Source organism: Vibrio sp. TMPB1044, from assembly GCF_030442075.1.
Classification (GTDB): Bacteria; Pseudomonadota; Gammaproteobacteria; order Enterobacterales; family Vibrionaceae; genus Vibrio; species Vibrio satsumensis.
This window is the reverse complement of the sequence record NZ_JAUJED010000023.1, coordinates 1-57,523: the sequence shown is the minus strand read 5'-3', so window position 1 is coordinate 57,523 and position 57,523 is coordinate 1. Positions and strand designations below refer to the sequence as shown.

Below are 57,523 nucleotides of genomic sequence, written 5' to 3'. Positions count from 1 at the left end.
CAGCGATATCTCTTTGAGCGACACTTACACCTTTTATTTGCACATAAACACGTTGTCCAATTTCTAGGTTCAACTCATCAAGCGCCCACAATGTAATGGTTGCCCATAGATAGCATCCAGGCTCCAATTCTAACTCTACAGCCACACTCTGCTTATTCGTGCCTTGTTGATGCGTCTCTACGCTTTTAATCGTGACTGGAAGGATATTACGTATCGAAGTCCCTGTTGGCTGTTCTAGCGTGATGGAGACGTCATTTGCCCTCACTTGCAACCTCACCGTAGCACCAAGCTTGCTTGATACTTTCTGAACCCAAAGTGACGTCGATTTACCTAGCGTTAAACGAGACAGCGCATAGTCATCATTGTGTTCTGCTAATGTTCCTTCAAACAGTGAGCTTTGCTCTGAGAAAGATTGCCAAGGTTGCATCGCTCTCGATGCCCATACCTCTTCCGTCACGCCCGATGAAATAACTTTACCTTGGTCAATAATCACAAGGTGATTTGCCAAGCGTAAAATTTCATTGAGGCTATGAGTGACATAGATGATCGGTATTTGCACGCTTTCGGATAAGTTTTCCAAAAACGGCATTACTTCGCGCTTACGGGGCAAGTCGAGAGATGCCAATGGCTCATCCATCAACAAAATACTTGGCTTTGATAACAAGGCACGGCCAATCGCCACTCGTTGCTTCTCACCGCCAGACAAACGTGCAGGGTAACGATCAAGTAATGAACCCAAAGACAATAGCGAGACAATTTGTTCAAAGTGCGCTTTATCAACACCTTTCATACCGTACTTAAGATTAGCCCCTACCTTCATGTGTGGGAACAAGCGTGACTCTTGAAATACATAGCCCACATTGCGTTTGTGAGTCGGCAGGTTAATGCCATTTTGACTATCAAACAGAGTGGTTCCAGATACGCTGATCAAACCTTTATCTGGCTGTTTAAGACCACTAATCGCATTGATAAGTGAGGTTTTACCTGCACCAGAACGGCCAAAAATTGCAGTAATGCCACTGCTAGGCAGTTCTAAATCGATATCAAAAAATGTTTCACCAAGCTGTTGCTGATACCGGAGGATCAAAGCACTCATGCATTACCTCCTAGTCGCTGTGCAGACTTTTTGTTAAGCCATTCAGATAGCATCAATGAACTAAGGGCAATCACAATAGAAATGATACACAAACGCGCTGCTTCCATTTCCGCACCAGGGGTTTCAATAAAGGTATACATGGCCAATGGAATGGTTTGAGTTTCGCCGGGAATATTTGAAACGAAGCTGATCGTCGCACCAAACTCACCTAGGCTTCTTGCGAATGAAAGCATGGTGCCGGTAATGATCCCAGGGATCATCAAGGGCAAAGTTATCGTAAAAAACACGCGAACAGGTGAAGCCCCCAGTGTGGCAGCGGCCTCTTCAAGCTTACTGTCTACGGTTTCTAGGCTCAACCTGATAGAACGAACCATCAACGGCAACGCCACAACCACGCAAGCAAGTGCCGCGCCCTTCCAGCTAAAGCTGAATACAATACCAAACACGTCATTGAGCCACGAGCCAATAATGCCTTGCCTACCCATCATCACTAACAGTAAATAGCCGATGACCACTGGTGGCAATACCAAAGGTAAATGGACAATGCTCTCTACAATACTTTTGCCTACAAATTGCTTCTTAGCAAGCAGCCAGGCTAAGCCAATGCCGATAGGGATAAGCCATAAGATGGCAAACCCAGCAACTTTCAAGCTCAGCAATAAGGCTTGATATTCGTATTCCGATAAATACATCATTTAACGCACTTCAAATCCAAAACTGTTCAAGGTGTCCTTCGCTTTTTCGCTATTAAGGAAAGTATAGAACTCTTCTGCAACGACTGTATCGCTCAATCTCGCTACAGGGTAACGTATTGGCGTATGTAAATCTGATGGGAACGTCTTTACTAGGTTCACTTCTTTAGACAGCAGCGCATCTGTTTTATAAACAATACCAAGCTTAGCCTCACTGCGCTCTACTAAAGCTAAGGCCATACGAACATTGTTACTTGGTGCTAATCTAGTCTTCACATCGTCCCATACACCTAACGTTTCTAACGCCTCTTTAGCGTAGATACCCGCAGGAACAGAAGTGGTATTGCCCACAGCAAGCCTTTCATTAGTAAGCAGTTTAGCCCATTGATCACCTTTTGACAGGCTCAGTGATATCGACGTCTCTTTTGGGGCTATCAACACAAGTTCGTTTTCACATAGATTTGTGACATTGTCACTAGAAACCAATTTACTATCGACTAGGTACGTCATCCATTTCTCATTTGCCGAGATAAAGATGTCGGCTGGTGCTCCTCTTTCGATTTGTCGTACCAAAGAAGATGTGCTCGCATACACAGGAATCACATCGACAGAATGGTCTTTCTCAAACTCTTCAACCAACAAGTTGACTGCATTGGTCATTGAAGATGCAGCATAAACTCGTAGCTTTTCGGCAGCCAAAAGATGACTAGAACTCAATACCGAAGTTAAGGCCATGGTTAAAAGGAAGACTCGCTTTTTCATTGTTATCACTTATCTATGTTCGTTTAGGTTCTTTAGCTAACTTCTAAATGGCGGCCAAAGCTGTTAATTCTGGCCAAAGCAGGTCAAGATTTAAGTACTCTTCGATGGCATCCGCGATTCGATTAATACCCAGCTCTTTAAGCTGTTCGTGGTCAATCGCTGTCACATCGTTGGCTCCTGCCCATTCGCAAATAAGCGACAACGCATCACTGTTGTCGAATACGCCATGCAGGTAAGTACCAAAAATCGAGTTGTCTTGATTTACAGCGCCGTCTAGGCTGCCAGATTCTAACTGAACCGGTAAGGCTGTTTCATTGACATCAGTCCTACCTACGTGAATTTCATAACCTTTTACTTGTGCTGATTTTCCATCCAGCGTCATGGTACCGCGCACGTTAGTTAAGGTTTTCTGTTGCGTTAAAGTCGTTTCAGTATCGAGATACCCTAACCCTTCACTGCTGCCGGGTTCACCCTCAACTCCATCCGGATCGTGGATGATCTTTCCTAGCATCTGGTAACCGCCACAAATACCCATCACTTTGCCGCCTAAACGTAGGTGGCGCTGAATATCTTTGTCCCAGCCTTGCTCTTTTAAGTAATCCAAATCGGCTCTTACTGATTTTGTACCCGGCAAGATAATCAAATCCGCGTTGTTTACACGCTCGCCTTTGCCTACGTAACGTAAATCAATGGAAGGATTGAGCCTTAGTGCATCAAAGTCTGTGTGATTGCTAATTCGGGTTAGAACAGGCACCACGACTTTAAGTCTAGCTTCTCCGTCAGACTCTTGGGCTGAAGTAATGGCATCTTCCGCTTCAAGGTTAAAACCATGCAGGTATGGCAGTACACCAATCACTGGCTTGCCGGTTTTCTCTTCTAGCCAATCAAGACCAGATTGAAGCAGCGCGATATCGCCTCTAAAGCGATTAATCACAAAACCTTTTACACGAGCTTGTTCGGATTCAGATAAAAGAGCCAACGTGCCGTAGAGGTGCGCAAAAACGCCACCACGGTCAATGTCAGCAACAATGATCACCGGGATATCAGCTTTTTCAGCAAATCCCATGTTCGCAATATCATTTTCGCGGAGGTTAATTTCAGCTGGGCTACCCGCGCCTTCAATCATCACGCTTTCGTATTCTTCAGAAAGTCGGTCAAATGAGTCAATAACGGTATCCATCGCCACTTTCTTGTAATCATGATAGCCCGTTGCTTCCATATTACTGATCGCTCGGCCTTGCAGAATCACTTGTGCGCCAGTATCTGAATTGGGTTTTAGCAATACCGGATTCATGTGAACAGTGGGTTCAATGTTACAAGCTTGCGCCTGAACCGCTTGAGCGCGACCAATTTCGCCGCCATCTTTTGTCACCGCACTGTTTAACGCCATGTTTTGTGGCTTAAAAGGTGCCACTTTGATCCCTTTCCTTGCCAAAACACGGCATAAACCTGCCACCAAAACACTTTTTCCGGCATCTGACGTTGTCCCTTGAACCATAAGGGCGTTTAACGGTGATCGCATCTGTACTTAAATCCTTAATTTCTTAATGTTCAATTTATAGCTGTACGCAATATTTCTCTGCCTCCATCTTAACGTCATTGCCAAGTAGATGCTCAATAAAATGAATGGAAAATGAATGTGTTACTCACTCTGGATTCAACCCCAGTGTTGTTTAATAGCTCCATCGAAACGAAGCTTATGAACAATAAGCAGCGCATCAACAAATAAAACGTACTAACGAAAAGAAACGTTTCAAATTCAGAAAAACGTTTCTACTAAAAACAACATTAAGGGATTCACCATGAAAAAAACTGTATTAGCTATCGCATCTACTATTATCCTTGCTCCTACTTTCGCAATGGCTGGTGACCACAAAGATAACTCCAATCACGCCAACAACAGCAAGCACGAGAGCGCTATTGCTTACACAGGACCGATTGAAACCGTATCTGTTGCTACACTACTTGCTGACACAAGCATGTTCGCAGAGCAAGAAGCGATTGTGGATGGCAAGATTGTTCGTCAACTAAAGAATGACACGTTTGTCTTCTCTGATGGACAGAGTGAAATTCAGATCGAACTGGATGATGATATCCGTCTTGCGCAACCCCTAACCGCAGATACAAAGGTTCGCATCTTTGGTGAATATGAAGGCGGAAAGACACCTGAAATCGAAGTAGATCATATCCAGGTTCTATAAGCGATTAATATAAAAATACTGACTTTAAATAATTGGCCTGCATATTGCTGGCTTTTTTGTATTATACTGCCGCAAAATACAATTTATATGGAGTCACCATGCTAGGTTGCACGAATAAGACTGTCCTTTTAGGACTCGCTGCACTGTGTTCATTCTCTGCGTCTGCAAACAACTTTAACTACAACACATTCGAGCTGCGAATGGGGACTAGCCCAAGTACTTTCGGTGGTGAAGTCACGACAATGTTCACTCAGAACTCTCACTTTGTTGCTCGTATCGATTCAGAATTTGAAAGTGATTGGGATGCCGCAGTAGGTATGGGATTCAACGGCCCAATCAGTCAATTTGCTGACGTTACTGGTCAAATGCTGTTACACAACATTGAACGTAATGATGACAACCACATTAAAACAGAAATCAATATTGGCTTAAGAGCTTGGTTAATGGCAAACGTTGAAGTTAACGCACGCCTTGGACAACTGATAGACAATGATGACACTCGTTCTATTGTCGGTATTGGTGCTCGCTTCCACTCAACCGATCAACTGTCTGTTGGCCTTGATATGCGAAACAACGGCACTTACGGTCACCAAATCCTAATGTCGGCTCGATTCGGCTTCTAAGCCAGATTTCGTACCTAGGTTTTATTAATAAGCTAGGGTTTCGTCACTAAGTAGTAAATAGCCGAACAAACAAAAAAGCCCCGAACATATTAATGTTGGGGGCTTTTTTTTGTTAGATTCGCTGGCCGTTAGTCGTTCAACACCCTAACTACAACTTACTCTATAAGTTAACCATCAGCATCTTTTTCTGATGATCGAGGTACTCTTCGTAAGTGCCTTGGAAACTCACTAGCTGTTGGTCTTTCACATCGATGATGTGTGTTGCCAATGAAGATACAAACTCACGGTCATGGCTCACGAAGATAAGCGTGCCAGTGTAAACCTTAAGTGCATCGTTTAGGGCTTGGATAGCTTCCATGTCCATGTGGTTGGTTGGTTCGTCCATCACAAGCACGTTGATGTCTTGCATCATTAGCTTGCCAAATAACAGACGGTTCTTCTCACCACCAGAACAGTTGCGAGCTTTCTTGTTTGCATCGTCAGCCGTAAACAGTAGACGACCAAGAATACCACGTACCATTAGGTCATCGTGCTTCGCTGTACGCCATTGTGAGATCCAATCGAAGATGCTCAGGTCGTTATCAAAATCCTTAGTGCTGTCTTGTGGGCAGTAACCTACAGAAGCATTTTCAGACCATTTAACGATACCTTCGTTCTGCTCTAGCTCTTGAACTAAACAACGTAGCAGCGTGGTTTTACCTACACCGTTCTCACCGATAACCGCAAGGCGTGTACCCGCTTCAAGCAGTAAATTACCACCAGTAAACAGTGTTTCGCCATCGAAGCCGTGACCAAGTTCTTGAAGTTCAAGAGCTTGACGGTGCAGTTTCTTACCTTCACCGAAATTGATTGATGGGCTCATACGGCTCGATGATTTCACTTCATCAAGCGTGATTTTGTCCATTTTCTTAGCACGTGAACTTGCTTGCTTCGCTTTAGATGCGTTAGCACCAAAACGGTTTACGAAGTCTTGAAGCTCGCTGATTTCAGCCGCTTTCTTAGCATTGCTTGCTAGAAGTTGTTCGCGAATCAAGCCAGATGCTTCTAGGAAGTACTCGTAGTTCCCTGGATAAATACGTAGCTCACCGTAGTCGATGTCCGCCATGTGCGTACATACAGAGTTCAGGAAGTGTCTATCGTGCGAGATGATGATCATTGTACATTTACGTTGGTTTAGCTCTTCAGCCAGCCAGTTGATCGTATGAATGTCCAAGTTGTTGGTTGGTTCATCAAGTAGCAAGATATCTGGGTTTGCAAACAGTGCTTGTGCCAATAGCACACGCAGTTTCCAACCTGGAGCAACTTGCTGCATCAGACCGAAGTGGAACTCTTCCTCGATACCCGCTTGAATCAGGATGTCACCCGCGCGGCTTTCTGCTGTGTAGCCGTCCATTTCTGCAAATTCACTTTCAAGCTCAGCGACTTTCATACCATCGTCTTCACTCATTTCTGGCAAAGAGTAAATACGGTCGCGCTCTTGTTTTACTTCCCAAAGCTTTCTGTCGCCCATGATTACAACGTCGATAACGCTGTATTGTTCGAATGCGAACTGATCTTGGCTCAAAACACCCAGTTTTTCTCCAGGAGTGATAGAAACGTTGCCCGAACTTGGCGTTAATGCGCCACTTAGGATTTTCATGAACGTTGATTTGCCGCAACCATTAGCGCCGATCAAACCATAGCGGTTGCCGTTACCAAATTTAGCAGAGATGTTTTCAAACAGCGGCTCTGCGCCAAATTGCATTGTGATGTTCGCGGTAGATATCAAAGAACTAATTCCTAAGCGTGTACTGACAGTTAATTATTAGGCAGAAAGACGTGCCTAAATAAGAAGTACGAAAGTATGGATTAAACATAAAACGAAGCGCGGATTATATAGAGATCAGGATCACATTGTCGAGGTTAAACAGTGAACGGATAGCGAACAATGGACAATTAAATGCATTTCGTCGGTTATTACGCCATAAATAGAAAAAATCCCCGCTAATTCCATTAGCAGGGATTCAATTTATCAAAACAGAAATGTCAGATTGAGTCAGAACTCATAGACTTAAATCTATTTAGTGATTTTCTTCTGAACGTATTTTTTGCTCACATCGACAACCGCAACATCTCTAAAGAAGCTTCTACCCAACAGAAGTGGGAAAGAAAGATGCGTTCGGTCGGCTAGAGTGAATTCAGTTTTGTCTTTTAGATCACCAATTTGAATTGAAGCCACAACCACAGCGCGTCGTTGTGTTCCTTCTGCGCTTGATTGCTTGATCTTCACCCAGCGTTCTACTGGTAAGCTGATTTCTTCCGTTGTGATACCGTCGTGTTCAATCTTGAACTTAACCCAGTCTTTTCCGTCACGTTCAAAATCAACAATATCAACCGCACTGATTGAAGATGTTGTTGCACCTGTATCTACACGTGCTTTAAACGCTTCTTTCAAACCAGGAACAAATACCCACTCTTCTTCACCAAGGATCAGTTTACCATCGCTTGTTTTAGTCGGCTTTGGAGCTGGCTTTTCTTCAGGCTTTGGCTTCGCTTCTGGTTCAGTTGGTTTTACTTCTTCAGCCTTCTCTGTGGGTTCCGTTACTTTCTGACCTTCAGTTGCATCAGTCTTTGAAGAATCATCCACAGCAGGTTGTTCTACTTGAGGCTTTTGTTCCGGCTCGGCAGGCACTTGAGTCGTCGTCGAACAAGCAAACAAGCCACCACTTAGCATTAAAACTACAATCGCTTTCCAGTTATACATTCAGTCACCTTCTATTTTGAAACGTTGGCTATCGCTTTAGCTACATAAGGAATATGAGATTCAGAAAGGCCTGCGATATTAATGCGTCCGTCACCAACACCATAGACTCCATATTCTTCACGTAATTGATTCATTTGAGTTTCTTTAAAGCCTAGTACACTAAACATGCCTTTATGGCTTTCAATGAAATCAAATTGTGACGTGTTATAAGTATTTCGCAATTCATCACATAGATTTTGGCGCAGATTTAACAAACGTTGCTGCATTTCACTCAATTCTCGCTTCCAAATCGATGTTAGCTCTTGATTCTGAAGAATTGTTTTAACCAAAGCTGCACCATGGTCTGGCGGCATTGTGTAAGTAGAACGAGCAAGGGTAAGAAGTTTACCTTTAGCATTGCCAACGTGTTCGCTGTTCTTGCCAATCACGATAGCGGCACCCGTTCTTTCACGGTACAAACCGAAGTTCTTTGAGCAAGACGTTGTAATCAACATCTCTTCAACGTTATTTGCCATGTGTTGAAGACCTTTCGCGTCTTCTTCTAGGCCGTCACCAAAGCCTTGGTAAGCAATATCAACGAACGGTAAGAAACCATTCTTTTGCGATAACTTAGTGATTTCCTGCCACGCTTCAAAGTCGATGTCAGCACCCGTTGGGTTATGACAGCAACCGTGCAGTAGTACCACGTCTGATGGACCGGCTTTTGAAAGGTCGTCCAGCATTTTTGCAGTATCAACTTGCTTCGTTTCAGGACTGAAGTAATTGTAGTAGCGAACTTTTAAGCCTGCCGCTTCCATCACCGGTTTGTGGTTAACGTAGCTTGGGTTTGAAATCCAAACTGTCGTGTCTGGTTGAGAAACTTTCATTAAGTCACCCAACATACGAAGTGCACCACTTGCACCCGGTGTTTGAATCGCAGCCACGCGATCCATTGCAGAAGTCCCTTTAAGCAGCAGATCAACCATGCTCTGGTTAAACTCTTCACAGCCTGCTAGGCCAACGTAAGCTTTGGTTTTCTGAGTTTCAACAACGATATCTTGAGCCTTAGAAACGGCTTTCATGATCGGAGTTTCGCCTTGGTCGTTTTTGTAAACGCCAATGCCTAAATCGACTTTATCAGTACGAGTATCGCCGCGGTAAGCAACAGAAAGAGATAGAATTGGATCTAAAGTTGGTTTTGGTAGATGTGAAAACATGAAAGTCACAACCCTTTGAAATTCAAGTAATGAATTTCACGTTAACATTTTAGTACTAAAATCAGAAACATTTTTTAATAGAAGCGCTTAGTTAGAATAAGTAATCAGAGATTGGTCGTTTTACATCACTAAACAGCGCAAATTTCGAACAGCTACTGATAAGTTATGAAATTATGGTGACTGGTTTAGTCAGTTCCCTATTAAGTTTCCAACCAAGAACCATGTTTGAATTGCCTAGGTGTCATTCCTGACCACGCCTTAAACCGAGTGCTAAAGTTAGCGGCATTGGGATATCCAACTATCTCGCCAATGTGTTGAATCGACCAATCGCTCGACCTGAGCAATCGTGCAGCGTATTCCATTCTCATACGCATAATATGCGTCATCGGGCTATGAGAATAATAACGTTGGCACAAACGATGGAAATGCGGCTCTGAGCACGGGAATAGGTTTGCTAGCTCATGCACATTCCACTCTTTGTGAAGCTGCTTTTGCACGTTATCGAACACACGCCTCAAGCGAATCAAATTTCGAGATTGCTGCTGCGGGACTGGCGCATTAATCATGAACTCTATTTGCGCTACGCTGTGAATGGCAATCGCTCCACCTAAATCAATGGGCAAGGCAATACTTCTCAGCAAGGTATGAATACAAGACGAAACAACTTCTGCTGCTGGAGAGAGCGTATAACTCACCTCATCACTGACGACATTATCCCATTGCTTGTCAGGCGATAGAAAGATCCACGCGATCTGCCATGTTTCTTCCTCAATACCAAAACCGTTCTCAACGCCTGCTGGCACAGTAATACACGAACCTGGCTCGAGAATATATCGACACCCTTCACTTTCGAGCCACCCTTTGCCTCTTACGGTATACAGCAACATGTGTTTTTGTTGGTTTTTTCGATAGACAGAAAAGAAATCGCGGCACGATGCTGTCCCACATTGAACGATACCGAGCTCTTCGAATGCCAATACATGGCTTTGATCGACAAACTCTTGATGCGTCTTTTCAGAGATCTCGTACCGTTCTTGTTTATCACTCATTCCATTGCTAGCTCGTTCATGTTGCCAAACTACCAAAGTAGATAGTTTGACAAAAGTTTGTGATGAGTCTGAACAATACAGCTAAAACAAATGCCGATACACTTCTCGCATATTCAACAGAGGGGAAATGCGATGCTCTCGACATATCGTCATTTAGATAAAGAATTTTGGCAAAAGCTATTACACATCGGTTTACCTGTCTCACTGCAAACCATGTTGTTTTCATTGCTCGGTGTGGTCGATATTTTCATGGTCAATCAGCTTGGTGATGCGGCAACTGCAGCAGTTGGCGTTGGCAACCGTATATTCTTTTTTAACTTAATCATGGTTTCCGGAATTAGCGGAGCAGTCAGCGTGCTAGCTTCGCAATATTTTGGTGCGGGCGATTTCAATGGCATTCGACGTGTCTTGTCGCAATCTTGGGCTTTGTCGATCTTTGCCATCATCCCTTTTGTATTCATCTATACATTGGTTCCTGAATCAGTAGTGTCTGTGGTGGCCTCAGACCCTGATTACATCCGCTTGGCAACGGATTACCTTTGGATAACAGGAGCCAGCCTTATTGGTACCGCGATCGTCGTGCCGCTAGAAAGCGCATTGCGATCGGTCGGTGAAGCCAAATTGCCAACCAAGATCAGTATTTGGGCAATCATCGTTAATGCAATCCTCAATGCCCTGTTGATCTTTGGACTGTTTGGCTTTCCAGAACTCGGCGTGGTTGGCGCAGCGATTGGCACCACGGTTTCTCGATTCTTTCAGACGATTGCACTGCTTGTTATGGCGAGAAAACATTATGCACATCTATTCCCTACAATTGAGAGTTGGCGTGATGCAATCTTACCTAAGCACAGAAAGAAGTACTTTAATATTGCTATTCCTATGTTAGTTCACGATACGGCATGGGCTGGTGGAATACTGATTTACAACGTCATTGTTGGTCAGATTGGCGTTGGTGAACTTGCGATCATCTCACTGTTATCGCCAGTTGAAAGTATCTTAATTTCAGCCTTCTTAGGCTTTGCCGTTGCCGCTTCAATCATTCTAGGTAACGAGATCGGCGCGAAGAATTATCAACGTGTTGAAAATACCGCTTGGGGCTATGTACTTGTGAGTTGTGCGCTTGCGACACTATTGGCACTGCTATGCTTTATCGCCAAGCCAGCCATTGTTCAATTAATCGATTTGACGCACCTGGAACTCAAAGATACAGCGGTCAACGTCGCCTTGGTGATGGCGGCTGGGATGATATTGAGAGTATTCAATATGGTTGGGATCGGAGGTGTGTTAAAAAGTGGTGGCGACATCAACTACAGCATCTTCATCGACATATTCGGCCAGTGGGCAATCGGGATTCCCCTCGCCTATTTCACTGCGTTAGTACTAGGATGGTCTTTAGAATGGGTACTAATGATTGTATTACTGGAAGAACTAGCGAAAATCGCTTTAACTAGCCAGCGGATTCACTCTAAGAAATGGATCAACAACTTAATAGAAGAGCCAGAACAAATCGCTGTATAAATGCTAGTTTGAGTTAACAAACGAAAAGAACTCACACCCAAGGGCCAATTGGTTGCATTGCGCTAACCATGACGCCCTTTTTCGTTTTACGAGTATACGAAGTCACGACAACCGTTATATGTCAGTAAATCGATGAATGATTTGGTTTGAACTGCCACGCCAATCTAGCATTGGATCCGCTTTGTCTTGCTCAAAACGACCATCAATCAAAGTATCCACGTATTCAAGCACTTGCTTCTGCTTTTCATCTAGCTCGTCTAGCTCGTAACCCGTCCACATCCAGATATCTTTGCCTTCACATTCAGCTTTCACACGCTGAACAAGCTTAAGCACTTCAGACACGTTCGCAGGATGGAGCGGATCACCACCAGAAAGCGACAAACCACGACGTTTGATTCGCGGATCATTCAGATCAGCAATGATGTGGTCTTGAAGTTCTTGAGTAAACAAATGCCCTGAATCCAACCTTTGCGTCGATTGGTTATAACACCCACGGCACTGATGCACACAACCCGACACAAACAAAGTGCATCGTGTTCCTGGGCCGTTTACAACGTCGATTGGGTGATATTGATGATAGTTCATAAGGCAGTATTGAAAACTCGTGATGGCTTAATGGTTTAATTCGAAAAGTAGCGAGAAGTGAAACAAATGAATTGGTATCGACATAGCGCTGATACCAATCTTATTCTTTGAGGCGTAGCTCTTCTATGTAAGCTAGCTAATGATCTTAGCAGTTACTAAAGATGCTTCACGCGACGTTTAACTTCTTCTTGCTTGCCGAAGTTAAATGGGCGTGCATCTGGGCTACCAAGGTAACCACAAACACGGCGCGTTACCGATACTTTGGTTGAGTCATGGTTGCCACACTTAGGACACGTAAAGCCCTTACTTGTACAGTCAAACTCACCGTTGTAACCACATTCGTAGCACTCATCAATTGGCGTGTTGGTTCCGTAGTATGGTACGCGTGTGTAGCTGTAGTCCCATACGTTTTCTAGCGCTTCGATGTTCTTCTGCATGTTCGGGAATTCGCCGTAACAGATGAAACCGCCGCTAGATATTTCAGGATAAGGCATCTCGAAATCAATCTTGTCGTATGGGTTCACTTTCTTCTGTACATCTAAGTGGAAGCTGTTGGTGTAGTAACCACGGTCTGTTACGCCATCAATCACACCAAACTCTTTGGTATCGATGCTGCAGAAGCGGCTACATAGGTTTTCACTTGGTGTGCCGTACAGGCTGAACGCGTAACCTGTCTCTTTTGTCCAAGATTCCACTTCACGTTTCATGTACTCCACCAGCTCAAGCGCTTTAGCACGCATTTCGCCATCGTCGTACAAGTGAACGTCAGTACCGTAAAGTGCTGTCATCGCTTCGTGGATACCGATGTAACCAAGAGAAACAGAAGCACGGCCGTTTTTGAAGATATCGGCAATAGAGTCATCAGCTTTCAAACGAACGCCACATGCACCTTCCATGTATAGAATTGGCGCAACACGCGCTTTAACGTTTTCTAGACGAGAAATACGAGTTTCTAGCGCACGGCGAGCTAGCTTCAGTTTTTCATCAAGTAGTTCGTAGAACTTAGCCATATCTTGTTTTGCGTTAATCGCAATACGTGGCAAGTTCAAGCTAACAACACCTAGGTTGTTACGGCCTTCATGAATCAACTCACCATTTTCTTCGTAAGTATTCAAGAAGCTACGGCAACCCATAGGCGTTTTAAATGACCCTGTCACTTCTACTACTTTGTCGTAGTTAAGAATGTCTGGGTACATACGCTTAGACGCACACTCAAGCGCCAATTGCTTGATGTCGTAGTTTGGATCTTGCTTCTGGTGGTTCAAACCATCTTTGATTGCAAATACCAGTTTAGGGAATACCGCTGTTTTGCGGTTCTTACCCAAACCAGCAATACGGTTCTTCAAGATAGATTGCTGGATCAGTTTTGAACCCCAGCTTTCACCTAGACCAAAACCAAACGTCACGAATGGTGTTTGACCATTAGCGGTATGTAGCGTGTTTACTTCGTACTCTAGAGATTGGAATGCGTCGTAACACTCTTTCTCTGTACGAGAGATAGCAAAAGCTTCTGGGCTATGAATGTCCCACTCTTTCGCTAATGACAAATGCTTCTCGTAGCTCGCCATTACGTAAGGTTCAAGAACCTCATCGATACGGTTAATCGTTGTACCGCCGTAAATGTGGCTCGCCACTTGGGCGATGATCTGTGCTGTTACCGCTGTCGCCGTAGAAATAGACTTAGGCGTGTCGATTTCTGCGTTACCCATCTTGAAGCCATGCGTTAACATGCCTTTCAGATCGATAAGCATACAGTTAAACATTGGGAAGAACGGTGCGTAGTCTAGATCGTGGTAATGAATGTCACCACATTCGTGAGCTTGTACGATGTCACGTGGCAAAATGTGAGTTTTCGCATAGTGTTTAGCCACGATACCCGCCAGCAGGTCACGCTGAGTTGGGATAACTTTGCCGTCTTTGTTGGCATTCTCATTGATCAGATCAACATTGCTTTCTTCGATCAAACCTTCGATCTCGCGAGTTAAAGCGCTTTGCTTTTCACGCGCGATGTCGCGGTCATGACGATATTCAATGTAGGCACGAGCCAGAGACTTATACGGTCCCTGCATTAGCTCGTTCTCGACCATAGTTTGAATTTCAGAGATATGAACTTCATCGTAGTCTTCGAGCTTCAACTCAACTGCTAATGCCACATTCAGTGCATAAATAGCAATTTCCTTATCGGCTTTGTCTGATGCTGCTTCCACTGCAGCTTGGATGCGATCTCTACTGAATGGAGCTCTTGAGCCATCACGCTTGATTACGATTGATTTCACCACTTCTCCTTACTCTTGATGTATTCACAGACTTATCCACAAACACACTATATAGAGCGATTTATCGTTTAACTAACACTAGATATTGTGGCGTATTTAACGAGAACCACCAACTTTGAGTATTGATTTAGATCAATAAAACTCTCACGCTGACTAAGATCAATTCAATATTATTACGCTAGTTCTCAAGTCGAAAAGAAACAATGTAACAATAAAAAAACTGCTAAAAAGAGTTGAATTTTTGGTAAGTGTTGTAGGATAACGGCTCAACTATATTGGACGACAAAATCAGGGATATTTGGGATGAAACGACTTCAAAACTGGATAATGTTAGGCTGCTTACTCAGTAGCCAGACATTTGCTGAACCTTTGACCATATCCAGTTGGAATATCGAATGGTTATCAACCAACGAGGCTGTGAATAAGTTTTCTGCCCAACGTGATCAAACTGATTTCGACAAACTTGAAGAATACTTTCAATCCTTAGATGCGGATGTGGTCGCCTTTCAAGAAGTCGATGACGTAAATGCCATTCAGCGCGTGGCTGGCGATCAATACAAGATATTGATGTCTGACCGAGCATTACCAGAAAACAGTAACCATCAGTTCAAAGAAGTGAACCAATACACAGGCTTCGCAGTTCGTAAAGGAATCACACTCACCGATTACGCTGACTTTCCTCTGGAATCGAATACTAACAGCAAGCTTAGGTTTGCCAGTTACGTGGTCGTTGAAACAGGCTCGAAACAAATTCACATGTTGTCTGTACATTTAAAGGCAGGCTGCAGCGGCGCGTATAAGTCTAACCGCGATTGTTCACGCCTAAAAGACCAAGCTCAACAACTGAATAAGTGGATACAACAAAGAGAACGTAACGGTGAAGACTATGCGATCTTAGGCGACTTCAACCATAACCTATCCTACTCAAGAGATTGGATGTGGAAGGATTTAACTGAAAACACGGATGCTCGTTTGGCGACAAGAAAGACCCGTGCGGATTGTAAGGTTCGCTCAAATCGTAATAACCACCGCACACACCAATTCCGCTCTGTGATTGACCACATTGTCGTTAGCGATTCATTGAGTGCATCACCTGCAAAGCAGAAAGTATTTGAAACGCAAGATGTGTTGGACTACAAACTCAGTGACCATTGCCCAGTTTCAACGACTATTAAATAATAGATAGAAATGTACAAAGAGGCTGACTGGCTTTCTGATTAAAGAGCGTCAGCCTCTCAATACTCATATCAAGCCTATGCGGTCAGCGATAGGTTTAACGTTAACAAATTTTATTCGTTCGACCTGCCAACCACATTCCCGCCAGCATGCTTATCATAAACACCCACACAGTTGGGTTACCGCCACTAAGACTTGTAACTGCAGGCCCTGGACAAAAGCCTGCGAGCCCCCAACCGAGTCCAAACGCTGTTGAACCTAGAATCAGTTTTCTGTCGATTAGCGGGTTGTTACGGCTATCTAACGGCTCGCCATTGATTGCTTTAGCGCGCTTTTTAATGACTAGGTGATAAAACGGAGCGAACACCAGTAGCGCACCGCCCATGACGAATGCCAAGCTGATGTCCCAATCGCCAGTCACATCTAAAAAGCCAAGCACTTTGTTCGGGTCAACCATGCCTGAGATGATCATACCCATGCCAAACAAGATTCCAGCCAATAAACCGACAATGATAGTAAATGAAGAATTTTTCATTATGCCCCCAACCCTATCAGGTTTTTGATAAGCACGGTGGCTATTGCCACACCCATGAATACACACGTTGCGATAATCGAGCGTTTAGACAAACGCGCCATCCCTACAATGCCATGTCCGCTAGTACACCCATTCGCCGTTTTAGTGCCAAAGCCGACTAACAGACCAGCAATAACGACTACCAAGAGGTTCATCTCTTCCAATTGAGGGAGTTGGTAACCGGTAGGAATTAACAACCAACCACTTACGATCATTCCAACAACAAATGCGATACGCCAATACTTGTCAGTTTTATCTGTATCCACGCCTTTGCTTTCTTTGTTGCTGGTGCCAACTGGTAATAAACGGCTGACAATGCCACTAATACCTGCAACTCGACCAATGCCCAACATTAAAACAATGGCCGACACGCCTAACAGCATGCCACCGAAAAAAGCATTCCAAGGAATCAAACTAAGCACAGACCTCTCCTATTCACAAACATCATAAACTCATAACAACCTTTAAATTAGAGTTTACTAATAAATATAAATTAGTCAATGCTAATGTAATGGCGTTATATGTTTCGATTTGTAAGTTTGGAATTAACAAACGCCCAGCATGAAAAAGCCCCTAGGCGTTAACCTAAGGGCTTAAGATTTATTCTGTCTTTTCCTAAAGAAGTTATTTGCTCTTGTTCTTCTCAGCTATCCACTGCGACATGTACTTAGTGCTCGCCATACTATGGTGCTTGAGCATTGAACCAAAGAAATTATCCAGTCGATGCGAATCAAGCTCAGAATCTAACGCAATCAGTCGCTCGATCAATTTTTCGCCCAGTTGATTCTGTTCATAGTGCGCTTCAAGAATTGAATGACATTGGCTTTGAGCTTTAAGCCATTTCTCTTCATCTTTATAAAGAGCGACTGCTTGTTCAACAAATTCGTCGATATCATCTGCAACCGCGCCCGGCCATTGCAACTCACCTTGTGGCAACATCCCTTCACGACCAATTTCGCTAGTCACGTTGGGAGTTTGCAACTTCATAGCATCAAGTAACTTACCTTTAATACCTGCACCAAAACGTAATGGCGCAACACAAACACGCGCCTGTTCCATTACTTCTTGAGCGTCTTTGGCCCAACCTTTAATATGGAAGCCGGTTTTAGGGTTGTGCAAAGCCGTTGCTTTCGGCGGCGGATAAGATCCGTAAATATGAAGTTCAGTATCAGGCAGCTGCTTACGAATCTTCGGCCAAATCTTCTGTAACTGAAGCACAGCATCCCAGTTAGGCGCATGTCTAAAATTACCTATCGTCATGAAATGCTTACGTTCTTCAAAGCTTTTCGTACTTTCAGGCAACGTGTTGAGATCAACCATGAACGGCAGATGATGTAACAGCTTTGGATCGATATTGAACTTAGATTGGAGCAGTTCCATCTCATGGCTTGAGATGATCAACGAAAGATCACAGCGTAGAATCGCGGCAATTTCACGTTTCGCCAAGTCACTGTACAGGTGTTCTTTCGTTAACTCAGTCTCTTTCTTAACTGCTTCATGTCGAGCATTGCGTAGGAATTGTAAATCTTCAGTATCCAGTAGCTTAAAGGCATTCGGACATACCTTCTCAACGCGCCAGCCGAATTGCTCTTCCATCATAAAGCGGTCAAACATCACGACATCCGGCTGCAGCTCTTCGATGTACTGGTCAAAGCTATCGCAATTTAGCTGAATAGATTGGCTTGTGATTCCCTCTTCAGAGAGGTCGATCATGTGCTCGGTTTCTTGAGCTGGCGTTGCGAACTCAACGGACCAACCTTGTCGCTTAAATAGACGTAAAAGTGACATCATATGGCTACCAGCCGCCGATGAATTCGGTTCTGGCCAAACGTAGCCAATTGCTAAAACTTTCTTCAAAACACTTCCTAAGAAATAACAAAAGGGGCTGTAGAAGTCCCTAATTAAACGTAAATCAATTTACATCGCTGATTATAATTGGTTCTAAGTACTCAGCGATCAGATTCGTTCACCCACATTGCGAGCTATCATAAGCACTTCATCCGCAGAGTACAGGTTTGAAATCGTGGTTTCGACTTCTGCACCCAACGTCGATTGATAAAGCTTTTGTGCAAAGTTGTCTGCTCTGGTGGTCACTAATACATGTTTTAGTGTCGAGCCTTGCTCTGCTAGCTTGTGCTTCACTTGGGGCAAGGAGTCTAGAATCAGCTTTTTGCCTAATCCTTGCCCCTGCGCGCTCGGTAACACAGCAAGTTGCTCTAGTTCCAAAACAGCTTCAGGTCTAAACCCACTCTTTTGCACCCAAATTATGTAGCCGACAATCTCACCTTCACTCTCTGCAACGAAGTTAAGAAAGCGTGGTGCAGCGCTTAAGTTACATTGTAACCAATCTTTTGAGTTTTGCTGTCGAACAAAAGTAGCTTGGTGAACTAAAGCCGCCCCATCAAGGTCGGCTTTTGTCATAAAACGAACTTGCGCGATGCTACTACTCATTCTCAGAATTAGGACGCGTTTTACAGTGTAAAATGGCTCTTTCTAAAAGCTCTAAAGCCGACTTATCTGCTTCTGGAAGCTTAGCGTCCGACTGACCTAACGGTTCAACACGGCTACCCCATTTAATATGACCAGCACCCCAAGTTAAACCGGCACCGAATGCCGCCACAAGGATGTTTGAGTTAGGTTTAACAAAGCCTTGCTCTAACGATTCACACAATGCAATTGGCACAGTCGCAGCCGACGTGTTGCCGTAATTTTGAATGTTCACAAACGCTTTCTCACGTTCAATGCCCGCCATGTCGCACAGAGTTTGAATGATTCGGATGTTTGCTTGGTGTGGAATCACTACATCGATGTTGTCTGTTGAGATGCCAGTGCGGCTCAATACTGTGTGTGCTGCTGCACCCATGCCTTTAACCGCACGTTTGAAGATCTCTTTACCTACGAAATCAAAGTCCCAGTAACCGTTGTCAGCAGCGAAGCGATCCATAGAAGTACCGAACTTTGGTACTGCTAGAATATCACGGCCTTCGGCGTCACAACCGATCTGCGCTTCCTGTAGGCCAACTCGCTCTTCAGTACGCGATAGAACCACAGCGCCAGCGCCATCACCAAATAGAACCGCGGTATCACGCTTGGTCCAGTCGATGAAGAATGAAAGACGTTCTGCGCCCACAACGATCGCATTGCGGTAGTTGCCGGCTTGAATTAATCGAGTCGCGGTTTCAACACCGTAAATGAAGCCAGTACATGCTGCATTAAGGTCAAAAGCCGCTGCGCTCTTGATACCTAGGTTCTGTTGAACCTTAGACGCAGTATTTGGAATAAGAGAATCAGGGCTGCACGTTGCGATGATCACGAGATCGATATCATCGGCAGTAAGGCCAGCACACGCCATTGCGTGTTGAGCAGCAACAGTCGCTAGCTCAGAGGTATTTACATGACTGATACGACGGTTTTCGATACCAGTTCGAGTACGAATCCACTCGTCAGACGTATCAATGAAAGTGCTTAAATCATCGTTGGACAGCACGGCTGGTGGCAGACACTTTCCCCAGCCAGTAATCTCGGCGTAAAATTTTGTCATCATTTACCTGTTTATTGTTTGTTTTTATTTAAGTATCGTATTCTTGTTTTAAACAGTATAAGCGTTCCGTGCGTGATTCGTAAATCGCGTTAGGCACGGAGTAGCAATAAAAAGAGAAAGTTATGTCTACATTCAACACACGTTGCCCTTCTTGTAATGGCGTAAACCGAGTTCCTTCAGAAAGAATTTCAGAAAGCCCAACCTGCGGTAAATGCAAAACAGCATTGCTCGATGGCGCTCCTATCGAGGGAACGTCACTTAATTTCCAATCTATCTTAAACAGTTCACAGCCTGTGGTTGTCGATTTCTGGGCGACATGGTGTAACCCATGTGTTGGCTTTGCGCCAGTGTTCAGTGACGTTGCTAAAGAGCGTTCGGGAGATATTCGATTCGTTAAGATTGATACTGAAGCTCAGCAACAACTTGCCGCAATGTATCAAATCAGAAGTATTCCGACGGTAATGGTGTTTAAAGATGGCAAACGTGTCGATACGATTAACGGTGCGTTACCAAAAGGTCAATTTGATCAATGGCTTAATCAAGCTTTAACTAAGTAAGTTTGTTTCAATTCTTTGAGTAATCAACAAACAAAATAGGTTAAGGAATCTTAATAAATAAGGCTCCCTAACCTATTGTAAATCCGTCTGTTTTCTCTAATCTTGCCGGCTAACCAGTCATTTCATGCTCTGCGCTCTCATTCGCGCCTTGCTTATTTGTACTGCCTTTCTTATCCAAGCTATATTGCTCTTTAATCTGATCAGCGACTTTCTCAGCAATCATTATGGTTGGCGCATTAGTATTGGCCCCGACTAATGTCGGCATAACCGACGCATCAATGACTCTTAAGTTGTTCAACCCATAGACTTTAAGGTTTTTATCCACCACGGCTAATGAATCACTGCTATGTCCCATTTTACATGTTCCAACGGGGTGATATTGGGTATCAGCCCGGTTACGGATATCTTGCTCAATAGCCTTGTCATCATTGGCATCGACAGGATAAAAAGCATTGCCACGGATATCATCGAACGCTTCGCTTTCTAGCATTTGATACTGCTTCTTCCACCCTTTAATCATAATCTCCATGTCTTCTGGATGACTGAAAAATGCAGGATCGATCTTAGGTGGATCGTATGGATCGGCGCTATTCAGTGTCACGGTGCCATGGCTTTTAGGTCTCAGCAAGGTGACGTGTGAGGTAAAGCCATGACTGGTATGAATTTTTCTCGCATGGTCATCGACTACTGCGACCACAAATACAAACTCTAAATCCGGCACAGCGATATGATCATCGGAACAAAGAAAACCGATTCCCTCTGCAAAGTTACTGCTCATCTTGCCACGGCGTTCTTTATGCCATAGCGGTAAAGCTTTGGTCATTTCAGATGCCATTTGCAGCGAGATACCAAAAGTTTCGCGCTTTTCACTGCACTTGTATGAGTGAACTAAGTCGATATGATCTTGCAGGTTCTTACCCACTCCTGGCAGCTCATGAACTTGTTCAATGCCATTCACGGTTAATTCGTCTTTTGCGCCAACGCCCGATAGCAACAATAACTGAGGAGAGCCAAAAGCACCTGCAGACAAAATGACTTCCTTGTTGCATCGGATCTGATAACGTTTACCATTAGAACCGTATTCAACCCCGACCGCTTTCTTACCTTCAAACAAGACTTTATGAGTCGTTGCTTTAGTCACCACAGTAAGGTTGGGACGCGATAGATTAGGGGTTAGATAAGCCTTAGCCGCGCTGCATCGCTCACCATTCAGCTGAGTCACCTGAGTCGGCATTGCACCAAACTGAGCGGCACCGTTGATGTCTTCATTGCGAGGAACACCTATCAACTCACAGGCAGTTAAATAGCGTTCCAACATTGGGCTTGGTGACCTAAGGTTTGCCACATTCAATGGACCGCCTTGGCCGTGATACTCATCTTGATGGACTTCGTTATTCTCTGCTTTTTTAAAGTAAGGCAGACACGATTCATAGTTCCAGCCATCATTGCCTAAGCTCTCCCATGTATCGTAGTCATAGCGATGTCCACGGGCATACATCATGGCATTGATTGAGCTAGAACCACCGAGTGTCTTACCTCTCGGTTGATAGCCCTTACGGCCATTTAAGCCTGGCTGTTCAACAGTCTCGAAAGCCCAGTTGTTGAGCTTAGTCGGCATCATAGCCACAACACCCACTGGAGTATGAATAAATGGGCTCGTGTCTTTGCCACCAGCTTCTAACAAGCAAACTGTCACATTAGGGTCTTCCGACAATCGAGAAGCCATCACACAACCAGCCGAACCACCACCAACAACAATAAAATCATAACTATCCATTTGCCATCTCCGCTATTTCTAATGGGTGTAACTCTCGCTTCAAGATTTTACCTGTTGCTGTCATGGGTAAGGCTTTCCGAATGAATACTTTACGCGGGTATTTGTAGTCGGCGAGTTGCTCACGACACCATACTATCAAGGCTGCGCTATCACATTGCGTATGTTCGTGAAGCACAACATGGGCGTGAATCTCTTCACCCAACTGATCATGGTGCTCGCCCACCACCGCGACCATTTCCACATCAGGGTGACACATCAATACTTCTTCAATTTCTCGTGGATAAACGTTGTACCCGCCACGAATAATCATGTCTTTAACACGGTCAACAATGAACAAATTGCCGTGCTCATCGACGCGCCCGATATCTCCCGTTAAGAACCAACCATCACGAATGGATTCAGCTGTCGCCTCTGGCCTTTGGTAATAGCCTTTCATGACACTTGGACTTTTGATACAGACTTCGCCTAGCTCACCCATTGCGACAGAGTTGCCTTGTACATCAGTAATCTTGATGAGATGGCCACATAACGGCTGACCGACACTGCCGGACAAACGATCACCATCAATGTGATTAAAAGTAGCAACAGGCGCCGTTTCTGACAGTCCATATCCTTCAAGGACTGGAAGCTCAAATCGAGATTCAAATTGTCGGATAACCTCAAGCGGCATAGACGCACCACCAGACACACCAAGCCTTAAGCTATGTTTAACCTGTTCAGACCGTTTGCTTGTTTTTTCTGAAGTATCAGAAGACTCTTCTCCCGCCTTTAGCAACGCGATATACATGGTGGGAACGCCAGCAAAGACACTCACTTTGTGGCTAATGATCTGATCGATCACCAGTGACGGCTCAAAGCGTGGAATCAAGACCATGGTTGACCCCGTCAACACGCTCGCGTTCATCATGACAGTTTGGCCAAAGCTGTGGAACAGAGGAAGCGTAGCCATGGTCGTGTCGCTGTATTCCAATCTCATAAGATACTGTGACGACATCGCATTGGTTTGCATGTTGGTGTGAGAAAGCTCAGCGCCCTTTGGCTGACCCGTTGTGCCAGAGGTATAAAGGATCACAGCGGTATCATCACCATAGCAAGCGACAGATTCAAAAGGAGTCAAAGGTTGTGTTAGCCAGTCAGCGATTGATTCATGCTGCTCATTTGTTTCTGAAGTAGTGTTTGCGCTTGTCGGGATAGGCATCTCGACAAAGTGTTCACAGTGCTTTGCCTGCTCAAAACCTTGTAAACCATAGCGACCAATTGGAAGCTCTTCACTGCCCTCATAGCATAAATAAGCTTTCGCATCAGAGTCATTGAGGTGATATGCGATCTCTCGAGCCTTAAACAACACGTTTAAAGGCACTACTACACAGCCTGCTTTTAGAATGCCGTAATAAGCAATGGGAAAATAAGTGACATTGGGACACGACAGCGCGACCTTATCTCCCTTCTGCAACCCAAGTCTTTTCAAGTTAGCAGCCACGTTTCCAGAAAGTTGTTCTAACTGAGCGAAGCTGACTTCATCCGAGCCCATACGTAGAGCAGCTTTAGTTGGAAAAAGCGAAGCACTACGCTCCAAATTAACAGCAAGATTGTGCATCCATGATCTCCTTATGCGGCTTAGACCTGTTAGTGGCGGTCACCGTAGACGTTCTAATCGTTGTAATAAGTGTCTTTCTTGTAATCACGAGCCTGCACACTGGTGTGTCATGTAGGTAAGAGTATTTATTTATTGAGCAAAATAGTAGTTATTGAGCAAAATGTCTGAGACGCTCCAATGTGCAACCCAAGAAATTACAACATTTTGGTAACATTTCGAACAGGTTTCAAAAAGACAAAAACCGGTGAAATTCGGACAAAGCCTGCGCAAGCCCAATAAAACCTTGCACACATAAACCAAAATTTGGAACAAGCTTGCGAAAGTGAGAACAAGCAACAGGCATAAATGTTAAAAGTTCGGTTAAAATATCGATATTCAACAAGAGGCAGCTTATGGAATACACCGCAGTTTACGAACCCGATATGCAAGCATTCGGCATTCTGGATCTTCAGTTGCTGCATCGTTACCTATCACCTGCTCTCTGTATCGAAGAGTTACTCGAAGGCAGTCACATCGATGCTCTCCAACTCAACACACCTGATACACACATCACTTTGGCGCAAAAGCTTGCTGTGTTCAGTAATGCGTTAGCGAACACAGATGAAGGTGGTTTAGGGTTAAGAGTCGGCCAACAAGCACGATTTAGTGACTTTGGTGTTTTGGGTTATGCGGTATTCAGTAGCGAAACGCTGTTGGATGCTTTACTGATTGGGTTCAAGTATCTGCAACTTGCTGGCCCAGTTCTTAGAAAGACCATGTCAGTAGAAGACAACGTTGGCTACTTTCGGGCAGAGCAACTGATCGAACTTGATTCTTTACTGCCTTTTTGTTGTGAATACTGGTTCGCGGCGATACACAGTTTGTGCGAAGAAGTCTTGCAACAACCCTTTCCTTCTCAAGTGATCCGATTCCCCTATCCAAAACCTGAATACGGGGATCTTTATACAGAAGTTTTTGGTTGCCCGGTTGAATTCAATAGTGACCGTCTTGAATGGGAGTTTGACGCAACCACCTTGTATTCGTCTCTTCCTACCGCCAATACCATCACTTTACAGATGTGCTTAAAGTCGTGTGATGACATGTTGGCAAAAGTCAGCGCACCCACCAGCCTCAAAGAGAAAGTCTCACAGATGCTGATTGAAAGGCCGGGATGTTACCCTTCGATAGAATCCATTTCTTCAGAACTCGGCATGTCTTCTCGAACACTGCGCCGTCACCTAAAGGCTGCTGATACAAGCTATCAGAAGATACTTGATCATGTTCGCTATCACCTTTCCCGGCACTACCTTTCTTCAACTCAAATGAGTATTGAAGAGATATCTGAACGAGTTGGCTTTTCTGATAGTGCTAACTTTCGACATGCCTTTCGTAAGTGGAGTGGTAACTCGCCACGCCAATACCGAAAAGAAGTGGTCTAACACGATTAAACGCCCTAAATTAAAATCTGATGAATACAACGAATCTCTCTTCGTCTTTCAAATTAAATAGTCGTTTGAACAACGCTTTATCGGCTATTTAACCGCAGAAAATATCGCGAAAACATGAAATATCACAACGGTATTTTAGCCAACAAACACGATAAATTTCTTTTATCTTCACGACCATTTTTATTCGTTTTACCCAATTCAGTTTCTCCCCCATAGTCGCGGAAAATTCATCGTTTCTTTTACTATTTAGAGGCTCCTGCATTGGACAACATCCAACCAGCAACTCGCATAACTGTTCCTGTTATTGCATTGTCTTTTTACGCGATCGCTTCAGGCTACTTAATGAGTTCATTACCATTAATGCTGTCTGAGTATGGCTTAGACAAAGATCTATCGAGTTGGTTGGCGAGTGCATTCTATGCAGGTCTACTGGCTGGTACATTATTGATTGAACGTGCCATTGCGCGTGTTGGTCACAAAGACGCGTTCGTCATCGCATTGAGTGTGTTCATCGCAACGATCCTTGTATTGCCATTGATCCCACACCAAGCTGTATGGCTATTAGCTCGCTTTGTGGCTGGTGTAGCGGTTGCAGGTATCTTTGTGATTGTAGAGTCTTGGCTAATGAGCGGTGACGAATCACAACGCGCAAAACGTCTCGCTATCTACATGTGCTCACTGTACGGTGGTTCTGCAGTTGGTCAGCTTGGTATCGGTTACCTAGGTATTACTGGTGGTGTACCTTTCATCGCAATGTTCACCCTTCTGTTTGGTGCGATCATTGTTCTGATGTACGGACAAGCAACACCACCACAGATCCACGATGCGCAATCTTTGTCTTTAAAGCAGATCAGCAAATTAAGCCACAGCGCGCTAATTGGCTGCATTGTGTCTGGATTAACGCTAGGTGCGATTTACGGCTTGATGCCAGTTGAACTTGCTCAACGTAACATTGCGCACGAAGACATTGGCGGTTTGATGGCTTTGGTTATCATGGGTGGCATGGCTGTACAGCCGATGGTGACTTGGTTATCTCACCACATAGGACAAGTGTTATTAATGGCTCTGTTCTGCCTGCTAGGCGTTGCAAGCATTGGTGTGCTGACTATCAATCACGATTTCTACGTACTAGGCATGAGCTTGTTCGTATTAGGCATGGCGACATTTGCGCTATACCCAATCGCGATTAACTTGGGTTGCCGAAACCTTGACCCAAGCTACTTGGTGTCAGTGACTCAGATCATGCTACTTTGCTACAGCATCGGTTCTGTTGCCGGACCAATCGTTGCAGACAGCTTTATGGATTCACAAGCAGGATTATTCACATACCTGTTCGCGTCTCTACTTGCTACAACGATCTACATGTTGATTGCTAGTCTAAAGCGCTCTCACCTACAGATTGCAGGCGAGTAAGCTCAAATAGACAGACACAAGAGACGTGTCATCAGGGCTCTGAGTTAAGACTTCATGTCTAAGCGAAGAGCCCTTTTTGTTTTATGCCAACGGTAAGAAAGATCGACAACAAATAACAATAACGTCTATTATTTTAGAAAGTTAAGGTTGAAATACGTAACCTTCACCAGTGATGGTAATGATTAATCCATCTCCGAATAACGATCTTATTTCGGATATCGCAACAATCACAGATGAGTTGGTCACTTTCTCACTTTCCCAGCCAATCTTCTTTAATTGACTAACACTGAACAATTCACCCCTATGTCGATTCATAAATAGAATGATCTTTCGGTATGCCAAAGGCATGGTAGCCAGTACGTAGCCGTTCTCTACGTTGCGAACAAGTTTGGTGTTGAGTTCAACAATTTTACCGTTTAATTCAAGTACTACGTTGTTTTCAGAATGGTTCGTTTCTATTACAGGATAAGAGTCCATTTTTATATCATTCCCTTACTATATAGCCAGCGACAATGTCAGATTTGTTCGTATTTATATAACGTCGCTTATATGTGGACGTTTTAGATTTGACGATAATCAATGGAATTCGTACGGTAAAGAGATTAAATTTTTATTATTAAAATATTAATAGGATATCAATAGGAGATTATTTATTACTCCATGACATACCCTTCGTTGGAAATTGTTTGAATACAACGACAGTCAAGAATCCTTCTTATTTCGTAAATAGCGACCAAAACAGAAGCAGATGTCACAGCTTTACCAGCCCAGCCTACGCTCTTCAATATTTGCTTGCTAACTACTTGACCTCTGTTCAGGTAAAGATAGAAAAGCACTTTACGATGAGGCTCAGAAAGCGTTCCTATTATTGAACCACAGCCCTGTTTTCGAACAATTTTCGTGCATGATTGAAACTCTTTATTATTTAAAGTGAGCTTTGATGGAAGAGTAAAATCATTCACCTTACCGATAGCTTGTTGCATTTATTCCTCGCATTGCATATGCATTGATGTTTTTTAGATATTTCCAATAGTACCGAATAGAGTAAAAATACTAAATTGATAGATAGCTCAATACCGTAATATTACTGCAAAGCTTGATCTTGCGTAATTGATCGAGGAAACAAGCAAAGCTAACCGGGCAGTCGATGACTCTTTCGATACTGACTGGGTGACAAGCCGAAATGCTTTTTGAAACGATGCGAAAAGTTATAAGGATCCTTGTAGCCCAAGCGATTAGCAATCATAGAAACAGACCAATCTTGATATTTCAGCAGACTGGTGGCTTTATCCATACGTAATTGAATCAATTTGCTGCGTGGTGACAGGTTAAATAGCGTCTTGGTGACTCGGTTGAGTTGCTCTTCACTAATGAACACTCTTTCGGCCATCCCTGCTACTGTCCATGGCTGGTGCAGACTGCTTTCAATCTCGTTATAAAGCGCTTGAACACGTGCAGTGGTGCTGGTCGACTTAGGCTCAAACCCCGTCAAGGTTCGAATAATTTCACTCAAGAGTAACTTACGGTAACTGGCTCTACCGCCTATCTCAAAGTAAACCAAGTTCATTAATGACCAGATCTGCTCACACTCTCCGAACGGCACAATCCCCTGACCTAAACTTGCGATGTGCTGCCACTGCTTAGTGTCAGGCGTCAACATCCACGCCATTTTCCAATAATTATATTGAGGATCGAGTTCAAAACGAAATGGGGTTTCAGCAGGAAGAACCACGAGTGTATAAGGCGTAATCGCTTGTACCGATGTTGCGGTTGTTAGAATACCACCACCTTCCATAGTGAAAATCAACGTATGAACATTAACGGATTCACGCTCAACCCAATAACCATCATATAGCTTCGCCATACCGCCCATATAAACACCAAAGCTTTTCATCTCTGGAATATCTTCAACGGTCAAAAAACGTTCTTTGCACTGTTCAGCGAGAAAAACATCATCATACCAAGTTGATTTTGGTCTCATTGAATCAATGACGGATTTGCACAGGTTTTGTTGTTTTTTAAACATGTTGTTACTTCACTCAAATCACTATAGTTCTGCCATAAATCGGAGAGCTTATGACAACTAACATCAACCCTAACTCATCTATGAATAACAAGCCAGAGAGCATCTTGCCTCGTATCGTTAAACTTGGCTTACCTGTCGCTTTGCAAAGTGCGCTGGTGGCTATTCTTGCCCTTGCTGACGTATTAATGGTCAGTGATTATGGTATGGAAGCAGCTGCAGCTGTGGGAATTGCGTCAAAATGGCACTTCGTTGCTATTATGATTATGGCAGGGTTGGCCTCAGCAAACGGTACATTAGTCGCTCAATACTGGGGGAAAAATGACCGAAAAAGCGCACGAACTGTATCATCGATTGCGATGATATTTGGCTTAAAAGTTCTGCTGCCTGTTACTGCAATCATCACTCTTGGTTCTCAGTTTTTAATGATGTTGCAAACCAGCGATCAAACCGTGATTGAACTTGGCGCAACTTACCTATGGTATGGCTTCCCTGTTCTACTTCTGACTCACATTGTTGTCGTGGTAGAAGCAAGTATGCGCTCATCAGGTGACACCGTAACTCCGCTGTTATTAGGTGGCGTTACCATCGCACTCAACATTGCGCTTAACTTCATTCTTATTAAAGGTGCTTTCGGCATTCCAGCAATGGGCGTCGCAGGTGCGGCATTGGCGACAACCTTAGCGCGATTGATTCAAGTGGGCTTGATGTATAGCTACATGCGTATGCGTAAACATTGGCTATTAACGACACCGAGCTCACCACATCGCCCGTCATTGTGGTTGTCTTACCGTCGCATTGCTTTGCCGTTGACGATGAATGCTGTGTTGTGGGCAATGGGTACCATGGCATATCAAATGATTTTCGGTCACATGGGCACGACTGAGCTTGCGGTGTTTTCGATGCTCGCACCATTTGAATCGCTGTGTTACTCGATCTTCTTTGGTATCTCAGTGGCGTGTTCTGTACTGCTTGGCCACTCACTCGGCCGTGATGAATTTGATGATGCTATGAGCATGGGTCTAACATTCATAAAGGCTGTGATTGGATTTGGCGCGGTTGTTGGCCTTCTTCTCTTCCTAGGCAAAGAGCACGTGTTGAGTTGGCTGAACTTAACAGACGAGAAACTGTATCCACTCGCCGCGCCAGCAATGATGATCATGTGCTTTGCTGTGGTGATCCGCATGCTGAACATGGTGATCATCAATGGCATTATTCGCGCTGGTGGCGATAATGCGTTCTGCCTGCGTATGGATTTCATCGCGATGTGGATGGTGGGCATTCCAGTATGTGTTTACGGCGCGTTTGTCGCTGGATGGGATTTCAAATACATCTATGGTTTGATGTTGGTAGAAGAAGTGGTGAAACTGGCAATTTGTTCTCATCGTTACCTAAGCCGACGCTGGATCAACAACCTGACGGTGACCTACGAACAACCTCAAGTAGCGTAATCTCTTACGTTCAAGGTTCTAGTTTTAGGTATCGAATATAAACACAAAAAGGTCTGAGAAATCAGACCTTTCTTGTTTCTGAACCGTTTTGTACGGCAAACAATACGTTACTTCTTGTTCATTCGGATATGGCGGTTCGACACATTCGGCAGCGGCTTCTCGGGCACTTTTCGTTTTTCATGTATCAAATGCCTGATCGCTAAAATCGGATGCTTGAGTAACATTCTTGGCCCGGCATAACGCATCACTAAACGCATCTGCTCTTTAGGGTCGGGCTTATAGCAATGAATCGGACACTTATTGCAGGTCGGTTTTGCTTCGCCATAAGGGCAACGATCAAGTCGTGTTTCGGCATAGCGCAACAATTGCTCACACTCTTCACATAACGCGCCATTCGGACACACTGCACCGTGGTGATCTTTACAGTAGATGTGCACCATCGCAATAACGGTTTTGTACTCCGTCGCGAGTTCACCTTGTAGAATATTGTTATGTTGGAACATGATTAACTACCCAGAGAGAGACTGTACAGATTGAGATTAACGCTTTCACTTATCACGTCTTCAACCCGCTCGAACGCAAAACCCAGTTTAGTCAGTAGTGCGATGCTTCGAATGTTATCAGAGGTAGTGATGGCAACTAAATGATCGATGTCAGCATTCTGCTTAGCTTGTTCGATTATTGCTTTTGCCGCTTCATGAGCAAACCCTTGCCCATACACTTCAGGAACAAAGCCATAGCCAATATCATGCGAGTCTAAGCTATCTCTTTTAATTAATCCGCAAATACCAATTGGGGTTAAGGAATCCTTTATTTCGACCATCAATAGGCAAACACCCTTCTCTTCATGCATCTTAAGAATGTTGTTTTCGATGTACTCGACAGCCTTTTCAGTGTCGCTGATTTCCTTATCACCAATGTAACGCAGGAAATCTTCTGAGCTGTATAATCGTTGAATAAACGCCGCATCTTGAGGTGTGATCATTCTTAATCGTAAGCGTTCGGTCTCGACTGCCTGCATAGTGATATTTTCCTTGGTGAATACCATGTAAATATTGAGTTCTAGAGCTAAAATGATTATCCTCCACCGCCTAAACTAAATACAAGGCTATGCAGCAATGAACCGTAAGAAAAAAATCAATCAAATTCTAAAAAAGAAGCAGAAACAGGCGAATTCTAAACTGCATAGTAGCAACAAGCCTCGCTACATTTCTAAAGCTGACCGTGCAAAAATGGAAGCTGAAGAACAGGCTAAAGCAGCTCAAGAGCAGGCTGAAGGCACAGTCGAAACAACTGTTGAAGCTGAAGAGACAAAAACTGCAGAGTAAGTTTATACTCGCAGCCCTTGTCTAGCTCAATACACAGAGCAGATGAACAAAAACAAAAAAAGCAGCCTCTATTTGGGCTGCTTTTTTGATCGAGCGGTTTATTAGCTCGCTTATTTTAGCCACCTAACCTTTGAAAGGTTGGACTTCCCAACGAGCAAACGGTGCTTTTGCGTTGATTCCTGCTCTACCCCAACGATCAACAGAATCCACAACCAAGATACGCTCATTCGGTACCAATGATTTAATCAAGTTGCTTGGCTTTTTCGCTGTAACTAACCATAGAGCATCGTCTTCTGAAAACATCGCTTTGAGTTTGGTTTTGTCTTGTTCTGTCCATTCAAGTTCAGCTTTGAACATACGTTCTTCAACAAACAGTTGAGTACCTGAAGCGAAATCTTCCAAGCTTTCTGAAAGCAACAATACAGAGTCTACGTCGTTATCCAGTAAGACTGCTTGTTGCTTGTTAATCAGTTCACGCACATCAAGCATTACACGCTGTAGGTTGCTATCAATGGTCTCAGCTTGCGCCGGCCACAATAACTTAAAGTCATCAGCAACAATCGCCGCCATACGAATCAAGTTGGTTGGGTTTAACCATGCGTATTTAGACACATCGCCATTTGATAACGTCAGCGCGGCAACACCTTGTGCTCGTGGTGTAATGGCTTGAGCGGCATCAACCTCAACCAAACGGATATTGCCTTGTCTTGCGTAAACAAATGTAGGATCAGCTTGCCAGATGGATGACAACGTGACTGCTACCGTCGCCTTTTCGCCGGATTGAAACACTTTACTTGCCCCCTTGGTACCAAACCAATTCGGCAGACGATCAATACCATAGCGCTTTGGTGGCAGGTACTCCGTCGTGATGTCAGTGCCTTTAGTTAGCTCTGTCGCTAGTGCATAGGTTACAGGTGTACTCGTTAGAATATCTTCCGCATTCACGTTCAGTGACATCACAGAACCTGCCATTAACACACTACCAAGCACACCTACTTGAGCCACTGTTTTTACTGAACTAGCGATACGTTTTACTGAGCTAGTGATACGATTCATTAAACAAGTCATGATTACGCCTTTCTTACAATTCGGTATAACGTTGCTGCTAGGAAAAACGTTGCAGAAACGATGATGATTGAAGCACCTGACGGTACTGGCAATTTAAGTTCCATTGGTAATACCGTACCAACCAAACAAGCAATGGTCGCAAGCAGAGCTGATAACAGCACAAAGCTACCCATGCGTTTAGTTAGTAGTCGAGCCGTCGCACCTGGAATCAATAACAAAGCGCCTACCAAAACTGCACCCACGATCTTCACGGCAGCAATCGTGACTAACGTAATCATCATGACAAACAGGTAGTCGTAGAAACTGGTGTTGTAACCGCGAACCTTCGCAATATCAGGACTGATACAGGTAAGCAGGATACGGTTGAATGTCGGTATCAAAAGCAAAATGATGATCGCGCAACTGCCTGCGAGAATCGCTAAGTCTTGGTCCGTTACCGTAAGGATCGAACCAAACAGTACGTTCTCAAGCATGTGAATATTGATCTTACGAGCCACGTACATCAGTAACGCTGCACCCACTGCCAATGCCAGCGCAAGGAACACACCAACCAAGGTATCGTATGGAACGTTGGTTCTATTTCTTACAAAATGAAGAAGCAGAGCGAAGATCATACAGAAGCTAAACAGACCAATGATTGGGTTTTCTGGTGGCTCACCAAGCAAAACACCAATTGCAATACCAGTTAACGCGGCGTGACCAACTGCTTCTGAGAAGAAAGCCAGACGCTTGGCAATCACCAAAGTACCCAGACCACCTAATAGAGGACCAAGTAGTAACGCTGCAACCAAAGCGTTTACCATGAAGGCATACATGAAGCTTTCTGATAACAGACCCGCTTCAACACCACTAATGGCAAGTTGTCGTAACCAATCCATTACGCAACCTCCTTCGATTCAGAAATTGCAGCGCCACTGCTGTAATGCTGGAACAGACGCTCAATCTTAGTTGGATGCAGAACTTGCTCATGCGGGCCACTATCCACTAAGAATCGGTTAACGACATGCACGTTCGCTTCAAGTCGACGAACTGCCGTGACATCGTGGTGTACCGCAAGAATCGTACGACCTTCATTAACACATTCACGAATCAGCGATTCCAGATAACGCACGCCCTGCTCGTCCATACCGGTCGTAGGTTCATCCAACACCAATAGACTTGGGTTATCCAATAACGCTTGAGCAAACAACACGCGTTGCTGCTCACCACCCGATAACTGTCCCATACGGCGGTCGCTACGAGTCGCCATACCCACACGATCTAACTGTGCGAGAGCCAGATCCAACTGCTTGGACTTACGACGCCAAAACAATGGAATTCGAGTTTGGTTAAGCAACACGAAATCCATGACAGTCAAAGGCAAGCTCGATTCGAAGGTCGCTTTTTGAGGAACGTAACCAATACTTGGCTTTTCTGGCCAATGAATGTTGATTTGCCCAGAGAAAGGCGTAAGACCAAGAACAGATCGCAACAAAGAAGTTTTGCCACCGCCGTTTGGTCCCATGATCACATGGCACTCACCCGCTTTAAGTTCTAGTGAGATATCGTCAAGAATGACGTTGTTGTCATATTTCAGACCAAGTTGATTGATTGAAATCGATGGACCTAACATTATGCGTTCCCGATTTTGGCTTGGTTCGCAGCCGCAAATTTCATTGCTTCGATTAACGTTTCTATGTTCTTCTTCATCTCCACTTCGACCTTGTCGTCTTCATACTCGCCGTGGGTCATGTGAGAGAAACGGTAAAGCTGCACGCCAGTTTCAGCTTCAATCGTGTCAACAAAACGGTTTGGCATGTTTAGCTCGTAGAACAGAACATCAATGCCTGATGCGCGGATCCTCTCGATCGTCTCTTGCAGTTGGCTAGCACTTGGCTCAACACCGTGTGCAGGTTCAATCACCGCCGCCACATCCACACCAAACTCTTGGAGGATATAGCCATAAGCATTATGCGTGGTTGCGACCTTCATACCTGATGTATCGAGTTCGCCCAGCGACAGCATTGCATCACGCTTCATGAGGCGGAATTGCTTAGCGTATTTACGTGCATTCTTGCGATAAAACGCAGCGTTGTCTGGGTCGAGCTTAGAAACCTCGCTGGCAATGGTGTAAACCTTTTGAATGGTTGTCGAAAGCCCAACAAAAGTATGCGGGTTAACGGCACCCTGACCAACAGACTGACCAAGAGCAGGAAGTAGAGGTACATCTTTGTTTGCTTCGATCACGACGAGGTCATCACGTTGCGCGGCTGAAATCACTTTAAGCGCGAAGTCATCGTGACCAATACCGTTTACCACGATTGCATCCATCTGGCTCAATCGCTTCAGGTCGTTCGGTTGTGGTAGGTAGTTATGTGGGTTAAAGCCAGCGTCAACCAAAGGAAGAATGTTCACTTTGTCTCCGACTACGGCTTTCACATAGCTGTAGTAAGGTTGAAGTGTGATACCAATCGTCAGTTTGTCACTGTCGACATTGTATTCTTTTGCTAATGCATTAGGTGCCATGAACACCGCTAGTAACGACATGAACAGAGTCATAATTCGCATAGTAATTCTCTTATTATTAGTGAGCATCACTTTCATGATGCAGTTCAATTTCTGATTCATTCACAACCATTTTCCAGCCGGCAGACTCAAGCATTTGTTGGTCAAAAGTATCAGGCTGTTTCGCTACACCATCGAAGAAGATCCAGATTTCTGGAGAAACGCTGTTCGCGTTTAAAATAAAAGAATCTGCAAAACCATGATCAGTTGGTGTAGCTTGTCCACTTGGTGTCGCATATTCACTTGGAGTAGAGAAATAATAACCACGCTCGTCCAATAACCAAGTATGAGAACCTTTGCGCTTCCAGCTTTGGTCTTCTACAAATGGCGTAACCCATTCATCTTTAAGTGATGCGACACTCGGCCATTCGCCGTCTGAGTCAATACGCAGGTCACGAATCTCTTCATGAGCCAAACGCAGCTCTGATAACATCGCCAAGTTTTCTTGTTCAACATCAGTCACCAAAATTTGATGATCAAGCACTGCTTTAACGTGGGATTCTGCCTGATGAAATGGGATAGCGACCATGGCAAAGCTCAGGATGAATACAATGCTCAGCCCTACCCATTTGCCTTCTCTGCCACCCGTGTCTGCACGTACACCTTCAATCATCATTTCTCACTGATCTCAACAACGTCCACTTCAACAGGAAACTCGTGGCCTGAATCAAACACAAGATAGAACTCAGTGTCTGGGTTTGGAAACTCAACGATAGAGCGCTTATCCGTCATCTCTTTCGCAATCAAGTTGTCTTCGTAGTCGTACATCTCAACCGCGTAATCAATCGCTTTACTACCGTCTGAATAACCCGCTTCACAGGCCACGGTTTTGCCTTCAAACCAGCAACTCATCAATGGAAAGTGTGCTTGTGCAGGTAATGCAGCGAAACCAAGTCCCAGTGCTAAGCAAGGAGTCATTAATGCGTTAAGTTTTGTTTTTATTGTCATGGTTCGTACCCTAGCCACAGTGCAAATTCTCAGTAATAAACTGAGCGATAAAGGGCTCAAATGAGCCCTTAAGTTTTTGGTTGCTTAATCAGGAACCTAGCCCCCGATAGCACAGATTATTGAAGCAGTGTTTCGAACGTTAGGTGAACGTTCGCGCTTGCTTTGTCTGCCAGTGGGTTGTCAATCAACTCACCTTTGTAGTTCGCTTTCATTACGTAACGACCCGCTACGTCTGGAGTAAAGGTGATCTCGCCGTTCTCATCGCTCACCACGTCAATCTGCTCTTGGTGGTTGCGGTAAAGCGTACCTTCACGAGTGATTTCCGCCTTCACGCCTTTCTGAACATCACCGTTGTAGAAGAACTGGAACGTTACGGGTTCGCCTTCAACGATGTCTGATGGGTGTGTCACAGGCTTCATTTCAAGAAGCTTGCCTTCAATTTTAAAGACTGAATCTGTTGGCTTACCTACCGTGATGTAGCTTTCTGCGCGCGTGAAGCTGATTTGTGTTACCACGTCACGTGATTTTTCAGGAAGCACAGAGCCACGCTCCGCTTTGTTTGCCTTCATCCATTTCACCGTGTCACGGCGGCCTGCTTTGTATTGTGTGTAGTAAGACGGTTCATTGTTGATCGCAACTTTGTGCGTACCTTCTTCTTCAAAATAGAAGTCGAAGATAGAACGGCGCTTACCACGAATAACAAAGTTAGGACGCTCGCTGCGACCATCTGGCATGATGACATGAGCATTTTCGCTACCAGCAGGCTTATCAAACACAAACGTACCGTGAGACGCAGTTACGTCGAACGTTAGCCAATCACCACCTTCTTTAGATACAGTGAAGTGAGATGGCAGGATCCAACGCGGGTGAGCTTGCGCTGTTGTCGTTGCTGCTAAACCAAATGCCATAACACCCGCTAGTGCAAGTGCCTTAATTTTTATCTGTTTCATCATGTTCAATTCCATTATTTATAATTGTTAGCCGTGTCGCTCTATCTGAGCCTACGATGACGACTGTCTATTCTGTTCAGTTTGCTTTTGCGATTTCGCACTTACTATCTAGCGATATAGTTCAGAGTGATTTCACCCGTCTCTTCCGTTGCCTTTAGCTCATATGAAGCATTTGTATCCGTTAGTGATACTTTTTGACGAAGGTAATTACGGCCACCGTGTTCGCGAACAACTTCGATATGAACCGTGTACTCGCCTTGTTCTAGCGTTTCACCGCTGTCGCTCTTGCCATCCCAAACGAAACGGTACTGACCAGCAGGGCGTGTTGCAGACGTCACAGCGTCAACCAGTTCACGATCGTAACGGCCAACCTTTCTCCACCAGCTACGCAAATCCTTAAGCCATTCGTCTTTACCGACCCAAAGCTCGATGGTTTTCACTGACTTTCGTTCGCTGTTCTCTACCCATACCGCCACATAAGGACGCGCGTACATAGAGGTATCGATCTTTGGTAGCTTAAAGTTCACATCAAGTTTTGCCGTATCAGGGATCGCTTGTGCCATAACTAGGCTTGGCAAAAGAGATAAAGCAAAAAGCGCCTTGCTCCAGTTCATTTTTTTCATGTTTAACAACCTTTTAAATCCGTTTAACCATTAATTATTTCTTCAAGTCGATTCATCAAACTGATTCGTCAAGTCAAATAATGGTTAAGGCACGGCGACAAAATAGATAACAAGTGAGATTGCAGACCCAAACACCGTCCACTTGATGGAGGTATTGAGTGTCTTTTTCTTAGGTAGCAGTAAGCACACGCCAGTCAGCACAAAGAAGATCATCAGTAGCGCGGTGATATCGATAAACCATTTCCATACTTCTCCGCTGTTACGACCTTTGTGTAGATCGTTCAACAATGCGATAACGCCGTAATTAGTGGTTTCGACTTCTACAAATTCAGACGCAACGTCAACAAACACGGAAGCGTTGTAGCCTGGTCCTTTGAAGTCCATAGACACTTCACCGATCAGCAACTCACCGTCTTCAATCTCTGCGTAGATGTCCAAACCTGAAGGAACGCCGGAGAGGTTAGCTTCTTCAAACAGAAACGTTTCAAATGCTGTCTCGTCAGCTTTTAAACGGCCGTCTTGGATTGTAAATAAACTCGTAGGAAGCGTTAGCGTAGAGCGTTGAATATTGGGTTGGCTTGATTCAAATAACTCAGGTCGGTTCAGGGTGATACCTGTCACTGAGAAAAAAAGAACCACGAACAGAAGTGCCATAGAAATATAAACATGAAGTCGACGAGCCCATGACTGAACCGCCCTACTTTTTAACGACATACAAACCAATACCTATAAATTTTATGGCGACAATTTAGTTGATAATCATTCGTATTGGCATTCAATTTACATTGTTTACGTTTGCCGAGCGGCGTAAGGAAATTTACATAACATTACATCGGAAGTAATCGAACTGTATGCATATTCTTGCTAACGTGTACTAGAGGGATTTGATTCGTTCTATTAGAGGTAATCGATAACAGGGTCAAAGCTCAAAAAACCTCAATCTCAACATCCTTGACTGAGATGGGTTTAAGGTAACAGTTGTGGCTTTAAGGATAGAAAGTTGGGACTATTTGACCACTGGTTTGAGATAGCTAATTAAGCTTAAAAGGATTTGAAATGCGTATTATTGTTTTGGCTTTTGCTGCGCTAGCAACGGCGTGTACCAGTCAAGTAGCCAGCACGGAAGAACATATTCAACAATACATCGGTTCAGACATAACCGATGTACAAGAACGTTATCTCACCGAACGCTCACGCCCTATCAGTTTTTGGGCGTCTCGCAACTATGCTTGGATTGAGACGAAGAAGCCGTTAGACAATGGTTATACAGTACACGCATTCAAAAATCCTTATCGTGACTGCACCATTAATTGGGTCGCTGATACCAGTGGCGTAATTCAGAGTGCGACGTCCAGCGGCACGATGTGCGAGCCTTAATTGACGCACTGGAACGATAAAGATCAAACAGCTTTAATCGCCAAAAATTAAAAAGGGTGTCATTTGAACCATCAAATGACACCCTTTTCTCTTTGTTACTTTCTCTTTGTTACTTTCTCTTGTCTTCTGTTGTGCTATTAGCAGTTAAACGTTGCCGTTATCACTCACTGTTCTTAGCTGAGTCAGATATTTAATCCAACCTTTTGCTTCAGAAGAAGGCTCAATGTTGTTCGCACGTTTCGCTTGAGCAAGAGCATTATCAAGATTCTTTAGCTTGTACCATGAACGTACTTTCGCTAAAGCAACATCGGCTTGCTTGTTTTTGTCTTTCACTTTGTCTAAAACAACCAACGCTCGGTCGTAGTAACCTTGCTGAACCAATAACTGAGCTACATTCCAATGATACTGCGCGTCTTTTTTAGACGCTAACGTCCACACTTCAATGGCACTATCCCACTCTTTAGCTAACTGCCAGTAGGTCGCCTGCTCCGCCAGAAGTTGAACATCGCTGTTCGCATCATCTAACTTAGCGATCTCTTGTGCAGCGCGCTCTGGAATGCCTCGTTTAGCATAAAGCTGAGCCAGTAATCTGCGGTCTGAATTTTTCAACTCAACACCTTGTAGATCCGCCAACGCTAACGTGTTCAATGCATCGCGGTTACGTTCTAGTCTTAACTGAATGCCCACAAGTTGACGCCACCAGTTGTCTTTTTCTGGCTGAAGTTCAATCAGGCTTTCCAGTGTTGGAATAGATTGCTTCCACTGCTTTAACTGTAGTTGCGCACCCAGTTTTAGAGACAGAGGCGACAGTTCTGATTTTGCATTGAACTTATCACGATTACCAATCGCTACTAGTACTTTTGACCAGTTTTCGATTTGGTATTCCGCTTGTGCAATTCGCATCCAAAGCACTTCTTTCTTTTCTGCCTCTGGTGCTGTTTTTACTAACTCGTAGTAATGTGGAAGCGCGTTTTTGAACTGCTGATCGTTTAATAACAGATCCGCAAGCATACGCTTCGTTATCCAAGCTTGTTCATCCACCAGCAAATTAGTGTCTACGGCATAAGTAAGCTGCTTAATTGCCTTATCCGTTTTGCCATCTTGCCAGTAAAACACACCCAGCATACGAGCTACGTACGCTTTGTCGTAGCCCTTAGAAAGCTCTAAACCTGCAAGTACGTCAATGGCCTGTTTAACCTGTTCATCTTGAGCAAGCTTATGCGCCTTTTGAACACGAATAGCAGTATATTGGGTTAGCTCTTGTGCCTGTGTTGTAAGGGGCATTAACAACAAGCCCAATAATATCCATATCTGTTTCATCATTTTGCCAACTTAAACTCTAGTTTCACGGTTTGACCAACCTGAGCTATCGCTTTTCCATCGACGACTTTCGGTTGATATTTCCATTTTTTAAGTGCTCTCATCGCTTCACGTTCAAACATACGACGTGGGTTTGCGTCAGTGACTTGAATATCAATTGGGCGCCCCGTTTCATCGATGGTAAAAGACATAATCACATGGCCTTCAGCTCCACGCTTAAGCGCTTTCGCTGGGTAACGAGGTTCTACTCGATACAGAGGCATTGCCTGTTGGTTTGACCCAAAATCAGAAAATGTCGGAGCGTTAATTGCCAAGCCATCAATGGATGTATTCAAATCCAATGACGGCAGTGAAGACATCGAATTCAGAGGTGTAACTTCAGCTTGTGACTGAGATGTTTGCGCTTCCGGTGGCGGCTCTGGCATTTCTGGTTTTTCAGGGACTGCACGTTGCCTTCTTTGGACTTCTTGTTCTTGTTCCACCATCACCATGTTGAAACTTAACGTCTCACTGTTGTCTGGTGAACGTTGGTGGCCATTATCGACCATCCAAGCCATAAAAGAAAACAGAGCTAAGCCCAATGCGCCCGCTAGCGGTAAAGCAAGAAATAGGCGAATCATTTATGAAGATCCTCCAAGATCATCGCTTTTCAGCAGCAAGCGCAATGTTTTTAACACCCGCACCTTTCGCGGCGTCCATCACTTTAACAACCGTACCGTTGTAAGCGTGCTCATCCGCTTGAATAACCAAAGAAGCATCAGGTTGTTCTAGCAACAAGTGTTCTAACGTTGCTTGGACACGTTCAACATCAACAACACGTTTATCGATGAAGATGTCATTCGCAGAAGTAATCGCAACAAAAATGCCCGCATCCTTTTGGCTTACTACGTTAGACGCTTGTGGGCGATTGACTTCAACCCCTGATTCACGAACAAATGAACTGGTCACAATAAAGAAAATAAGCATGATAAATACAATATCAAGCATCGAAGTAAGGTCTATTTGAGCCTCTTCGTTTTTTGAATGACGTCGACCGAGTCTCATCGTTGACTCCTTAAAGATTTTTCTAATTTCAATTCTAAGCGGTTACACACTTTCGCCAAACGAGCGTGAACAAACATGCCCGCTAATGCAGCAACCATACCCGCCATGGTTGGCAGTGTTGCCAACGAGATACCTGAAGCCATCAATTTAGGGTCACTGCTACCTTGTGTCGCCATGACATCAAAAACAGAGATCATACCGGTAACGGTACCTAGCAAACCCAACATCGGACAAATAGCGACTAACAGCTTAATAAAGTTCAAGTTTTGGTTAAGTAAGATACTCGCTTGCCCTAACCAACCTTCACGAATGGCCTTAGCATGCCAAGAAGAGTGATCTTCTCTTTCATGCCACTTAGTAATCCAAGCTTGGCGCTGCTTTGGAAAGTAGAACGCAAGATAAAGCATACGTTCTACTACAAGCACCCAGTAAACTAGGACAACAGCTGCTAGCCACCACAGGACGAAACCGCCCTGCTCCATAAAGCTTGATAAAGACAGCAGCCAGTCACTCGTTAACCAACTCGCTGGTAATAGAGAACCCGACAGAATATCCATTACGCAGCAGTCCCAACTGGTGAAACGACAACTTTTGATTCATCCGTCTTTTCTGCCTGCTCAGCAACGAGGCCAATACCTTGTTTCTCAAGAATATTGCGAATGTTTTCAGCCTGAGTGCTAAGAATGTTATGCGCTAATAGAAGGGGCATTGCAGCAACAAGACCAAGTACGGTTGTTACAAGTGCCATCGAAATACCACCCGCCATCACTTTAGGGTCGCCATTACCAAACTGTGTGATCACTTGAAATGTTTCGATCATACCCGTTACTGTACCTAGAAGGCCCAACATTGGTGCTAGTGCTGCCAATAGTTTAAGCATTGATAGGCCTTTCTCTAAATGAGTCTGCTCATCAACAACCGCTTCTAAAAGTCGCAACTCTAACGCTTCTACCGTTTGGTTTTGCTCTTTGTTGTAAACTGCAAGAACGCGACCAAGAGGATTGTCGCCCGCTTGTTCAGGGTTCTTCAGTTGTGCGCGAATTTTCTGACGAGCGATAGCTAAAGAAATACCACGAACCAATGCGATGATTAAGCCAATTGCAAGCAAGCCAAGAATCACTTTACCAACAACACCACCCGCTTGAAGGCGATCTGTGAGGCTTGGTGTTAGCGCTAGTTGCTCTAGCATGAACCCACGAGAAGGATCGACAACCACGTTAGACACGTCGCCATTAGCTAATGTAGATAGCGATGCTAAAGTTGGACCATTCGATGGTTGTTTCAGATACGCAATCGCATCTTCACGCTGAGTGTTCCAGCTAACATAGCCTTGGTCTGTTACTAAACCGATTGAACCTAAGCGATAAGCGTCGACAGTTTGTGTATTGCCTTCACCATTGATGAATGCAATTTGAGATTTGCTAAGCTCAGAGCTCGCTTGGATCTGTTCAACCATACTCATCCACAAACCGGTCAGCTGTGGCATTGAAGGCAGTGATTTAGCATCAATGATTTGATCAACAGTTGCAGTGTGTTCAGCGCGATCAACACTGTTCACGGTTGAGCTAAGTTCTGCGCCGAGTTCTTTTGCGTTTTGACGAACGACACCGAACAGCTCGCCTAAGCTACCGGTTTCTAAACGCAGCTTCTCTTCTAAGCGAGCAAGCTTGTTTTCGTTATCACTGAAGGTTTGAGTCAGAACATCTGTCGCACCTTGGATAGAGGTACGTTTCGCTTCAAGCTGCGCTTTGATCGCTTTCAGTTCTTGTTCTGTCTTTTTGAAATCAGCTTCACGCACCACGTTGTGAGAAGCTTGAGTTCGGCTTTCTGATTTTGCTTTATTAACAAGCTGAGCTGTCGTGTCTGATGCAGAGAAAGCAGAAAATGAAAAGGACGTAATGCAAAGCAATGCTGCTAATGGTTTTAAGTTCATTACTTAACCTCCGCAACAGTTAAAGAAACAGGTAAAGTAATTAGGCTTGGCGCCGCTTGTTGGCTAGCAATATCGTACGCTTTATCTAGTTCAGACTTCATTGAAGAATCTAACTCTTGCCATTGACCTTTTGTTTGATCCCAAGACCAATATTGGCTGCCATTTAGGTTGCGAGCAACTAAAGAGATACGACCTAGGTGCAACACGTCAGCTTCAATCGTTCTGTCGCTGCTCAATACTACTCGACCTTGATAAGCACCTAGCTTGATTCCGTAGTCCATCTCAATTTGGTATGCCTCTAGAATACGGCGGTATTTCTCAGCATCACTCACATCAGCACGAGTCATCATTGCTTGCAGCTTTTCTACTCTTTCTAGACGCTGTTCTTTCTTGATTGGCACATCTTGCTCAACTAACTGTTGAAGGCCATCAATCATCTGGTACATCAAAGGCACAACACCTTGACGTGTGTATTTGATTTCGTCGATCTGCCCTTCAATGCTTTGAGCTTCTTGATTTTGGCTGTAAACCAAGGCGGCAAGGTGATCGTGATAGATTTCTAGGTTTTTGACTTCTTCTTGCAGGCGCTCAATCTCAGCTTGCAGCATTAAAGTTGCTTGTGAGCTTTTATCAATAACCTTTTGGCTCGAAGCCGACGCGTTATTGGTTTTATTTTGAATTGATTGAGCTTGTTCTAAGCTATTTGCCATAGAAGACGTTGCGGCCAAACTGATGGCAAGCGCTAGGCTAGTTTTTAAAAGATTCATAATTGTAGTCATTTACTATAAGAAGAAGGTCAAATGAGTTTTATTGATAAGCGGTCTCATTATCATTAAAACCCACTCACATAGCTAGGGATATTTTAAGAAATAGCAGAATCACGAAAGGGGAAAGTCGAAACCTTCCCCTCTATATTTAAGCTAACAATAGTACCCTACTAACAAATTAGTATTTTACCTGTAAAGTCGCCATGTAGTTGCGGCCTTCGCCGATTACTACGTCTTCTGCAAATTGGTGTTTTGAAGAAGTTGAACCACCACCCGCTAGGTATTCTTTGTCAAATACGTTCTCTACTGTTAGACGAGCAACGAAGTCTAGAGAGTCGTCGTACTTAAGCGTGTATGCTGCACCCATATCGACACGAGCATAGCCATCTTTCTTGAACGTGTTCGCACTATCACCGTAACGAGAACCCTCGTAGATAAGGCCTAGGTTAACATCAACTTCGTTTGTCGCTGCGTAAGTAGACCAAACGCTTGCTGCAAACTCAGGTACGTCAACTGGACGGTTACCTTCATACGTTTCATGGTTCGTGATTTCTGCATCTAAGTACATTGCTGAGCCAGACATAGAGAATTTTTCAGAGATAAAACCTTGCGCGGCTAACTCAGCACCACGGTGAACTTGTTCGCCACCTTGTGTCTTCGTCCAATCGCCTGATGAAGTGTCTTCTACATCCATTGAGATGTTTTCTTGGGTAATATCAAATACCGCACCAGAAACGAATAGACGTTCGTCCATCAGTTCCCACTTAGTACCGACTTCATAAGAAACACCCGTCGCGGCATCAAGAAGTTCACCATCGTTCGTGTAATTGCGGCTACCGCTAGAGACAACGCCTTGTGGTTCAAAGCTTTCAGAGTAAGAAGCGTAAATGCTACCGTTTGATGCTGGGTGGTAAATCACGCCAAGCTTAGGTGCTACGTTTTCTTCTGCAACGCCATCACTTACTTTACGGTCGAAACGAGCGCCCGCAAGAACTTGCCATTCGTCATTGATAGTAATCAGATCTTGAATGTAGAAACCCCAAGTATCGTAAGTGCTCATCTTACCTAGCGATGTTGGACCCACTGACGGTGCTGGTACCGTTGCATCTGGTGCGTATTCACCGCTGCTGAAGCGATCCATACCACGATAATAGCTGTAGCCTAACCAGTTAGCGCCGAATAATAGTTGGTGCTCTGTGCCAGCAAGATCAGCGGTTGTTGTTATATCGACATAAGCTGTTCTGAAACGCCATTTGTCGTGACGGTAGTTGCCGCCTTGAGTCACGGTGCCTGTACCGTCAGGATTCATGTTTGAAAAGCTTGGGTAGCTTTCCATATCGATACGTTCGAAATCTTGGTAGTTGAAACCTGTTTTTAAAGACCATGTGTCAGTCAGGTTAGCAGCAATATCAAAGCCTACGTTCTCAACATCGTTTTCAATCTGTGACCACTGCGCATCCCAGATGTGCTTGTCGCTACCCACGCGGTTGCCATCTAGTGTGTATAGTGCACCAGAATCTACGCTACCTTCGTCATTGGTCTTGTCGTAGTGAACAGAAACCATTACGTCTTCAGTTACATCGTAATCAACGAATACACCGCCAACAAAACGCTCAGTCTGTGGTTCGGTACCGTCACCGTATGTTCTCCAAGAGCCGTAGCTTTCTTTAGACACAATTGCGCGACCACGTAAAGTTTCCGCGTCGTTCAATGCGCCACTTACATCAACAGTCGTACGAGAGTGATCATTCGAGCCAATGTCTTGGCTTAAGCTTACTTGCGTGTCGTAAGTAGGTTTCTTACTGACCATGTTGATCAAACCACCAGGTGCAGAAATACCGTAAAGAAGACCAGAAGGTCCTTTAAGTACTTCAACACGTTCTAGAAGTTCGATTGGTTGACGGTAGTGTGACCAATGTTGCTGGCCATTTTTAAGGAAGCCCGAAGAGCTTTCTACCGAAAAACCACGTAATGAGAAACGCTCACGGTTACGGCTTGTACCACCCGCACTTACACTTGCGTCATTCTTAAGAACGTCACCTAACGTCGTTGCACGCTGTTCATCGATGATTTGCTCATCGATTACTGAAACTTGTCCCGGAGTCTCTAATTGAGTCGCCTCCATGCGCATTGCTGTTGTGTTCGTGTCGGCTTTGTAACCGTAGTCACGACCTTCAACAACCATATGCTCGTCTGTTTTTACTGTTTCTGCCAATACTGCTGGTGAAGCTAATACTGCACCGATCACTAAAGCCAATGGGCTCTTTGAAAACATGTCCTTTACTCCGCTTTTATTCTTTATCCGAACACCTTGTTATTTATTCGATGTGTTCGTTGAACCGTTTCCGGTACCACTGAATTATTTCGGGAGTGAATATAAGTGATAATTATTACCATTTGCATTAAATTTACATTCTTTGCATTCGTAAAGTTTTGTAAAGGCGTATTGATGACTTGTTTTTATGATATTAAGCAAAACCAATTCAATACAGATATTTAGAGAGCATTTACGCTAAAAAATGGTTGTCACTATCCAGTTTTTTTGAAACGGCGTTATTGGCCGGGTCAATTTAAGACGCGAAGATCAATAAGAAATTCATCTCTTCTTATTTACTACCTTTGAAATGACAACTTTATGTATAAAACCCTCGATAGATGTAAAATTATGGTGAATTATATTGTTCAATTTTGTTTAATTGACACAAATATCAGTGATTCTGATCACATCTATAATTTCAAACTCATTTTTTGTTTTTCGATTTTAACAACCGACTGCTAATCTCCTGCTCACTTTGAAAAGGTATCAAAGTTATAAATAATAAGGAGTGTTCTAAATGAATACCAAGAAACCTATGTCTTTGACCGGTCGAGTAATCCTCGGTATGGTCGTAGGTATATTAACGGGATTTGCCATTCAATCCCTTTTTGCAGACAGCGGATTTGTTAATAACTACATCGTTAACGGATTCTTTGAAGTAGGCGGGCAAATCTTTGTCGCCAGTTTAAAAATGCTTGTTGTGCCACTAGTCTTCGTTTCACTAGTGTGCGGTACAAGTTCTCTTAAAGACTTATCAACTCTTGGCCGTATGGGTGGCAAAACGCTTGCACTTTATATCGGTACTACAGCCGTTGCTATCACTCTAGCACTCACTATCGGTAACCTGTTCCAACCTGGAGCTGGTGCGGATCTTACTGCTGCGAGCTCTTTCAAATCAGCAGATGCCCCTTCTTTGGGCCAAGTAATCATCGACATGTTCCCAACCAACCCTATTCAGGCGATGGCTGAGGGCAAAACGTTACAAGTTATCGTATTTGCAGTGTTGTTTGGTATAGCAATCAGTGCAGCGGGCAAACCCGGTGAACGTATCGCTGCCGTTTTCTCTGATCTTAACGAAGTGATCATGAAGCTAGTTGCGCTACTAATGAACCTTGCTCCTTACGGCGTATTCTTCTTAATGGCGAAACTGTTTTCTGGCCTTGGCTTGGGTGCGATTTGGAACCTAGCAGAATACTTCTTAGTACTTGCAGGTACCCTACTGTTACACGGTTTGGTTACTTACAGCGCAATGCTTAAAGGATTCACAGGTCTTAGTCCGATTACATTCCTACGTAAGATGGAAGATGCCATCATGTTTGCATTCTCAACAGCATCTTCAAACGCAACGATTCCAGTAACCATGGAAACGGCTAAGAACCGTATGGGCGTAGACAACAAAGTAGCGTCTTTCACAGTACCACTAGGTGCGACTGTGAACATGGATGGTACTGCTATCATGCAAGGTGTTGCGACTGCGTTTATCGCACAAGCTTACAACATCGACCTGACTATGGGCGATTACCTGATGGTTATCCTAACGGCGACACTGGCGTCTGTAGGTACCGCAGGTGTTCCTGGTGTTGGTCTTGTTATGCTAGCGATGGTATTGAACCAAGTTGGTTTACCGCTTGAAGGTATCGCTCTAATCATGGGTGTTGACCGCCTTCTTGATATGATTCGTACCGCTGTAAACATCACAGGTGATAGTGCCGTATCTATCATCGTGGCGAAGTCTGAAGGTGCTCTTGATGAGTCTCGCTTCAACGACCCAGCTGCTGGCGAGAAAGAAGAAGAAGTTAAGCTAGCACGCCAACAGGCATAATCTAGTTTCTCTGACGCTCTTGCCTTCGAGCTAAGGTGTAATTAATGGCTACACCTTAACTCACAAAAAGCGCATAAACAGAAACGCCACTGCAGATGCAGTGGCGTTTTTTATTGGGTATCGTTTTTTGAATTCGTATTCGGTATTAACTATCTCTAGAAAAAGTACTTAAATTAATCGTCGATTGGGAACATAAGATTGACCCTGAGTCCCCCACCTTCTCTATTCTCAGCAGTAACGTGCCCATTCATCACACCCATTGCTTCTTTAACAATCGCAAGCCCAAGACCATAACCACCAGACTGTTTATCACGCGCTGACTCAATTCGTGTAAAGGGATCGAAAATCCCTGCTATTTTGTTATCAGGAATACCATCTCCGTCATCTTCTACAGATATGACGCTGTAACGTTTGTCTATGACCTGTTCATATGTAGTGACGACAACATGCGCACTATCACCAGCGTATTTAATGGCGTTACCCACCAAATTGCCGATAACCCTTAGCAACAGTCGCTCATCAATATTTACCATTGAAGTCGGAGTATCTAAATCTCCGATTAAAGTTTGATTGGTTTTTAAATCACTTTGCATTTGGGCAATCAGCATCGAACAGTAGTGCTCAAGATGCATTAGCGTTAACTTAGAGTCGTAGCGAGACGTTTCTAGTCGGCTGAACTCAAGTATCTCACCCACCAGCTTATTCATCTCTTCTGTCTCATTTTCCATCCGTTCAAGCAATCCTAAGCTTTTCTCATCCACCTTATTGCGTAGTAAGTGTAATGCGAGGTTTTGCCTTGCTAATGGTGTTCTCAGCTCATGTGATACATCACGAATCAGTCGACGCTGCTTTTCTGCCAGAGACTTGATCTCAAATGTCATATGATCAAAATCATGCGCGAGTTCGTTGAACTCGCGCGTCGTGGAGTTTAACTCCGAAACCACACTGACAGTAAAGTCACCTTGAGCAAGTCTGCGGCTAGCCTCCCTCAATCTATCCAGCGGTTGTTGCAAGCTCTTCGCCATAATAATTGAGAACAGCGATAATACGACTAGAGCAATCAAAGCTTTGATCATATAGGAGTATGGAGCAAAGGATTTAGCCGGATGGAACTGGTGCGGTAGTTGAATTACGAGCGTGTTGCCATTATTCAGAGGCAGGCCGAATATAGGCTTACTAACACGATCACTCAGTTGATGATCTAAGGTGCGCAAGTACTTCAATTTGAATTCAAAATGCGGATGCATGTTACGGTGCGTGATCGGTCGATTATCTTCATCGATAACGAACAGATAATACTGTTGAGCATTACCCCAATCCGCGAGTTCATCCATGTCTCCATCTTCGATCAACACATTCGCTTGATAAGCAAGATCCAACATTTCAGCTTTAACGGACTCAGGGACTTTTAGCAGAGCTTTCATCAACGCTCTTTCAGCGACGCCTTGAAGAATCAAGATACTGACTAAGATAACCGTGAGATAGCTAAACAGTTGGAAAGTGAGCCCGTCTTTACGTTTAGCAATGAACTCCGGGCAGCGTACCAACTTAGCACTCATGCTCCGACAGACTCTAGGTAACTGTAGCCTTTACCACGCACGGTTTTTATATGCTGTTTCGACAAGCCAGCCTGAACCAATTTTCGGCGTATATTGCTAATATGCATATCTAAGTTACGGTCGAAAGGACATAACTCTTTCTTCAGGACATGTATCTGCAGATCAGACTTGGATACAACAATACCATCATTTTTGATCAGATAATCAAGTAGGTCCTTTTCAGTCCCCGTTAGAGGTAAACGGGAGAGTTGTTCACACAAGCCGTGATTAGATGAAGCAAAAGATTGCCTCTGACGCTCGAACCCAACTCGGCGCAAGATCACCTTAATTCGGGTTAAGAGTTCAGGAACATTAAAAGGTTTAGCGATGTACTGGTCGGCTCCAGCTTGATAGCCATCGAGCATTGAGGCATCGTCATTAAGAGCGGTTAGCATAAGAATGGGAGTAGCAAAACGCTGACAAATACGTCTTGCTACTTGAATACCGCTTAGATTTGGAAGCATTACATCGAGTAAAACCAAATCAACAGGGTGAGACTGAATAAACTCTAAAGCCGATTCACCACAATGAACGGTATCAACGTGATACCCCTCATTTTCCAATACTTCACCCAGTAACTCACACAACTGAATATCATCATCAACAACTAAAACGCGAGACATTGCACACACCGATAAATAAGAACTGTTTGCATTCTAATTATCGTTATTATTGATTTCAATTATAAAGTGACTGATTTCCTCTATAGAAGAAAATCTTTTTCGATCGGTACAAATTTTGACGCAGAATCGATAAGATTTTGAGCGGTTAATCCCGGGACACCATACACTTCAACAGGCTTACCAAAACGCTCTTTGATTCGCTCTACAAGAATTTCAAAATCACCATCTCCTGATACTAAAACAATCGTATCAACCGTCTCTGCAAGCTCTATCGCGTCTAACGCAATACCCACATCCCAGTCACCTTTTGCACTACCATCTCGACGCTGAATAAACGGCTTTAACTTCACATTAAACCCCACACCACGAAGGATATGATGAAATTGACGCTGCTTTGGGTCTTGGCTTGAGATTGCGTAAGCATTAGCTGCAACAACATTACGCCCTTCCGTGGCAACATACCAAAACTGGTTATAGTCAAAGTTAGAACGGTATTTATCCCGTGTTGTGTAGTAAACGTTCTGAACGTCGACCAAAATTGCTATGTTTTCCATAAATTCATACCTTTAGATTTTCCGTATACCCTATTCTATTCACTTCTAAAATGCGAGTCGCTTTAGACAATAAAAATGAACCTATCCGCTCTCTTTAGCGTAAATCTAACTATGCTTATTGTATGCCTATTGGCTTTACTCGTTGCTCAATAGGACTGAACTTCAGCCGAGTCACATTCAAATAACGATCAGGCTTAAAGTTATTAAAGGGAGGCTGGTTATGCTACACCGACAAACACGCGAAATGTGCTTAAGCATCAAGTCAACCCAATCAGTGCTGCCTGTGGATCAACCATTCGGACCTGGCGTTGGTACTGGTTTGCTTAAACTAATGACTATCAGCATGATCTTAATCATGTGTATGACGATTAACTCGGCCCTCGCCTACCCAGCGTACTCTCACTCCAAAGCACTACCGCACCGAAGTGTTATTTATTTCGCACCAACCGAAGATTCGATCGTTAAAGAGTTTCTCAATGAGGTTTTAATCAATAACTGTCAGTTAGAAGAAAGAGATGTTGTCATTATGGTCATTGCGGAGAGCGGCTACACTGTCCCAAATTGGTTAGTGGAAGAGTTTAACCTGGAGGCGGTAACAAACAGCTATGACATACCGAAAGGATCGCACACCGCGGTATTGATCGGTAAAGACGGAAAAGAGAAGCACAGATGGAATGGTAAGACAGATTGGAACTTAATCACCAACATAATTGACGAAATGCCCATGCGCCAGCAAGAAATGCAGCGACCAGGCAGTCGCTGCAGTATTTAACTCACTCGAAATTGGTAAAAGGTAAGGGGTTACTTATTGAACCACGCCAGTTTCTCATGAAGCTGAGCCACGCTGCCAACAACGATCAAAGCCGGGCTTTTCGCGACACTCGCAAGGTTAGCTAAGTCACTCAATCCACCTCGATACACCTTCTGTTCTTGGCGAGTACCGTTTTCGATAATCGCTACAGGCATGTCTGATCGCATACCATTATCAAGTAAGTTTTTCTGAATATTCGGGCTCTCTTTTAACCCCATGTAAAACACTATCGTGTGGTTGTGCTGCGCAAGAGAGCGCCAATCGATATCTTCGCCATCTTTCTTTAAGTGACCAGTAATGAACTGGACGCTTTGTGCGTGGTCACGGTGCGTTAGAGGGACACCGGCATAAGCAGTTGCCCCAGCTGCTGCAGTAATGCCTGGGATGACTTCAAATCTAACGTCATTCTCAGCTAGCGTTTCACACTCTTCACCACCGCGACCAAAGATAAACGAGTCACCACCTTTTAGGCGTACTACATGCTTATTCTCTTGCGCTTTGGTGACCAATAATTGGTTGATCTGATCTTGCGGTACGCAGTGATGATCAAGCTTTTTACCCACATACAGCATTTCTGCTTCTGGGTTAGCCATCGCCAAGATATCTTTTGATACCAAGCGGTCATAAACCAAAACGTCTGCTTGTTGAATCACTCGTGCCGCTTTTAACGTAAGTAAGTCTGGGTCGCCCGGACCTGCACCTACTAATGAAACAAATCCTGTGTTTCCTGTTTTAACATTCGATGGCGATACTTCTGACATGCTTTGCTCCGAAAGTTAGCTTGTTATATTTCAAGCTTAATTCTGTATGACGATTCATCATTGTATGAATCACCAATATCCCTACTTCTTAGACTATCAGTTGTTGCCATAAAACTTCACGATTAATTCTAATCAAGATAGAAGTTTATATAACAAAACAATCTATTACGCTGGAACACGCTGACTTTTGCACCATTAACAAGCTCACAATGCTCATTGATAGTGCGCCCTTGATCAAGTAGAGACTGTTGAGATCAAAAAAGCCCCAAACCAACTGCTTGGGGCTTATCATTTTTCATCATTTGCTCATTAATCTAGAGCAAAAGAATTACTTAGCGCCTAGAGAAGGAGCTGTTCTAGCGTGTGTTAGGAACAAAGGAACACATGTTAGGAACAAACCACCCACGATGTTACCTAGGATTGTTGGGATAAGGTTGAAGTTCAACCATGTCGCGATACCGAAATCAGCGCCAAGAATCATACCCAGTGGGAATAGGAACATGTTTACTACTGTGTGCTCAAATACTAGTGCGAAAAAGATGAAGATTGGGAACCACATCATTGCTACACGGCCAGCGACAGTACGTGCCGTCATGTTACCAATCACACCTAAACATACCATCAGGTTACAGAAAATACCGCGTACGAAACATGTAATCCATCCGTCCATACCCATGTTTTCAAAACCTAGGCTACGCCCTGTAGAAACTGCAATAAACTTTTGCGCAACAGCGTTTGGCTCTAGAGAAAAGTTACCCGTTAGTGAAACGGCAACTAGGAAAGCAACAATCAAAGAACCGATAAGGTTACCAAGACCAACAATACCCCAACAACGAAGGATACGGCCCCAAGTAATGCCTGGGCGGTTGTCAAATTTAGCTAAAGGCGCAAGACCAAATACACCCGTTACTAGGTCATAGCCCATTACACTTAGAATGACAAAACCAACCGGGAACACAAGAGCGCCAACAATACCGATACCTGTTTGCACGATAGTTGTGATAGCAACAACAACCGCAAGAGAAAGGATGATACCGGCCATAGTGCTTCGTATCAGAAGATCACGAGTACTCGTTTTAGTTTTAGCTTCACCTACATCGATCATAGTTTGAACGAATTCTGCCGGTTTAAAATCAGTAGACATAAGGTTGTCCTTAAAAGTTAAATTTAAAAGTTAAAATTGGATAGGAAAAGGCTCTAGTTGCCGAGTTAAGGCAATATCGAAAACTAGAACCCTTGAACTATCAAATCTTACTCATCCAAAGATTAAGCAGAGATTTCTACAGCACCTTTGGTAACACGAGCTTTGTACGCTTTCACGTTGAAGTTCTCGTCTTCCATGCACGCACCTGTTGTCAGGTTAAAGCGTTGCTTCTTAAGCGGGCTTGCCACCCAAAGCTCTTCTTTGTGCTCTACAATCAGACCACGTGATAACACGTTAGACTGGAAGTAAGGGTCGGTGTTGCTAATCGCGAATACTTCTTCAGCCTTAGTTGGGCGGAAGACTGCTACTTGCTCACCACCAACCAATGCACAAACACCTGTACCTGGGATAATATCTTCGATCTTACAAACTTTGGTAAATGCCATGATGTCGTCTCCCAATTAAACCAGTTCAACGTGAAGGATATCGCCCTTCGCTTCAGGGTGTTTCTCTGTGAATGTCGCTGGACGATGTTGTTCACGGCCATCTTCAACAAACACAACGTTTTCATCACGGTCATCAGCATTGATGAAGTGTGCAAAGCGTTTAAGTTGAGCTTCGTCGTTGATTGTATCTGTCCACTCACAAGCAAAGTTATCCACTAGGCCAGCAATGTCAGTTTCAAGTTGGTCATTGATGCCAAGCTTGTTGTCTACAATCACTTCACGTAGGTAATCAACACCACCTTCTAGGTTGTCCATCCATACCGAAGTACGTTGCAGTGGAGCAGCCGTGCGGATGTAGAACATCATGAAACGGTCGATGTATTTGATCAGCGTTTCTTGGTCTAAGTCGCTTGCAAGCAAGTCTGCGTGACGAGGTTTCATACCACCGTTACCACACACATACATGTTCCAGCCCGCGTCAGTCGCGATGATACCTAAATCTTTACCTTGAGCTTCAGCACACTCACGAGTACAACCAGACACACCAAACTTCATCTTATGAGGAGTACGGATGCCTTTGTAACGGTTCTCGATCATCACGCCTAGGCCAACTGAATCTTGAACGCCGTAACGACACCAAGTAGAACCAACACATGTCTTAGCCATACGAAGTGCTTTTGCGTAAGCTTGACCCGTTTCGTAACCCGCAGCGATTAACTTCTTCCAAATAGCTGGTAAGTCATCTTTCTGAGCACCGAACAGACCGATACGTTGTGCACCCGTGATCTTGGTGTACAGGTTGTATTCTGCAGCAACATCAGCAAGAACGCTTAGTGCTTGAGGTGTTACTTCACCACCCGCCATACGAGGGATTACAGAGTAAGTACCGTCTTTTTGCATGTTACCTAGGAAGTTATCGTTGGTATCGTGCAGTTTCACTAGTTCAGGCTTAAGGATGTGTTCACCCCAGCAAGAAGCAAGGATAGAACCCGCTAGTGGCTTACATACTTCACAGCCGTAGCCTTTACCGTATTTCTCTAGTAACTCATCGAACGTTTTGATTTCTTCGATGCGAATCAGGTGGAAAAGCTCTTGGCGAGAGTAAGCAAAGTGTTCACACACGTCGTTCTTCACTTCAACACCAGCTTTAGCAAGTTCAGCGTTTAGTACTGAAGTCACTAGTGGAATACAACCACCACAACCAGTACCTGCGCCTGTTACCGCTTTGATATCACCAATGGTGTGGTGACCTTCGGCAACCGCTTGAGCGATCTTGCCTTTCGTTACATCGAAACAAGAACAGATAACCGCAGATTCAGGAAGCGAGTCTGCGCCAAGTGTTGGCTTTTCAGCACCAGCGTGCGCAGGAAGAATCAGTGCATCTGGGTGTTCTGGTAGGTCGATTTCGTTCAGCATAAGCTGTAGAAGATCGCCGTAGTCAGATGTATCACCAACCATTACTGCACCAAGAAGCTTCTTGTTGTCTTCAGAAACGATGATACGCTTGTAAACTTCTTGCTCTTCGTTTTGGTAAACGTAGCTCTTACAGCCAGGAGTACGACCGTTCGCATCACCGATAGAGCCTACTTTCACGCCTAGAAGCTTAAGCTTCGCAGACATGTCAGCACCTTCAAATGTGCTTTCGTTACCAACAACGTGGTCAACCGCTACCGTCGCCATTTTGTAGCCAGGAGCCACTAGGCCGTAGAACGTTTGGTTCCAAGACGCACACTCACCGATAGCATAGATATCTTTATCAGTCGTTTGACAGTGATCGTTAATCTCGATACCACCGCGAGGTGCAATACCTAGGCCCATTTGACGAGCAAGTTTGTCTTGTGGGCGAATACCAGCAGAGAATACGATGAAATCAGTTTCTAGCTCAGTACCGTCTGCAAAACGCATTACGTTACGAGCTTCAGTGCCTTCAGGAGCAATCTCAAGCGTGTTCTTACTTGTATGTACGTTTACGCCCATACGTTCGATTTTTTGACGAAGTTGGTTACCACCCGCCTGATCAAGCTGCTCAGCCATTAACTTAGGAGCAAACTCAACAACGTGAGTTGTCACGCCAAGTGCTTTTAGTGCGCCTGCCGCTTCAAGACCAAGTAAACCACCACCAACAACCACACCAGACTTAGAGTTTTTAGCCGTAGCTTCAATCGCTTTCAAATCTTCGATTGTGCGGTAAACGAAACAATCTTTACCTTCGTTACCTTTGATTGGTGGTACGAATGGGAAAGAACCGGTAGCAAGAACAAGTTTGTCGTATTGAATTTCGCGACCAATGCTTGAGTAAACTGTTTTCTTTTCACGGTTAACGTTGATTGCACGTTCGCCGATCAGCATGTTGATGCCGTGTTTCTCGTAGAAGCCTTCTTTAACTAAAGAAAGTTCGTCTGCAGTGTGGTGTGAAAAGTAAGAAGAAAGGTGCACACGGTCATATGCTACTCGTGGTTCTTCACAGAACACGGTGATGTCCATGTTTGCAACATCTGTCTTCTCGACTAAATCTTCGATATAGCGATGGCCGACCATCCCGTTACCGATTACGACTAGCTTCATCTTGCTCATAAGAATTCCTGAAGGTTATATATTTCTTAACTGAGCGAATAATGAATTATGAAAGAAAATGAAAATATGATGTAAATCAATTACGAAAACAAACTACCCTAAAGGGGTAGAACAAAAGAGGTAGATCTGCTTAATTAGCAGGCTAAACAAACGAATAACCGCAGACTTAATGGGGTTTAGCGGGGTTTTATATACACTTTCTTGCACTAGAGAGGATGTTGTAAAGTTTCATAATAGATTAGCAACAACGTAAGTAAATGACAATCATTTTCATTTATAGTCATAATAACTGTAATAACTCATGAAAGCATTACAGGTTCATGAGCAACTATGTATAAATATGAAGAACTTAATGACCCAAAGGACAGGCGCCCTTTTCCATTCCCTACTAATTCCACTTACAAACAGCGCAATTAGTTTAAATATGCTGGTGGTTGTTTAGTAAATGATAGATTTCCGCAAGGAAAAGACCGACAAAGAAAATCATCAGACAAGGGCTTGTTCCTAGAGGCACTAATGAACAGAGGTCAAACATCGGTATTTGGAAGTAATGCTAGGAAATGGAATTTCAGATAGCAAAAAGGCCAGCATTTCTGCTGGCCTTTCAACTTTAAGTGATGGAGGCGCCTCCCGGAGTCGAACCGAGGTCCACGGATTTGCAATCCGCTGCATAGCCACTCTGCCAAGGCGCCTT

General features: G+C 44.1%; 57 protein-coding genes and 1 tRNA gene (1 of these 58 cut by a window edge). 12 read left to right on the top strand and 46 right to left on the bottom strand.

The annotated features are described in order from the left end of the window. The 4 genes in view from modC to QQ041_RS16270 are tightly spaced (at most 43 nt apart) and all read right to left on the bottom strand, a layout consistent with a single transcriptional unit that may run on beyond the window. Positions 1-1,096 carry the 5' portion of a molybdenum ABC transporter ATP-binding protein ModC gene (gene modC, locus QQ041_RS16285; protein WP_285954482.1) on the bottom strand. The gene continues 11 nt to the left of window position 1, outside the view, so the window shows 1,096 of its 1,107 coding nt (coding positions 1-1,096); the start codon lies at positions 1,094-1,096; the stop codon falls past the left edge of the window. After that, positions 1,093-1,791: a molybdate ABC transporter permease subunit gene (gene modB, locus QQ041_RS16280; protein ID WP_146490443.1), complete on the bottom strand. Its 699-nt coding sequence runs from the start codon at positions 1,789-1,791 to the stop codon at positions 1,093-1,095. The genes modC and modB overlap by 4 nt, the downstream gene beginning before the upstream one ends. Further along, positions 1,792-2,550: a molybdate ABC transporter substrate-binding protein gene (gene modA / locus QQ041_RS16275; RefSeq protein ID WP_285954481.1), complete on the bottom strand. Its 759-nt coding sequence runs from the start codon at positions 2,548-2,550 to the stop codon at positions 1,792-1,794. 43 nt (positions 2,551-2,593) lie between these two features. After that, positions 2,594-4,072, bottom strand: coding sequence for a cobyric acid synthase (locus tag QQ041_RS16270; RefSeq protein WP_285954480.1), 1,479 nt, complete (start codon positions 4,070-4,072; stop codon positions 2,594-2,596). Between the two features lie 280 nt (positions 4,073-4,352). Here QQ041_RS16270 and QQ041_RS16265 point away from each other — a divergent pair, with 280 nt between their 5' ends. Both QQ041_RS16265 and QQ041_RS16260 read left to right on the top strand, forming a co-directional pair. Beyond that, positions 4,353-4,751, top strand: a complete 399-nt coding sequence (locus tag QQ041_RS16265) for a YgiW/YdeI family stress tolerance OB fold protein (protein WP_146490440.1) — start codon at positions 4,353-4,355, stop codon at positions 4,749-4,751. A gap of 98 nt (positions 4,752-4,849) precedes the next feature. Next, the gene (locus tag QQ041_RS16260) at positions 4,850-5,374 is read left to right on the top strand and encodes a hypothetical protein (RefSeq protein ID WP_019822713.1); all 525 of its coding nucleotides are present in this window, start codon (positions 4,850-4,852) and stop codon (positions 5,372-5,374) included. Between the two features lie 160 nt (positions 5,375-5,534). Here the strand turns inward: QQ041_RS16260 and QQ041_RS16255 are convergent, their stop codons facing one another. From QQ041_RS16255 to QQ041_RS16240, 4 genes are all read right to left on the bottom strand, one after another. Then, entirely contained in the window at positions 5,535-7,142 is a 1,608-nt protein-coding gene (locus QQ041_RS16255) for an ABC-F family ATPase (protein ID WP_146490439.1), read from the bottom strand. 288 nt (positions 7,143-7,430) lie between these two features. Further along, complete coding sequence (locus QQ041_RS16250) at positions 7,431-8,117, bottom strand: RimK/LysX family protein (RefSeq protein ID WP_146490438.1); 687 nt, start codon at positions 8,115-8,117, stop codon at positions 7,431-7,433. Positions 8,118-8,128: 11 nt separating this feature from the next. Then, a complete protein-coding gene (locus QQ041_RS16245) occupies positions 8,129-9,313 on the bottom strand; it encodes an amino acid aminotransferase (RefSeq protein ID WP_285954479.1) in 1,185 nt (394 codons plus the stop codon). A 200-nt stretch (positions 9,314-9,513) separates the two neighbouring features. Then, positions 9,514-10,362 carry an AraC family transcriptional regulator gene (locus tag QQ041_RS16240; RefSeq protein WP_146490436.1) on the bottom strand — a complete coding sequence of 283 codons (849 nt, stop codon included), beginning with the start codon at positions 10,360-10,362 and terminating at the stop codon, positions 9,514-9,516. 90 nt (positions 10,363-10,452) lie between these two features. On the opposite strand from QQ041_RS16240, the gene QQ041_RS16235 reads away from it, so the two are divergent. Beyond that, positions 10,453-11,880, top strand: a complete 1,428-nt coding sequence (locus QQ041_RS16235) for an MATE family efflux transporter (RefSeq protein ID WP_285954478.1) — start codon at positions 10,453-10,455, stop codon at positions 11,878-11,880. Between the two features lie 114 nt (positions 11,881-11,994). Here QQ041_RS16235 and nrdG read toward each other — a convergent pair whose 3' ends face one another. Beyond that, the gene (gene nrdG / locus QQ041_RS16230) at positions 11,995-12,465 is read right to left on the bottom strand and encodes an anaerobic ribonucleoside-triphosphate reductase-activating protein (RefSeq protein WP_012600613.1); all 471 of its coding nucleotides are present in this window, start codon (positions 12,463-12,465) and stop codon (positions 11,995-11,997) included. 155 nt (positions 12,466-12,620) lie between these two features. Continuing rightward, the gene (gene nrdD / locus QQ041_RS16225) at positions 12,621-14,741 is read right to left on the bottom strand and encodes an anaerobic ribonucleoside-triphosphate reductase (protein WP_017109601.1); all 2,121 of its coding nucleotides are present in this window, start codon (positions 14,739-14,741) and stop codon (positions 12,621-12,623) included. Between the two features lie 303 nt (positions 14,742-15,044). Between nrdD and QQ041_RS16220 the strand changes: the two genes are divergently transcribed. Further along, positions 15,045-15,920, top strand: a complete 876-nt coding sequence (locus QQ041_RS16220) for an endonuclease/exonuclease/phosphatase family protein (RefSeq protein ID WP_285954477.1) — start codon at positions 15,045-15,047, stop codon at positions 15,918-15,920. A gap of 100 nt (positions 15,921-16,020) precedes the next feature. On the opposite strand, the gene QQ041_RS16215 is transcribed toward QQ041_RS16220, so the two are convergent. From QQ041_RS16215 to QQ041_RS16195, 5 genes are all read right to left on the bottom strand, one after another. Beyond that, positions 16,021-16,452 (bottom strand): YeeE/YedE family protein, encoded by a 432-nt coding sequence (locus QQ041_RS16215; RefSeq protein WP_285954476.1) that lies wholly within the window; start codon positions 16,450-16,452, stop codon positions 16,021-16,023. Then, positions 16,452-16,913, bottom strand: a complete 462-nt coding sequence (locus QQ041_RS16210; RefSeq protein WP_285954475.1) for a YeeE/YedE family protein — start codon at positions 16,911-16,913, stop codon at positions 16,452-16,454. Before QQ041_RS16210 ends, QQ041_RS16215 begins: the two co-directional genes overlap by 1 nt. Before the next feature lie 202 nt (positions 16,914-17,115). Further along, positions 17,116-18,348: a glycosyltransferase family 4 protein gene (locus tag QQ041_RS16205; RefSeq protein ID WP_146490430.1), complete on the bottom strand. Its 1,233-nt coding sequence runs from the start codon at positions 18,346-18,348 to the stop codon at positions 17,116-17,118. Between the two features lie 99 nt (positions 18,349-18,447). Beyond that, positions 18,448-18,912, bottom strand: coding sequence for a GNAT family N-acetyltransferase (locus tag QQ041_RS16200; protein ID WP_146490454.1), 465 nt, complete (start codon positions 18,910-18,912; stop codon positions 18,448-18,450). Between the two features lie 22 nt (positions 18,913-18,934). Next, positions 18,935-20,032, bottom strand: a complete 1,098-nt coding sequence (locus QQ041_RS16195) for a ketoacyl-ACP synthase III (RefSeq protein ID WP_285954666.1) — start codon at positions 20,030-20,032, stop codon at positions 18,935-18,937. 122 nt (positions 20,033-20,154) lie between these two features. Here QQ041_RS16195 and trxC point away from each other — a divergent pair, with 122 nt between their 5' ends. Continuing rightward, the gene (trxC, locus tag QQ041_RS16190) at positions 20,155-20,589 is read left to right on the top strand and encodes a thioredoxin TrxC (protein ID WP_017097619.1); all 435 of its coding nucleotides are present in this window, start codon (positions 20,155-20,157) and stop codon (positions 20,587-20,589) included. A gap of 109 nt (positions 20,590-20,698) precedes the next feature. Here trxC and QQ041_RS16185 read toward each other — a convergent pair whose 3' ends face one another. Then, positions 20,699-22,366: a GMC family oxidoreductase gene (locus QQ041_RS16185; protein WP_285954474.1), complete on the bottom strand. Its 1,668-nt coding sequence runs from the start codon at positions 22,364-22,366 to the stop codon at positions 20,699-20,701. Further along, positions 22,359-23,963, bottom strand: a complete 1,605-nt coding sequence (locus QQ041_RS16180; RefSeq protein ID WP_285954473.1) for a long-chain fatty acid--CoA ligase — start codon at positions 23,961-23,963, stop codon at positions 22,359-22,361. The genes QQ041_RS16185 and QQ041_RS16180 overlap by 8 nt, the downstream gene beginning before the upstream one ends. A gap of 392 nt (positions 23,964-24,355) precedes the next feature. On the opposite strand from QQ041_RS16180, the gene QQ041_RS16175 reads away from it, so the two are divergent. Together QQ041_RS16175 and QQ041_RS16170 are read left to right on the top strand one after the other, a co-directional pair. After that, on the top strand, positions 24,356-25,381 hold the full coding sequence (locus QQ041_RS16175) for an AraC family transcriptional regulator (protein ID WP_285954472.1): 1,026 nt from the start codon (positions 24,356-24,358) through the stop codon (positions 25,379-25,381). 270 nt (positions 25,382-25,651) lie between these two features. Next, positions 25,652-26,803, top strand: coding sequence for an MFS transporter (locus QQ041_RS16170; protein WP_285954471.1), 1,152 nt, complete (start codon positions 25,652-25,654; stop codon positions 26,801-26,803). 141 nt (positions 26,804-26,944) lie between these two features. On the opposite strand, the gene QQ041_RS16165 is transcribed toward QQ041_RS16170, so the two are convergent. The 3 genes from QQ041_RS16165 to QQ041_RS16155 all read right to left on the bottom strand — a co-directional run bounded on the left by QQ041_RS16165 (position 26,945) and on the right by QQ041_RS16155 (position 28,829). Next, positions 26,945-27,280 (bottom strand): helix-turn-helix domain-containing protein, encoded by a 336-nt coding sequence (locus QQ041_RS16165; protein WP_048660133.1) that lies wholly within the window; start codon positions 27,278-27,280, stop codon positions 26,945-26,947. A gap of 176 nt (positions 27,281-27,456) precedes the next feature. Then, complete coding sequence (locus tag QQ041_RS16160) at positions 27,457-27,786, bottom strand: winged helix-turn-helix domain-containing protein (protein WP_261383417.1); 330 nt, start codon at positions 27,784-27,786, stop codon at positions 27,457-27,459. Between the two features lie 149 nt (positions 27,787-27,935). Next, the gene (locus tag QQ041_RS16155) at positions 27,936-28,829 is read right to left on the bottom strand and encodes an AraC family transcriptional regulator (protein ID WP_146490426.1); all 894 of its coding nucleotides are present in this window, start codon (positions 28,827-28,829) and stop codon (positions 27,936-27,938) included. 50 nt (positions 28,830-28,879) lie between these two features. On the opposite strand from QQ041_RS16155, the gene QQ041_RS16150 reads away from it, so the two are divergent. Next, on the top strand, positions 28,880-30,277 hold the full coding sequence (locus tag QQ041_RS16150) for an MATE family efflux transporter (RefSeq protein ID WP_146490425.1): 1,398 nt from the start codon (positions 28,880-28,882) through the stop codon (positions 30,275-30,277). A gap of 107 nt (positions 30,278-30,384) precedes the next feature. Here the strand turns inward: QQ041_RS16150 and QQ041_RS16145 are convergent, their stop codons facing one another. Together QQ041_RS16145 and QQ041_RS16140 are read right to left on the bottom strand one after the other, a co-directional pair. After that, on the bottom strand, positions 30,385-30,780 hold the full coding sequence (locus tag QQ041_RS16145) for a nitrous oxide-stimulated promoter family protein (RefSeq protein ID WP_146490424.1): 396 nt from the start codon (positions 30,778-30,780) through the stop codon (positions 30,385-30,387). A gap of 2 nt (positions 30,781-30,782) precedes the next feature. After that, a complete protein-coding gene (locus tag QQ041_RS16140; protein WP_285954470.1) occupies positions 30,783-31,298 on the bottom strand; it encodes a GNAT family N-acetyltransferase in 516 nt (171 codons plus the stop codon). Positions 31,299-31,395: 97 nt separating this feature from the next. On the opposite strand from QQ041_RS16140, the gene QQ041_RS16135 reads away from it, so the two are divergent. Next, a complete protein-coding gene (locus tag QQ041_RS16135) occupies positions 31,396-31,605 on the top strand; it encodes a DUF2986 domain-containing protein (RefSeq protein ID WP_086714063.1) in 210 nt (69 codons plus the stop codon). A gap of 123 nt (positions 31,606-31,728) precedes the next feature. Here the strand turns inward: QQ041_RS16135 and QQ041_RS16130 are convergent, their stop codons facing one another. The 9 genes from QQ041_RS16130 to QQ041_RS16090 all read right to left on the bottom strand — a co-directional run bounded on the left by QQ041_RS16130 (position 31,729) and on the right by QQ041_RS16090 (position 38,452). Then, positions 31,729-32,673, bottom strand: coding sequence for an ABC transporter substrate-binding protein (locus QQ041_RS16130; RefSeq protein WP_285954469.1), 945 nt, complete (start codon positions 32,671-32,673; stop codon positions 31,729-31,731). 2 nt (positions 32,674-32,675) lie between these two features. Beyond that, the gene (locus QQ041_RS16125) at positions 32,676-33,551 is read right to left on the bottom strand and encodes a metal ABC transporter permease (protein WP_004739197.1); all 876 of its coding nucleotides are present in this window, start codon (positions 33,549-33,551) and stop codon (positions 32,676-32,678) included. Then, on the bottom strand, positions 33,551-34,285 hold the full coding sequence (locus tag QQ041_RS16120; protein WP_146490420.1) for a metal ABC transporter ATP-binding protein: 735 nt from the start codon (positions 34,283-34,285) through the stop codon (positions 33,551-33,553). The genes QQ041_RS16125 and QQ041_RS16120 overlap by 1 nt, the downstream gene beginning before the upstream one ends. Then, positions 34,285-35,220: a zinc ABC transporter substrate-binding protein gene (locus tag QQ041_RS16115; protein ID WP_285954468.1), complete on the bottom strand. Its 936-nt coding sequence runs from the start codon at positions 35,218-35,220 to the stop codon at positions 34,285-34,287. Before QQ041_RS16115 ends, QQ041_RS16120 begins: the two co-directional genes overlap by 1 nt. 16 nt (positions 35,221-35,236) lie before the next feature. Continuing rightward, positions 35,237-35,833 carry a hypothetical protein gene (locus QQ041_RS16110; RefSeq protein ID WP_285954467.1) on the bottom strand — a complete coding sequence of 199 codons (597 nt, stop codon included), beginning with the start codon at positions 35,831-35,833 and terminating at the stop codon, positions 35,237-35,239. After that, complete coding sequence (locus QQ041_RS16105) at positions 35,830-36,165, bottom strand: hypothetical protein (RefSeq protein WP_048608222.1); 336 nt, start codon at positions 36,163-36,165, stop codon at positions 35,830-35,832. The genes QQ041_RS16110 and QQ041_RS16105 overlap by 4 nt, the downstream gene beginning before the upstream one ends. 116 nt (positions 36,166-36,281) lie before the next feature. Next, positions 36,282-37,118, bottom strand: a complete 837-nt coding sequence (locus QQ041_RS16100) for a DUF4198 domain-containing protein (protein WP_285954466.1) — start codon at positions 37,116-37,118, stop codon at positions 36,282-36,284. 101 nt (positions 37,119-37,219) lie between these two features. Continuing rightward, a complete protein-coding gene (locus QQ041_RS16095; RefSeq protein WP_285954465.1) occupies positions 37,220-37,738 on the bottom strand; it encodes a DUF2271 domain-containing protein in 519 nt (172 codons plus the stop codon). Between the two features lie 84 nt (positions 37,739-37,822). After that, a complete protein-coding gene (locus QQ041_RS16090; protein WP_285954464.1) occupies positions 37,823-38,452 on the bottom strand; it encodes a PepSY-associated TM helix domain-containing protein in 630 nt (209 codons plus the stop codon). 342 nt (positions 38,453-38,794) lie between these two features. On the opposite strand from QQ041_RS16090, the gene QQ041_RS16085 reads away from it, so the two are divergent. Further along, positions 38,795-39,115 carry a hypothetical protein gene (locus tag QQ041_RS16085; RefSeq protein WP_285954463.1) on the top strand — a complete coding sequence of 107 codons (321 nt, stop codon included), beginning with the start codon at positions 38,795-38,797 and terminating at the stop codon, positions 39,113-39,115. Between the two features lie 144 nt (positions 39,116-39,259). Here the strand turns inward: QQ041_RS16085 and QQ041_RS16080 are convergent, their stop codons facing one another. The 7 genes from QQ041_RS16080 to QQ041_RS16050 all read right to left on the bottom strand — a co-directional run bounded on the left by QQ041_RS16080 (position 39,260) and on the right by QQ041_RS16050 (position 46,454). Continuing rightward, positions 39,260-40,438, bottom strand: a complete 1,179-nt coding sequence (locus tag QQ041_RS16080; protein ID WP_285954462.1) for a lipopolysaccharide assembly protein LapB — start codon at positions 40,436-40,438, stop codon at positions 39,260-39,262. Further along, the gene (locus tag QQ041_RS16075; RefSeq protein WP_048612627.1) at positions 40,435-41,055 is read right to left on the bottom strand and encodes an energy transducer TonB; all 621 of its coding nucleotides are present in this window, start codon (positions 41,053-41,055) and stop codon (positions 40,435-40,437) included. Before QQ041_RS16075 ends, QQ041_RS16080 begins: the two co-directional genes overlap by 4 nt. A gap of 19 nt (positions 41,056-41,074) precedes the next feature. Beyond that, positions 41,075-41,479 (bottom strand): biopolymer transporter ExbD, encoded by a 405-nt coding sequence (locus tag QQ041_RS16070; protein WP_004731145.1) that lies wholly within the window; start codon positions 41,477-41,479, stop codon positions 41,075-41,077. After that, on the bottom strand, positions 41,476-42,036 hold the full coding sequence (locus QQ041_RS16065; RefSeq protein WP_146490411.1) for a MotA/TolQ/ExbB proton channel family protein: 561 nt from the start codon (positions 42,034-42,036) through the stop codon (positions 41,476-41,478). The genes QQ041_RS16070 and QQ041_RS16065 overlap by 4 nt, the downstream gene beginning before the upstream one ends. Next, positions 42,036-43,412, bottom strand: a complete 1,377-nt coding sequence (locus tag QQ041_RS16060) for a MotA/TolQ/ExbB proton channel family protein (RefSeq protein WP_285954461.1) — start codon at positions 43,410-43,412, stop codon at positions 42,036-42,038. Before QQ041_RS16060 ends, QQ041_RS16065 begins: the two co-directional genes overlap by 1 nt. Next, positions 43,412-44,179: a DUF3450 domain-containing protein gene (locus QQ041_RS16055; protein ID WP_146490409.1), complete on the bottom strand. Its 768-nt coding sequence runs from the start codon at positions 44,177-44,179 to the stop codon at positions 43,412-43,414. Before QQ041_RS16055 ends, QQ041_RS16060 begins: the two co-directional genes overlap by 1 nt. Positions 44,180-44,357: 178 nt before the next feature. Then, positions 44,358-46,454, bottom strand: a complete 2,097-nt coding sequence (locus QQ041_RS16050) for a TonB-dependent siderophore receptor (RefSeq protein ID WP_285954460.1) — start codon at positions 46,452-46,454, stop codon at positions 44,358-44,360. 559 nt (positions 46,455-47,013) lie between these two features. On the opposite strand from QQ041_RS16050, the gene QQ041_RS16045 reads away from it, so the two are divergent. Then, positions 47,014-48,318, top strand: a complete 1,305-nt coding sequence (locus tag QQ041_RS16045) for a dicarboxylate/amino acid:cation symporter (protein ID WP_146490407.1) — start codon at positions 47,014-47,016, stop codon at positions 48,316-48,318. Positions 48,319-48,491: 173 nt separating this feature from the next. Here QQ041_RS16045 and QQ041_RS16040 read toward each other — a convergent pair whose 3' ends face one another. The 3 genes from QQ041_RS16040 to QQ041_RS16030 form a co-directional block, all read right to left on the bottom strand. Then, the gene (locus QQ041_RS16040) at positions 48,492-49,877 is read right to left on the bottom strand and encodes a sensor histidine kinase (protein ID WP_285954459.1); all 1,386 of its coding nucleotides are present in this window, start codon (positions 49,875-49,877) and stop codon (positions 48,492-48,494) included. Beyond that, a complete protein-coding gene (locus tag QQ041_RS16035) occupies positions 49,874-50,539 on the bottom strand; it encodes a response regulator transcription factor (RefSeq protein ID WP_060981260.1) in 666 nt (221 codons plus the stop codon). Before QQ041_RS16035 ends, QQ041_RS16040 begins: the two co-directional genes overlap by 4 nt. Positions 50,540-50,619: 80 nt before the next feature. After that, the gene (locus QQ041_RS16030; protein WP_004731130.1) at positions 50,620-51,093 is read right to left on the bottom strand and encodes an NYN domain-containing protein; all 474 of its coding nucleotides are present in this window, start codon (positions 51,091-51,093) and stop codon (positions 50,620-50,622) included. A 220-nt stretch (positions 51,094-51,313) separates the two neighbouring features. On the opposite strand from QQ041_RS16030, the gene QQ041_RS16025 reads away from it, so the two are divergent. After that, positions 51,314-51,865, top strand: a complete 552-nt coding sequence (locus QQ041_RS16025) for a DUF4174 domain-containing protein (RefSeq protein ID WP_285954458.1) — start codon at positions 51,314-51,316, stop codon at positions 51,863-51,865. Between the two features lie 29 nt (positions 51,866-51,894). Here QQ041_RS16025 and cobA read toward each other — a convergent pair whose 3' ends face one another. From cobA to QQ041_RS16000, 5 genes are all read right to left on the bottom strand, one after another. Then, the gene (gene cobA / locus QQ041_RS16020; RefSeq protein ID WP_285954457.1) at positions 51,895-52,665 is read right to left on the bottom strand and encodes a uroporphyrinogen-III C-methyltransferase; all 771 of its coding nucleotides are present in this window, start codon (positions 52,663-52,665) and stop codon (positions 51,895-51,897) included. A gap of 328 nt (positions 52,666-52,993) precedes the next feature. Then, the gene (locus QQ041_RS16015) at positions 52,994-53,809 is read right to left on the bottom strand and encodes a formate/nitrite transporter family protein (RefSeq protein WP_061016882.1); all 816 of its coding nucleotides are present in this window, start codon (positions 53,807-53,809) and stop codon (positions 52,994-52,996) included. Positions 53,810-53,931: 122 nt separating this feature from the next. Then, positions 53,932-54,255, bottom strand: a complete 324-nt coding sequence (gene nirD, locus QQ041_RS16010; protein WP_017066844.1) for a nitrite reductase small subunit NirD — start codon at positions 54,253-54,255, stop codon at positions 53,932-53,934. 15 nt (positions 54,256-54,270) lie between these two features. Further along, positions 54,271-56,829 (bottom strand): nitrite reductase large subunit NirB, encoded by a 2,559-nt coding sequence (gene nirB, locus QQ041_RS16005; protein WP_285954456.1) that lies wholly within the window; start codon positions 56,827-56,829, stop codon positions 54,271-54,273. A 618-nt stretch (positions 56,830-57,447) separates the two neighbouring features. After that, a tRNA-Cys gene (locus tag QQ041_RS16000) sits at positions 57,448-57,521 on the bottom strand. Between the last annotated feature and the right edge of the window lie 2 nt (positions 57,522-57,523).

Excerpts from the sequence above, each read along its gene's own strand:
- modB (WP_146490443.1), bottom strand. The coding sequence starts at position 1,791 with ATGATGTATTTATCGGAATACGAATATCAAGCCTTATTGCTGAGCTTG.
- modA (WP_285954481.1), bottom strand. The coding sequence starts at position 2,550 with ATGAAAAAGCGAGTCTTCCTTTTAACCATGGCCTTAACTTCGGTATTG.
- QQ041_RS16270 (WP_285954480.1), bottom strand. The coding sequence starts at position 4,072 with ATGCGATCACCGTTAAACGCCCTTATGGTTCAAGGGACAACGTCAGAT.
- QQ041_RS16265 (WP_146490440.1), top strand. The coding sequence starts at position 4,353 with ATGAAAAAAACTGTATTAGCTATCGCATCTACTATTATCCTTGCTCCT.
- QQ041_RS16260 (WP_019822713.1), top strand. The coding sequence starts at position 4,850 with ATGCTAGGTTGCACGAATAAGACTGTCCTTTTAGGACTCGCTGCACTG.
- QQ041_RS16250 (WP_146490438.1), bottom strand. The coding sequence starts at position 8,117 with ATGTATAACTGGAAAGCGATTGTAGTTTTAATGCTAAGTGGTGGCTTG.
- QQ041_RS16245 (WP_285954479.1), bottom strand. The coding sequence starts at position 9,313 with ATGTTTTCACATCTACCAAAACCAACTTTAGATCCAATTCTATCTCTT.
- QQ041_RS16240 (WP_146490436.1), bottom strand. The coding sequence starts at position 10,362 with ATGAGTGATAAACAAGAACGGTACGAGATCTCTGAAAAGACGCATCAA.
- QQ041_RS16235 (WP_285954478.1), top strand. The coding sequence starts at position 10,453 with ATGCCGATACACTTCTCGCATATTCAACAGAGGGGAAATGCGATGCTC.
- nrdG (WP_012600613.1), bottom strand. The coding sequence starts at position 12,465 with ATGAACTATCATCAATATCACCCAATCGACGTTGTAAACGGCCCAGGA.
- QQ041_RS16220 (WP_285954477.1), top strand. The coding sequence starts at position 15,045 with ATGAAACGACTTCAAAACTGGATAATGTTAGGCTGCTTACTCAGTAGC.
- QQ041_RS16215 (WP_285954476.1), bottom strand. The coding sequence starts at position 16,452 with ATGAAAAATTCTTCATTTACTATCATTGTCGGTTTATTGGCTGGAATC.
- QQ041_RS16200 (WP_146490454.1), bottom strand. The coding sequence starts at position 18,912 with ATGACAAAAGCCGACCTTGATGGGGCGGCTTTAGTTCACCAAGCTACT.
- QQ041_RS16195 (WP_285954666.1), bottom strand. The coding sequence starts at position 20,032 with ATGACAAAATTTTACGCCGAGATTACTGGCTGGGGAAAGTGTCTGCCA.
- trxC (WP_017097619.1), top strand. The coding sequence starts at position 20,155 with ATGTCTACATTCAACACACGTTGCCCTTCTTGTAATGGCGTAAACCGA.
- QQ041_RS16185 (WP_285954474.1), bottom strand. The coding sequence starts at position 22,366 with ATGGATAGTTATGATTTTATTGTTGTTGGTGGTGGTTCGGCTGGTTGT.
- QQ041_RS16180 (WP_285954473.1), bottom strand. The coding sequence starts at position 23,963 with ATGCACAATCTTGCTGTTAATTTGGAGCGTAGTGCTTCGCTTTTTCCA.
- QQ041_RS16175 (WP_285954472.1), top strand. The coding sequence starts at position 24,356 with ATGGAATACACCGCAGTTTACGAACCCGATATGCAAGCATTCGGCATT.
- QQ041_RS16165 (WP_048660133.1), bottom strand. The coding sequence starts at position 27,280 with ATGGACTCTTATCCTGTAATAGAAACGAACCATTCTGAAAACAACGTA.
- QQ041_RS16160 (WP_261383417.1), bottom strand. The coding sequence starts at position 27,786 with ATGCAACAAGCTATCGGTAAGGTGAATGATTTTACTCTTCCATCAAAG.
- QQ041_RS16155 (WP_146490426.1), bottom strand. The coding sequence starts at position 28,829 with ATGTTTAAAAAACAACAAAACCTGTGCAAATCCGTCATTGATTCAATG.
- QQ041_RS16150 (WP_146490425.1), top strand. The coding sequence starts at position 28,880 with ATGACAACTAACATCAACCCTAACTCATCTATGAATAACAAGCCAGAG.
- QQ041_RS16145 (WP_146490424.1), bottom strand. The coding sequence starts at position 30,780 with ATGTTCCAACATAACAATATTCTACAAGGTGAACTCGCGACGGAGTAC.
- QQ041_RS16140 (WP_285954470.1), bottom strand. The coding sequence starts at position 31,298 with ATGCAGGCAGTCGAGACCGAACGCTTACGATTAAGAATGATCACACCT.
- QQ041_RS16135 (WP_086714063.1), top strand. The coding sequence starts at position 31,396 with ATGAACCGTAAGAAAAAAATCAATCAAATTCTAAAAAAGAAGCAGAAA.
- QQ041_RS16130 (WP_285954469.1), bottom strand. The coding sequence starts at position 32,673 with ATGACTTGTTTAATGAATCGTATCACTAGCTCAGTAAAACGTATCGCT.
- QQ041_RS16125 (WP_004739197.1), bottom strand. The coding sequence starts at position 33,551 with ATGGATTGGTTACGACAACTTGCCATTAGTGGTGTTGAAGCGGGTCTG.
- QQ041_RS16120 (WP_146490420.1), bottom strand. The coding sequence starts at position 34,285 with ATGTTAGGTCCATCGATTTCAATCAATCAACTTGGTCTGAAATATGAC.
- QQ041_RS16115 (WP_285954468.1), bottom strand. The coding sequence starts at position 35,220 with ATGCGAATTATGACTCTGTTCATGTCGTTACTAGCGGTGTTCATGGCA.
- QQ041_RS16110 (WP_285954467.1), bottom strand. The coding sequence starts at position 35,833 with ATGATGATTGAAGGTGTACGTGCAGACACGGGTGGCAGAGAAGGCAAA.
- QQ041_RS16105 (WP_048608222.1), bottom strand. The coding sequence starts at position 36,165 with ATGACAATAAAAACAAAACTTAACGCATTAATGACTCCTTGCTTAGCA.
- QQ041_RS16100 (WP_285954466.1), bottom strand. The coding sequence starts at position 37,118 with ATGATGAAACAGATAAAAATTAAGGCACTTGCACTAGCGGGTGTTATG.
- QQ041_RS16095 (WP_285954465.1), bottom strand. The coding sequence starts at position 37,738 with ATGAAAAAAATGAACTGGAGCAAGGCGCTTTTTGCTTTATCTCTTTTG.
- QQ041_RS16090 (WP_285954464.1), bottom strand. The coding sequence starts at position 38,452 with ATGTCGTTAAAAAGTAGGGCGGTTCAGTCATGGGCTCGTCGACTTCAT.
- QQ041_RS16085 (WP_285954463.1), top strand. The coding sequence starts at position 38,795 with ATGCGTATTATTGTTTTGGCTTTTGCTGCGCTAGCAACGGCGTGTACC.
- QQ041_RS16080 (WP_285954462.1), bottom strand. The coding sequence starts at position 40,438 with ATGATGAAACAGATATGGATATTATTGGGCTTGTTGTTAATGCCCCTT.
- QQ041_RS16075 (WP_048612627.1), bottom strand. The coding sequence starts at position 41,055 with ATGATTCGCCTATTTCTTGCTTTACCGCTAGCGGGCGCATTGGGCTTA.
- QQ041_RS16070 (WP_004731145.1), bottom strand. The coding sequence starts at position 41,479 with ATGAGACTCGGTCGACGTCATTCAAAAAACGAAGAGGCTCAAATAGAC.
- QQ041_RS16065 (WP_146490411.1), bottom strand. The coding sequence starts at position 42,036 with ATGGATATTCTGTCGGGTTCTCTATTACCAGCGAGTTGGTTAACGAGT.
- QQ041_RS16060 (WP_285954461.1), bottom strand. The coding sequence starts at position 43,412 with ATGAACTTAAAACCATTAGCAGCATTGCTTTGCATTACGTCCTTTTCA.
- QQ041_RS16055 (WP_146490409.1), bottom strand. The coding sequence starts at position 44,179 with ATGAATCTTTTAAAAACTAGCCTAGCGCTTGCCATCAGTTTGGCCGCA.
- QQ041_RS16050 (WP_285954460.1), bottom strand. The coding sequence starts at position 46,454 with ATGTTTTCAAAGAGCCCATTGGCTTTAGTGATCGGTGCAGTATTAGCT.
- QQ041_RS16045 (WP_146490407.1), top strand. The coding sequence starts at position 47,014 with ATGAATACCAAGAAACCTATGTCTTTGACCGGTCGAGTAATCCTCGGT.
- QQ041_RS16040 (WP_285954459.1), bottom strand. The coding sequence starts at position 49,877 with ATGAGTGCTAAGTTGGTACGCTGCCCGGAGTTCATTGCTAAACGTAAA.
- QQ041_RS16035 (WP_060981260.1), bottom strand. The coding sequence starts at position 50,539 with ATGTCTCGCGTTTTAGTTGTTGATGATGATATTCAGTTGTGTGAGTTA.
- QQ041_RS16030 (WP_004731130.1), bottom strand. The coding sequence starts at position 51,093 with ATGGAAAACATAGCAATTTTGGTCGACGTTCAGAACGTTTACTACACA.
- QQ041_RS16025 (WP_285954458.1), top strand. The coding sequence starts at position 51,314 with ATGCTACACCGACAAACACGCGAAATGTGCTTAAGCATCAAGTCAACC.
- cobA (WP_285954457.1), bottom strand. The coding sequence starts at position 52,665 with ATGTCAGAAGTATCGCCATCGAATGTTAAAACAGGAAACACAGGATTT.
- QQ041_RS16015 (WP_061016882.1), bottom strand. The coding sequence starts at position 53,809 with ATGTCTACTGATTTTAAACCGGCAGAATTCGTTCAAACTATGATCGAT.
- nirD (WP_017066844.1), bottom strand. The coding sequence starts at position 54,255 with ATGGCATTTACCAAAGTTTGTAAGATCGAAGATATTATCCCAGGTACA.
- nirB (WP_285954456.1), bottom strand. The coding sequence starts at position 56,829 with ATGAGCAAGATGAAGCTAGTCGTAATCGGTAACGGGATGGTCGGCCAT.